Origin of the sequence: Pseudomonas sp. TKO26 (assembly GCF_003225665.1) — a bacterium.
In the GTDB taxonomy this organism is placed as follows: Bacteria; Pseudomonadota; Gammaproteobacteria; order Pseudomonadales; family Pseudomonadaceae; genus Aquipseudomonas; species Aquipseudomonas saponiphila.
On the sequence record NZ_QKLN01000010.1, the window covers coordinates 53,633 to 109,629 of the forward strand.

The window sequence follows — 55,997 nt, forward strand, 5'->3', positions numbered from 1 at the left end:
AACCTGAGGCTCGCCAGGTTCTGCGGGTGCACCTGGGCCTCGATCCGGTTCAGCGTCATGTGGGCAAAGCCCCAGTCGAGGATGGCCTCCAGCGCCTCGGTCATCAGCCCCTGCCCTTGCGCTGCACGCGCCAGCTCGAAGCCGATGGCGCAGCTGCGCCACTGGCGGTTCCATTTGCACAGGCCACAGGTGCCCAGCAGGCCGGGTTCGGCATGGCGTTCGATACCCCAGCGGACGCCCGGGTTGGGCAAGGTCCGCCAGCTGGCGAACAGCGCCAGCAATTGCTCGGCCTGCTGGTAATCGGTAATGGGGTCGGTGCCGAACCACTGCATGGCCTCGGCGTCGCTGTGAATCGCGAACAGCGCCGGGATATCGCTCGGCACCAATTCCCTGAGGATCAGGCGCGGGGTGCGAATAACCGGAAAATCGCTCAATTGCAGCCCCCCTAGCCTGCCAACCGCCGCCCCAGGATCTGCGCATACTCGCCCTTGATCTGCTCGAAGCCGTACTTGTGCTCCAGGCGCTTGACGATGAAGTGCCCGCGGGCCATGTCCTGATAGAAGTCGGTGAACAGTGCATTGATGGTGGCGCCGGTAAAGGCGCCGATCACCGGCACCGCCTGGGCCGCGAACTTGCTGGAAATGGTCACGCCGTAACGGCTGGCGACCTTCTCGATCAGCAGCGCCAGCCACTTGCCCACCTGCCCCGGCGACAACCGGCCGGCCGCCCCGGCACCCTGTTTGGCGGCAATCGCCGCCAGTTCCTTGGACAACTGCTGCATGGCCTGGGTGGTGAAGCTGCGGGTGATGTAATAGCCGGTCTCGGTGGCGTCATCGGCCTGGCTGTTGCCGCCCATGGCGAACACTTCGATGCACGCCTGCTTGGTGGCGAAATCCTCCAGGTCGAAGCCTTCGCTGCGAGCCACATCGGCCACCGAGCGCATCATGATGGTGGTGGAAATAGGCAATTCGACGAACAGCGCGGCAAACCCGAAAGCGCCGCCCACTGCGCCGGAGGTGGCGGCATAGACTTTGTGCAGGAGCGTCGACGCCTGTTTTTTCGGGGTGTTTTCCAGGCTCCACAGTGCGGCATCGGCGGAGGTGTGCAGCGCGGCCACCACCGCGCCATTGATTTTTCCGGACACCCAATTGGGCAACGCCTTGACCGCGCTTTCAATCGGCGAGCCCAGCAGGCCGGACAGGCGCGCGGTCAACGAAGGGGATTCCAGCAGGCTGACGGCCCGCTTCAGGTCCTGATAATCCTCGGGACTGTCTTTGATACTCACCGGTTTCTCCATGGGCTGCGACCTACTGCGCCCGGGCAGCATAAACCGCTTGCCGCTCAGATCACGACAAGATTCATCCTGCCGGGGCGCCCCCACGAAGCTGACGCTTCATGGGGGCGCAGAGGTGGCAGCAGGTCAATCCTGCAACCAGACCCGCACCTGAGGCTGCGCGCCTTCGATGAACACCAGGCTGGCCACCTGCCCCGCCTCGATCAGGTCCTGACGGGCCCATTGCAGGGACTCCAGCAGCGGCGCACGCTGCACCAGCTCAACGCGCGCCACTGCGGCCTTCATCGACTGCCGGGCATCGGACTTGGCCTTGCGAATGGCCGCCAGCGTGGCGCTGACCGCCTCCAGCATCGGCTCGACAAAGTCCTCGGCCACCTGCGCCTCGGGCCACTGGGCACGGTGCACCGAACCCGGCTGCCAGCAACGCCAGACCTCCTCGCAGACAAAGGGCAGAAACGGCGCGAACAAACGTTGCAGGACACTCAAGGCCGCCGCCAGGGCGTTGCGCGCCGAGTGCCCCTCGAGGCGATAGGCGCGGCGCTTGACCAGCTCGACATAGTCATCGCAGAACCACCAGAAGAAACCCTCGATGCCGATCAGCGCGCTGCTGTAGTCGTAGCCCTCCAGCGCCGCCTCGGCGGCGGCGGTGACCGCCCCCAGGCGTTGCAGCATGGCCTGGTCCAGCCTCTGCTCGACCGGCCCCTGCGGGTCGCCCGGCACGCCGAATACCAGCTTCGACAGGTTGAACAACTTCAGCGCCAGGCGCCGGCCGATCTTCATCTGCTGCTCTTCGAAGGCGGTGTCGCTGCCCGGGCGCCCGAGGGCCGCCCAATAGCGCACGGCATCGCTGCCGTATTGCTCCAGCAAGCCCTGGGGCGTGACCACATTGCCCCGCGACTTGGACATCTTCTTGCGGTCCGGATCGAGGATCCAGCCCGACAGCGCCACATGCTTCCAGGGCGCCGTGGCCGCCTCGAAGTGGCTGCGCACCAAGGTCGAGAACAGCCAGGTGCGGATGATGTCGTGACCCTGGGGGCGCAGGTCCATGGGGTAGACCCGGGCAAACAGGTCGTCGCCCTCCTCCCAGCCGGCGGCGATCTGCGGGGTCAGGGAGCTGGTAGCCCAGGTGTCCATGATGTCCCGTTCGCCGATAAAGCCATGGGGCTGGCCGCGTTGCTCGGGGCGGTAGCCCGCTGGCGTATCCAGGGTCGGGTCCACCGGCAGCGAGGCCTCGTCTGCCAGGATCGGCCTGTCGTAGTCCGCTTCGCCCTGGGCATCCAGGGGATACCAGAACGGAAGCGGCACGCCGAACACCCGCTGGCGGCTGATCAGCCAGTCGCCATTGAGGCCGCCGACCCAGTGCTCGTAGCGGCTGCGCATGAACGGCGGATGCCACTCCAGGGCCTGGCCGCGGCCGAGCAACTGCTGGCGCAGTTCAGCGCTGCGCCCACCGTTGCGCAGGTACCACTGGCGCGTGGCGACAATCTCCAGGGGCTGGTCGCCCTTCTCAAAAAACTTCACCCCGTGCCGGATCGGTCGCGGTTCGCCAAGCAAGGCGCCGCATTCGCGCAATAGCGCCAGCAAGGTCTTGCGCGCCTGGGGCAGGCTGCGCCCGGCCAGCGTTGCATAGGCTTGGCGCGCGGCCGGGGTGGCCAGCCAGTCGGGAACCTGGGCCAGCAACCGACCGTCCGCGCCGATGATCGAGCGGGTCGGCAACTGCAGTTCACGCCACCAGAGCACATCGGTCAGGTCGCCAAAGGTACAGACCATCGCCAGCCCACTGCCCTTCTGCGGGTCGGCCAGGGCGTGGGCCAGCAACGGCACCTCGACCTCGAACAGCGGCGAGCGCAGCCGCTGGCCGAAGCGCCCCTGGTAACGCGGATCGTCCGGATGCGCCACCAGCGCCACACAGGCCGCGAGCAATTCGGGACGGGTGGTGGCAATGCTCAGGTCCGGTCCGTCGATGCCCTCAAAGCGCAGCTCGTGATAGGCCCCGGCCACCTCCCGCTCCTCCAGCTCGGCCTGGGCCACGGCGGTCTGGAAGGTCAGGTCCCACAGGCAGGGTGCCTGCTGGCTGTAGAGTTCGCCGCGCCGGTAATTGCGCAGCAAGGCGCGCTGGCTGACCCGTTGCGCACGCTCATCGATGGTGGCGTAGGTCAGGCCCCAGTCCACCGACAGGCCCAGTTGCATGAACAAGCGGCGAAAGGCCTGCTCGTCGACGGCGGTCAACTGGTGGCACAGCTCGACAAAGTTGCGCCGGCTGACCGGCGCATAGTCGGCGCGCCGCTCGGCGACCCGGGCCGGTGGCTGCAACTGCGGCTGGTAAGGCGCCAGGGGCTCGCAGCGCACGCCGTAGTAGTTCTCGACCCGGCGTTCGGTGGGCAAGCCGTTGTCGTCCCAGCCCATGGGATAGAACACGGCCTTGCCGCGCATGCGTTGGAAGCGCGCGATGATATCGGTGTGGGTGTAGCTGAACACATGGCCGACGTGCAACGAGCCGGAGGCCGTAGGTGGCGGTGTGTCGATGGAGTAGACCGCGTCCCGGGTGGCACTGCGATCGAAGGCGTAGGTGCCCTCTTCCAGCCAGCGCTGGGACCAGCGTGTTTCGAGGTGTTCAAGCGAGGGTGTGGCGATGGGGCAAAGCGTTGCGGTTACACGTTTAACGGTGACATAGCATCCTCCTGTTATCACCCGGTGGCGCCGCAAAGGTCGGCGCCGAGGGGAAAATATATAGAGGATTGCGCGGCATTAGTAAATCGCCCGAGCGCGGCTTTTAGCATTGCGTCTCAATCGAACTGCAGTTGCGCGGCCGATGCCGGGTACTGGCTCTGCAGGCGCCGCAGGCATTGTTCCATCAGCCGCGCATCGTCCGGCAAGCGTCGGGAAAGGCTGTGCCAGCCCGTGATCCGCAACTGCTGCGGCATCTCCACCAGACCAGAAATGGCATCCCAGAAGGCATCCCAGTTGCAGCCATACCAAAGGGGCAAGCCCAAGGCATCGCGCAAGGCCAGATGCAGCTCACGGGCCGAGCCCAGGTCGCGTACATCGATTTCCAGCAACTGCGGGCGAGTCATGTTCCGTGCCTCTGCTCAGGTTCATCGGCCGCCAGCATACCCGATGCCGGGGCCCATCCTGGCAGGCGTTGGTGCGGCGCAAGGACTGGGGCACGACCCGTGCCCTGACGGCCGCTCATGCCGCCGGCGGATTCACGGCTGCCCCGACGCCAGTTCCTGGCTGGTGTACTGCTGGCTCTTGCTGTCGTAGACGTAGGTCAGGTTATCGGCTGCGGCCAGGGAGCGGATTTTTCCCGGGCCCTGGAAGGTGGTGCCGCTGACCTTGACCTGCACCTGCGGCAACGGCCCCTGGCCGGCCACAAAACTCAACTCGCCGTCGCTGCCGATACAGGGCATTACCGCACCCTCGTCACAAGCGGCGGAATTGTCCTCACCGGTGCGCACCTGCCCCAGATAGGACCAGACCCAGCCATCGTCTTCCGGCTTCTTGTTCGGGTTGAACAGCAACATCGTGTAGCCCTTGGTCACCACACCGTTGTCGAACGTGGCGGTGGGCACCGCCAGCAACAGCCGGCCATCGGCGGTGCGTTGCTCCACGGCCTGGCGCTTGCCGTCAACCTCCTCGGGCTTTTCCCGGCCGCCGAAGAAACCGATCTTGCGTTCGATGCTGCGGATGGAATAGGCCGGCGTCTGGCCCGGGTGGGTGAGTTCGAAGGTCGCATCTGCCAGCCGCACCTGGACCTCGGGGGCGGCAAAATCCTCGCCCTGGCGGGCCGCGCTGTCCCGGGTGTGCCAGACAAAGGTGGCGTAGTAGTGCTTGCCGTCGACGTCCAGCTCCTGGCCGTACCAGAAGGTCGCGGTGACGCCGTCCTGGAGTTGCGCCTCCTCATCCTGGTCGGGCACCTCGACGTTGTGCATCACCGCCAGCACCGCACCGGGGGGAATCGGTGCCGGCCCGGCCTGGGCCAGCAACGGCAACGCGAGGACCAGGCCGGCCACGCCCCAACCCGCCAACGTCTTGCCCAGGCTATCGCCCAGACCTTTCCCGAATCTGCATTTCATCAATCGCACGTCCCTGTAGAGTCCGAAACTGCCGCCGGCCAAACCGGCCGCGGATGACACAACGTGGCGATCATATAGACCCGATTTCGCCAGCGACAAGTGTCGACCGCATGAGCGGTCAGCCCCTGATCCCCGCCGCAGCCGAACAGCCCTCCCGGCAACGCTTGTACAATACATATGAATTTCCATATATTTGCACACCCATATATACGAGCTACGTTCCATGATCACGCCTCTTGAGCTGTTCAAGAGCCTTGCCGACGAAACCCGCGCCCGCGCCACCCTGCTGATTGCCAACCAGGGTGAGCTGTGTGTCTGCGAGTTGATGTGCGCCCTCGACGACAGTCAGCCGAAGATCAGCCGTCATCTTGCCCAGTTGCGCAGCAGCGGCCTGCTGCTCGACCGTCGCCAGGGGCAATGGGTCTATTACCGCCTCAACCCTCAGCTGCCGGCCTGGGTCGGGGAAATCCTGCAAGTGACCTTTCGGGCCAACAGCGACTGGCTGCGCCAAAACGCCTTGCGCCTGCAGAACATGCAGGGACGCCCGGTCCGCGCCACCTGCTGCTGATAACGCAAAGCCGTGAGTCTTGAGCCTTTGACATCCGCCCACAGCGCAAGGAATGACCCATGCGAATCCTGTTCATGTGCACAGCCAATAGTTGTCGCAGCATCCTCTGCGAAGCCCTGTTCAACCACCTGGCCCCCCAGGGGTTCCAGGCCCTGAGTTCCGGCAGCTTTCCCAAGGGCCAGGTACTGCCCCGCAGCCTGCATGCCCTGGAGCAGGCCGGTATCGCCACCGGCGGCCTGTACAGCAAGGGCAACGACGCCTTCGCCGACAACCCGCCCGACATCGTGATCACCGTCTGCGACAAGGCCGCCGGCGAAGCCTGCCCGGTGTTCTTCGGCCCGGCGCTCAAGGCCCACTGGAACCTGGAGGATCCATCGGCGATCAGCGCCGACGAAGGCACCGTCGAGGCGGCCTTCCGCGCCACCCTGGCGCACATCGAGCGACGCTGCAAAGCCTTCCTCGACCTGCCGTTGCACCGCCTCGACCGCGAGCAACTGCAACACGAACTGGACCGCATTGGCACACTGTGAGCCGGAGGACACATGTCAGAACAACTGCCCAACCTTGATCTCTCGTTGCTGGATGGCGAGCTCGCCAGGCCCGAGCACAAGCCCCGCATCCTGCTGCTGTATGGCTCGACCCGCGCCCGTTCGTTCAGCCGCCTGCTGGTCGAAGAAGCCGCGCGCCTGCTGCAGCACTTGGGTGCCGAGACTCGCCTGTTCAATCCGTCCGGGCTGCCACTGCCCGACGACGCCAGCGTGGAGCACCCCAAGGTCCAGGAACTGCGGGACCTGGTGCAATGGTCCGAAGGTCAGGTCTGGTGCTCGCCGGAGCGCCATGGCGCGATGTCGGCGGTGTTCAAGGCACAGATCGACTGGATCCCCCTGGAGCTCGGCGCCGTGCGCCCGACCCAGGGCAAGACCCTGGCGGTGATGCAGGTGTGCGGAGGCTCGCAGTCGTTCAACGTGGTCAATCAGTTGCGGGTACTGGGCCGCTGGATGCGCATGTTCACCATCCCCAATCAGTCCTCGGTGGCGAAGGCCTACATGGAGTTCGACGAGGACGGCCGGATGAAACCCTCGGCCTACTACGACCGGGTCGTGGACGTGATGGAGGAGCTGGTGAAGTTCACTCTCCTGCTGCGAAACCAGCAGGCCTTCCTGGTGGATCGCTACTCCGAGCGCAAGGAAAGTGCCGAGCAACTGATGGCCCGGGTCAACCAGCGCTCGCTCTGAGCGCAGGGTCACGGGCCAGCTCGCTGCGTCTTGCGGGCTGCAGGCAATTGAATGAGTCGAGTCAGGCCAACAGTTCGCTGATCCAGCGCACCTGGCGGGCCAGGTCCTGCACTTTCTCTTCCGGCACCGCCTGTGCCCGACTGAAGCGCTCCAGGGTACGCTGCTTCAGGTGCAGCAGACGCTGCCACTTGGCCAGGAATGCCGGGCTGCGAAGCTGCATTTGCCGCGGGCCGAAGTACAGCTCCCGGGCGCTGTAGCTCACCGGCCCGGAGCGCTCGGCGACGATGATTTCGTAGTCGAAGCGGTTTTCCCGCAGCACCTCCTCCCACAGGATGCGGTAGCCGTTGTCCATCAGCCATTGGCGCAGCGGCTGCTCGCCGCCGTTGGGTTGCAGGATCAGGCGTTCCTGGCCGCTCAGGCGCGCCTGGCCGCTGTCGAGCAGGTCGCGAATGGTTTCGCCGCCCATGCCACACAGGCTGATGGCGCTGATCCGGTCCTGTGGCTCGATCGCCGCCAGGCCATCGGCCAGGCGCACGCTGACCTGCTGTTCCAGGCCGTTGTCGCGCACCGTGCGCAAGGCCGCCTGGTACGGAGTCAAGGCCACTTCGCCGGCCACCGCAGCCGTAATGCTGCCGCGCAGCAGCAAGGCTACCGGCAGGTAAGCGTGGTCCGAGCCAATATCGGCCAGGCGCGCGCCAGCCGGCACCTGCGCCGCTACACGCGCCAGGCGCATGGACAATGTCTGTTGCTTCAACTGCTGCCCCTTCTCACCACCAAACTCCGGCACTCGGGCCGGATCGGGGGGCGATTCTGGCGGGCAATTCCAGGCTTTTCAAATTTATGCGACCAGGACCGTGGATCGGGCCGCACTGCGCTTGGGCAAATGGGCCCAGGGTGCAAGCCGCGCCGATCACCCTCTCCTGGTGGGCATACGCAGCGGCGAGGCCCATCAGGTGGGCGACTGCCCGGCCGAACGCTAGCCCGTGGCGCCATGCTGCCTTATCCGTCCGTCATAGCCACAACTGATCCAGCGACCGCTGCCATTGGGCAGCACGTCGGTGGCGAAGTTGTCGTGCGAGCCGATGACCACCCCCTGCCGTGATGGCAGTTGCCAGCGCCGGACCAGGCCATCCTCGCCACAGCTCAGCAGCACCTGCCGCGCCTCGAAGCGCACGCGCCGCACCGGCCCGTCATGGGCGGCAAAGCGCTCCAGGAGCGTCAGTGCCTGGCCGCACGCCAGCAGGTGCAGCGTGCCGTCAAGATCACCCGCGACCAAGGTGACGCGGCCATCGGCATCGACCCAGCTCGCCAGCGTCCGCAATGGACGCCCCAGATCGATCACTTGCACGCAGTCGCGCTGCTCGGTTTGCCACAGCTTGACCGTCCCGTCTTCCGCGGCGGTGGCGAAACCACCGTTGCCCAGAGGCGCGATCGCCCAGACCCAAGAGGCGTGGGCCTGATGCTCGTCCGCCGTGCCGGATGCCAGGTTCCACAGCGTTACGCGGCCGTCGGCGGCACCACTGACCAGCCGGCCACAGGCGAGCCGCGCACAGCACAGCAGCGCCGAATCCGAGGTGCCGACCAGCGTCGAGGTTGCGCTTGCCAAGGACCAGCGCCGAATCGTCCGGTCACGCGAGTGCGACACCAGCTCGCCAGGCGCGATCTCCAGCAAGCCGAGGATCGATTGGCTGTGTCCGTCGAGCCGGCCCTGGTACTCGCCCTCGCGACTCCAGAGACGAATGCTGGCGTCGCGCCCGGCGCTGGCAAACCCCCGTTCGCCAAGGCTGGCAAGCGCCCAGACGTACCCTTGGTGGCCGGGCTGGAACGGGCCGTCGATCGACCGAGAATGCTGCGGCTGGTACATCAGGTCACTGCGCACGAGGTACTTTCGGCCCGAGTCCACCGGGGCCCCCGCGTGCCAGAGCCCGTGATCGAACAGAATCAGGCTGCCCTTGCGGGGCCGCAGGCGCAGCGTGGCATCGCGACCCGACATGGCTGCCGAGCGGCCCTCAAAGAACAGCGTCTCACCGCCACTGAAGGCATCGTCGTTGAGATAGATCATGAAGGTCAGGCGCGACTGGCTGGACTGGCGATGGTGGACACCGTCCTGATGAGCACGGAACTGGGTACCGGGCCGATAGCGGCAAAAGCGCAGCCGTTCATTGACGCCGACCATGCGCCAGCCCTCTTCGTCCATCACTGCAGCGAGTCCCACTGCCTGCGACAAGCACTGGCGCAGGCGCGCGAACAACCGCTGGGCCAGGGCCGGATCGTCCGCCACGATCCGGTCGTTGTCGCGGTAGGAAGTCGGATAGTCGGACACTGCGCTGGCGAACCCGAGCTTCTCGGTGGCGGCCACCAGGGCATCGCACTCGCTTGCCGAGAGAAACCCGTGCACCAGGACACACCGCACCGCCTCACCCAGAGGCCGCTCGACCACAACCGAGGGAGCCTGGGGGCGCGCCACCAGTATTTCAGCCAGGGAATTCATCATGATTCTCCAAAGTTGGTCCTACAACCAATATTGGCAACGCTAGGGTGCGACGCCGCCGATGTCAATGCTAAACTGGTCGCACAACCAATATTGGAGAAACACATGGCACGCCGCTCGAACACCGACGAAAGACGCGGCCAGATCGTGGCGGCACTCCAGGCCGTCATGGCCAGGGCCGGCTACGCCGGGGCCACCATCGCCGCCATCGCCCGGCACGCGGAGCTCACCCCCGGCCTCGTGCACTACCACTTCAGGGACAAGCGCGAAATCCTGGTGGCACTGGTCGACTCGCTGGCCGGCTACGCCCAGCAGCGCTACGAATCCCGGGCCGCGGCGGCACACACCGCCGGGCAACGACTTCAGGCCTACATCGCAGCACACCTTGCCTATGGCTCGGATGCCCAGCCCGATGCGGTTGCCGCCTGGGTGATGATCGGCGAGCAGTCGGTGCACGACCCCGACGTGCGCGAGGTCTATCAGGCGGCGCTAGCGACACAGATGAAACTGCTCAAAGGCCTGCTCCGGCAGTGCTACGCCGAACGCGGACGCCGCGTGCGCCAACTCGATGCCCTGGTGGCCGGCATTACCTGCTTTATCCAGGGCGCGTTCACCCTGTCCACCACGGCGCGGCAGCTGTTGCCGACGGCTTTCGCCGCACCGACGCTGATCGACTGGGTAGAACGCTATATGGATGCGCAAGAACAACGATGACGACCACACCAGTAACGAGGGCGACATATGCAGTGTCCAGAATGTGAACAAGGTGTCGTGACCAAGGTTCAAGTGCGGGCAACACAGGAAATTCTGCACCTTTGCCAAGAGTGCGAGTCGCTCTGGCTCACTGCCGGGGACATTGGCACCGAGCCTTTCAACAGTTTCACTTCCTACATGGAGGAACTGGGTTTACCACCGCTTTGGAGCTCGCTGTATGTCCTTGAGCCAGAAAAGATCACCAGCCCTCAGGCACGGAAGTATCTGCACTCGGTCGGCTCGATGGAAGCAAAACGGCGATAAAGCACCCGCCACACTCAGAGGCCCGAAGGCAAAAGACTCACGGGCGCACAACCGCAAAAAACATGGGCATCAAAGATGAATTACCAACTCTGGATGGAACCGGATGACTGTCAGACATTCTGCCCGGGCGGCCCGCAGGGAGACACCGCACGCAAACTGCTTCACCCCGACGCCAAGCTGGTCTGGGAAGTTGAAGCCCACAGCCACGTCGAAGCCATGACCCGGTACTACGCGTACATGGAGTGGGGCGAATACCAGAGCGACCTTCCCGAACAGGAGCAACAGTAGTGGGCGCCACCGATGCCCCGGGGCCGGATAATCCAACGTCGCGCTTAACTCCCGATGAGTATCACGAGCACACCCAGCAGTAGGCAGGCGCTGGCCACGAGGGTCAGGCGCAAACGCATCGGCAGGTACCAGGCCGGTAGGTGCATGACCTGCGAGAGCTGCCGGTCATGCCGCCAGTGCGCGAAAAATCCGGCAATCAATAACAGCCCGCCCCATGACAAAGGCAGCAAGGTGGCGACCCACCCCATCAGCGCGGGGACGATGCTCCAGATAAAGCGCGTACGACGCTGCTGCGCGTTCATGCCGGGAGCGATCATGGCAAAGCCCCAATGCAGGGCCCCGACGAAACTCAGGATCACCGCCCCGTAACTGACCAGCGCCTGGCACCACAACAGACGCTGAGCCTGTGACACCAAGGCCAGCAACGCCAGCCCGAGAAACGGCAGCAAACCGCCATAAGCCAGCAAGGCAACAGGCTTGGGCGGCGATACAGAAGACAAAAGGTTCATCGGGATTCCTCTCAATTAGGGCACTCAAAACTTTAGCCGCAAAAGCGCCCTCCGAATGGCCGTCGCCTTGAGTCATCGCAACCAGCCGGCCACTGCCCGGCCCTCAGAACTTCGCCTGCATCCCCACCCGCAGCGTGCGCCCCGGCGCCGGCATGAAGCTCTGCGCCAGCGGGTCCAGGTAGTAGCGATCGGTGAGGTTCTGCAGCGACACATTGAGGCTGGCGTCTTCCTTCAACTTGTAGTTCAGAAACAGATCGACCAGCGCCACTTCGCGGTAGTTCAGCTGGGGCGTGGTGGCGCCGGTCTGCCAGGGCTTGTCGGCGGTGACGGTGGGGCCCGAGGTGTAGGTGATGCGCGTGCCGAGGGTCAGGCTCTGGTCGAAGAAGCGCAGGCCGGTGGTCAGGTTGCCGGCAAAGCGCGGCGGGTTCTGGGTGTTGGTGTAGGACCCCATGAAGCTGCCCGGGGTGCAGTCCGGGGTGTCGGCGGTGTTCCGATAGGGGTTGCTGGTGGCGCGCAGGGTGGCGGCAAAGGCCGCGTCGCAGGTTTCGGTCTTCAGGTAGTAGGTGGACGACAGGTCGGCAAACATCCGCCCGGCATCGTAGCGGGTCTGCAGTTCCAGGCCACGAGTGGTGTAGCTGTCGGTGTTGCTGAAGCGCATCAGGCCCCACAGGCCGGGGCTCGGGTCGTAGTAGCGGGTGATGTAGTTCTTGATGGTGTTGTTGAAGTAGGCCAGCTTGATCGCCGCCGTATCGTCATCCACCAGCAGGCCCTTGTGCAGGGTGCTGGCGCCGATCTCCCAGTTGCTCGAACGCTCGGGCTTGAGGCCCTTGCCGGGTGTGGTCTGCTGCACGCCGTAGCCGGTTTCGAACAGCGAAGGCATGCGAAAACCCTGGGTGTAGGACGCATAGACAAAGGTGTCCGGCAGCACCTCGATATTGATGCCGAACGCCGGGGCAAAGGCGCCGCCGCTGTTGCTGTCCTTGCCAGAATAGGTGTAGCCGGTGACCACCCGCCCCACTTGCGAGTCGCCGACCTCAGTATCGGTCGCCCCGTACTGGTTATAGGGCGTGCCCTCGAAGGGGTAGTTGGTGTTGTTGAAGACGATGCCGTTGTGCAACCGTGGGTCGGTCGCATCGGTGTACCGCCCGTTCTGGTCCGGGAACCACATCAGGTAGCCATAGTCGTCGGGGCGCGACACGGTCACGTACCGGTGTTCGCGTTCCTCTCTGCGCGCCGTGGCATTGGCCACATGGTCCTTGCTGCGATAGTGGGTGTAGCGCCCACCGCCCCACAGCGTCAGGCGCTGCACCGGCTGGTACTCCAGCTTGCCGTTGAAACTGAACTCCTGCCGCGAGCCTTCGCGCAAGCTGCGGTTGGCGTTGATGTCGTCCTGGGTGGTGACCACGCCCTTCTGCGGACGCAGCTCCTCCAGCTGAAACGAGCCGCCCAGGTCCAGCTTCAACTCGCCGTAGTCGGTGCTAATGCGCGAGGTGTTGGCCAGCCCGCCGCCCGTGCGGCGGTTGGCCTGGCGGGCCCAGGAGCGATCCGTGCGATAGGCCTGGGAGGCCGGCGCCGACCAGGCGCTCAGTTGGCTGGTCTGTGCATCGGTCAGCCACAGGTCGGCAGTCAGGTCCAGCAGCGGATTGTCCGCCGGCAGGTAGTTGTAGCGCGCGGTGTAGGTGTCGATCCGGGTGTGGCCCAGGGGGTACTGGTAGATGCCACCGGTGCCGAAACGGAAGATGTCCGAGGGCATGATCTCGCCGATGCGCCCGTCATAACGGCGATAGCCAAGGTCGAAACTGTGGCCGTCCGCCGGACGCAGGGTGGTCTTGAGCAGCCACGACTGGGTCTTCGACGAGGAATTCAGCACCTCTTCCCCGGCGTTGTAGGTGGTGGCCACGCTGGTTTCCTCCTCGCCATAGCGGTCATAGGTGCGGTAGCGGTCCTGGCCCTTGTTGCCGGCAAAATAGTTGCCCTGGTTGCGCTGGGCGTAGGCCGCCAGCACATCGAACGACTCATGGCTGTAGGCGAACGCGGCGCTGCCGGACTCGGCCTCCGAGCCGAACAGCCCACCACGGCTCTGGTGCGGTTCCGAGTACAGGCTCTCGGTCTTCGAATGGGGGTCGCGATGGGCCGGGGCAACGCCGTTGTTCCACAGATCGCCCTTCAGGCGCAGGCCGACATTCTGTCCATCCTTGAGGATGTCGCCGACGCTCAGGGTGCGCATCTTCACCGTGCCGCCGATGGCGCTGGAGGTCAGGCTCGGGCCCTTGTCGATGGCGATGTCGCTGATCATGTCCGGGTCGATGTAGCTGCGCTGCTGGGTCCCGGCATAACCGCGATAGACATCCAGCGCCTGCTGCGAACCGTCCACCGTCACCGCCACCCGGCTCTGGCCCTGGATGCCGCGGATGTTCACATCCAGGCCGCCGCCATTGCGGCTGTCGCCGACCTGCACCCCGGGCTGGCCCTTGAGCACATCGCCCACTGAAACCACGCCAAAGCGCTGCATGTCATCGGCGGAGATGTACACCGATGACCGTGGTGCCCGGTACACCTCCTCTTCGTCAGGGTTCTCGCCCTTGACCTTCTGCGTCGGCAGCGACACCGCATCAAAGCGCAGGCGCAAGGCATAGCCGCCGTCGGCCTGGCGCACGTAACCCAGGCCGGTGCCCGCCAGCAAGCGGTTCAGGCCGGCCTCGGTATTGAAATCCCCTTGCAGCCCCGGGCTGGTCTTGCCTGCCGTGAGCAGCGCACTGCCGGCCATGCTGATCCCCGCCTCGGCGCCAAAGCGTGCCAGCACCTGATCCAGGGGACCGGCACCGATGCTGAAGTGACGTTCGCCGGCTGCCAGCGCCATCTCGCTGTAAAGCGGTTGCAGGCTGAGAAACAGCAGGCCGAAGGTTTGGGTACGCAAGACACGAACGGGGGAAATCATGCAAGGCTCCTGGGGGTCGAAACCCACCTGTGCCGGTGGGCAATACCTGAAGGCCAAGCCAGATCGAAAAAACTCTCGCGTCGGTGAAAAAATATCTTCAGGCCGCCACCACCGTCACCCAATAACGGGTTCTGCGCTCGATGCGCACCGGCAAGGTGTTAGCCACCAGGGCCAGGGCGGCATCGGTGTCGTCCAGCTGGAAACTGCCGGTCACCCGCAGGGCCGCCACGGCTTCGCTGCAACGCAAGAAACCCGGGCGATAGCGCGCCAGCTCCGCCAGCAACTGATCCAGGCGCATGCGCTCGACGGGCAGGAAGCCGCGCATCCAGGCCTGGGCCAGAACCACATCAATGGGGCTGGGCTGCCCTGTTCCCCGGCCGTCGACCCGGGTTTGCCAACCGGCCTGCAACGCCAGCGGCGTCGACTGCTGGCGGGCACTGACCTGCACCAGGCCCCGCAGCACCCTCACCTGAGTGCCCTGGCGATCATGGCGCACCAGCAGATGGGCGCCCTGGCTGTACAACCAAGCATCCGCTGTTTGCAGCTGCAGCGACGCCGATGCCAGCGGGGTATCCAGGGCCAGCTCGCCCTCGATCAACTGCACGCTGCGCTGCCCTGCACTCACGTCCAGGTTCACCGCACTGGCGGTGTTCAGCCACAGCGAACCACCGTCGGCCAGGGCCCAACGCCGGCGCTCACCGATGCCGGTGCGATAACCGGCCAGGGCCGAACGCACCAGGGTGGAGTCCGCCCCCTGCCAGGAAACGCCCCCCAGCAGTCCCAGCGCCAACAGGCACTTGAGCACCTGACGCCGCCGCTCTGGATCGGTGCCCGCCGCCTGCAAGGCCCGGCGCGCGGTGGCATCGGCCAACAGCTCGGCCCCCGGCTGCAACTTCAGCGGCAAACGGCTGACCCGCTGCCAGGCGTGCTCATGCTCGGCGCAGGCTTGGCGCCACTGCTGCAAGGCTTGATGGTCCGCGGTACTCATCAGCCCGGACTGCATCCGCACCAGCCAATCGATGGCACAGTCCCGCACCCGCGGATCGACCGCCGCGCCACTCATTCAAACAGGCTCGCGTAGCAAACACTGAACGCCTTGCCCATGGCTCGCTGCACCTGGGCCACGGTCAGCCCCAACTGCGCGGCGATCTGCGGATAGGTCAAGCCATCGAGCTGGGACAGAAAGAAGATCTGCCGCACCCGCGACGACAGCCCCACCAACAGCGAATCCAGCTGCAGTAGAGTCTCGATCATCAGATGCCGCTCCTCCGGCGAAGGCTCCTCCCCCACCGGCCGCGCCGCCAGCGCCTGCAGATAGGCCCGCTCGATGGCCTGCCGGCGCCAGCGATTGATCAGCAGCCCGTTGGCGATGGTGGCCAGGAACGCCATGGGCTGGCGCAGCTCGCGCACATCTTCCTGGGAGCGCAACACGCGGATAAAGGTGTCGTGGGCCAGGTCCTCGGCATCGGCGCTGTGCCCCAGGCGCCGGTGCAACCAGCCCCGCAGCCAGCCGTGATGGTTCGCATACAGCTGGGCGACGGGCGAAGAAAGGCTGTGGTTGGGCATGAGAGATTCGCATTAATGATAATGCTTCTCATTTTATTGCTGGCCGACACCCCTTGTACAGCGCGACGAACTCACGACGACCGCAAAGGCACAGGCTCCGTACCTGGGTTGAGACGACCGGGGACAGGCCCACAGAAAACCAGCAAGAAGCGCGAAAACCGCAACACAAACGCCCGCTAGGCTATCGTGGCCCCCCATCGGTGCCGTTACCGAGTCGTCCGGTGGTGGCCCGGTTACAGCGCCAGTTGCCCAAGCACTGCCGGCCAGGAGGAGTCGCAGATGCGCAACGTGGAGGGCGAAGACTGGGTAATGGAAGCGGGCCGTTCAACTGGATGCATTGCTCATCCGCTGCCGCTCAAGTTGCTCGGCAGCACTGGCTTCGAGCTTTGCCCGCTCTTCATCCAGATACCGATAAATGCCCTGGAAGTTGGCGATTTTCTGTTTGATCTCTGCCATTTTCTTTTCAATCAGCTTGGCGCCCTCGGCACAATCGATCATCTGGTTGCGCTGCGCATCGAGAATCTCGCCTATTTCCCCCAGGGAAAACCCCATGCTTTGCGCGCGCTGGATAAAGTCCAGATCCTGCAGAGTCTGCGCGCTGTAGACACGGTAGTTGTTCGTTCGCCGCTGCGACGAAATCAGGCCGATCTGCTCGTAGTAACGCAGCGTATGGCGACTGGCGCCGCTGCGGGCCTCGATTTCACCGATTTTCATGAAAACACCACTTGACCCTAGAGTTGGGTCGACAGTTTACGCTTGCCTTCTCACCTTCAACAAGGAACAGGGAAATGAGCGTGGAGTGCTTTGTCACCGGTGGTACCGGCTTTATCGGTCAACATTTGCTGGCGCACCTGAGTGCAAAAGGTCACACCGTTCGGGTGCTGATGCGTCGCCCGGAGCGACTCGCCGCACTGCGCGAGCAAGTCGACAATCTGGGCGGTTGTGCCACCCGGGTATTGGCCGTGGCCGGCGATCTGGAACGAGAGCATCTCGGGCTGAGTGCCGCCGACCGAGAAGTGCTGAGGCACTCAAGAGTCGTCTTCCACCTGGGTGCCCACTTCGCCTGGGGGCTTACCTTAGAGCAGTCTCGTGCGGTGAACGTAGAGGGCGCCAAGCGTGTGGCGCTGCTGGCGGCCGAGCAACACAGCCGGCTAGTGATGATTGGCGGCTACATGCTGAAAAACCATGAACACCTGCAACGCATCGGCATCGATCCTCGCCATCCGCAACGAACCGATTGGCCTGCCCTCTACCGGGAGGTCGGTGGTTACGAGGCGAGCAAGCTGGAAGCGCATTTCGCGACCCTGGAAACCATGTCCGCCAAAGGCGGGGAACTGACCGTTGTCCATCCCGCGACAGTCTGTGGCCACAGCCGCACGGGACATATCCTCGACAACCAGCCGCTGGTGGCGCTGATACGTAACCTGGTGCAGGGAAAGCTGACTGCCGTGCCCGGCACCGCCAGGCACTGGCTGCCACTGGTCACCGTGGATTACCTGGTCGAGCTGATGACGGCGAGTGCCTTTGATCCGGCCATGGCCGGCCAGGAACTGCTGGCACTGGACGCGCAAACGCCCAACTTGCGAGAAATGCTGGCGCAAGTGGCACAACCTCTGGGCTTGAAGTCTCCCAAGCGTCACATCCCACTGCGATTGCTGAAGTGGCTACTGAGCATTCCTGCCGTCGCGCGCTTCATGAATACCCAACCCGAGGCGCTGGACTTTATCCAGACCACTCGTTTCGATACCTCCGCCGCTGAGCAATTTGCCAGCCGGCATGGCATAGCCCAACCGGATATACGCCAGTCCTTGCAGCACACCGCAACCTTCGTCAACGCTCATTGCATGGCCAAGGGCTAAGCCGGCTGGCCTCTGCGTTCAAGGTCGACAGCATCCTGCCGGGCGATCGAGCTTAAGCCCCGATCACTGCTGGGATGGCTGGTACCTTCGTCCACTCAGGCTGTGCGCCGCCGATACAGGGCGGCATTCTTTCGAACAACAACTCAGCGACAGGGATCGTCATCGATGCAATCCACTTTCAGCAAAGGCGTCATGTTTGCACTCTGTGCTGCGGCACTGAACGCCACGATCGGTGTACTCAGCAAAGTCCTCATGATTGATGGCTTCAGCGCGAGCAGTGTTGCCGTCATCAAGACCCTGCTGGGTTGCGTGCTGCTGTCGATCTTGCTGTTTTTCCTCAAGCGCCCGGCGCAATCGAGCCAATGGATCCAGGCGGCTATCTGCGCATTTCTCGGCATCTTTGTGCTGTTCCATTTCGAAACCTCCGCCTATCGACACTACGCAGCGGCAGGTGTGGTGGTGGTCCTGATGGCCAGCGCTTCCATTTCCTCGATCATTCTGGGGCGCATTGTTCTCAAGGACGCCATCACCGCCAACGCCAGCGTTGGCGCCGCACTGGCGATTGCCGGGATCTCGGTGATCTTCGGTGGTGAACTGCAACAGGGCTTTACCCTGCAAGGCGCGGCGCTTGCCTGCATGGCCGGCTGCGGCTACGGGGCCTTTTCGGTTGCCATGAAACGCATGGGGGTGTCGGGAGGACTGCATTTCACCCGCCAATTGTTGTTCTTCGGCGGCCTGTACCTGCTGATGCCGGCGGCGGCCGACGGCTTCACGATGGGCGATCTGTCGCCACTGGCGATCACCGCCCTGCTGGCACTGGCCACGCTGCCGACCATCCTCGGCTTCTTCTGCACCACCAAGGCCATCGAATATCTCAAGCCATCCCAAGTGCAAGCGCTGGAGTTGACCGAGCCACTGTTCGCCGCGCTGCTGGCGTTTGTGGCGCTCAATGAAGTTCCCCGTGAAAGCCTGTATGCAGGAGCGGCACTGATCATCCTCGGCCTGTGTTTCTCCAATGAACTGATTCGCTTGGGCAGCAAAGCCTCCGTCGCTTCGATCGAATGAGCTATTCTCGCCCCCCGAACCCGCCTGAAGATAACCACAGGCACTGACCGCGCCATTGAAAGGACTCTCCCATGAACAAGCTGACCTACGGCCTTTTTGCCTCGGCACTGGCCCTGTCTATCGACGTTACCCACGCCGCTTCCGTGGCCGAAGTGTTCAACGGCGAGATGTTGGGCACCAATCAGCGCTACTTTGAATCCGTCGCCGGAATCCCTCGGGAATCCTTCGGCGACGAGCACAAGTTCAAAGTCCAGGGCTGCGACATCACCGCCACGGTCGAAGGTGGCACCGTCAGCAAACTGCGCATGGAACTGACGCCCAAGTGCCAGGCCGACCTGACCCAGTTCGTCGGCACCTTCGCCCCGGCTCCCGGCAAGCCGCTCACCGTAGGCGCCTTCAGCGCATCGTCCGGGGGCGGCCTGAGCTACAGCGCCAGTTGCCTGAGCATGTGCGGCAACGCCGCCGACCCTTCCTTCTACGCCCACTGGGAAGGCCCGCGCGCCATAGGTTTCAGAGAGGTGCTGCTGGAGGTGGTCCTGGCCTCGGATCCCGCGCTCGACGCCGCCAACCAGTGGGAGGCGCAGATGCGCAAAGCGGAGGGCGAGGACTACGTGATGGAGACACGCTTCAACTGCGATCGGAAATACGACGCCGCCGCGCAGAAGGCTTTTGAAAAGGTCCAGGTCAGCGCGGTCACCATCGGCACGGAACTCAAGGCTTCCGGCTGCTGAGCTCGACGACAGCGACAGAACAGCGGGCGTGGAACCGGTTTTCTGCAAGCCCCCAGCGCAAGCAAAAAGGCGACGCATTGCGTCGCCTTTTTTCGTATCTTCGAGACTCGATCGCGGTGACTCAGGATCAAGCTGACGTACACATGGCACCCAATGAACAACCCACTACATGAATATCGGGCAAACAATAGCCAGGGAGAGCTCAGGATGAGTCACTTGATAATTAACAGCTTGGTTGTCATCTGCTTTGCCATGGTGGGCTCCGGCTGCATATCCTATACCTCCAAGCCGCCAATCAATGAACACCTCGAACCCAAAACAAAAGAAACAATCTCCAACTTCACTTATGAAATAGACTCGCCATGGAAAGACAGTCGCTTCAGAAAAAGCGCATACGAGGCGACACAGAAAATCATTCCAAATGCACAAGACAATAGTTCACAGCTCACACCCACAGTCACTCCAGAATTAGAGATAAAAATTTCAGAATTTTCATCTGGAGGAGCTTGCGCACAAGATTACTTGACCGGCTTGAGTCTTGGCTTGATTCCTAGCTGGTGTACAAGGTCAAGAGTATTCAAGTTCGATTTCATACTAAACAACAACCACGGCTTTTGCAGGCAGAAAACCTACTCGATAAATTCAACGGTATTTTCACACCTGACAGCGCTTCCATTCGCCCTGTTCAGCACTGAAAATCAACCATTAACTATTTATCAGGCTGCGTTAAAAGATTTTCTTCAAGAAGGTCAATGTACAACGCGCTAACACCCCCATCAACTTCCCAATTACACCCCACTGCAATACAGCAAACTTACTCTTCAATTTCCGCGGAAATTAATCAGGTCCTCAACACTGACATCGCCATTCTTAAGATATACGCATGGAAAGGTAACAATCGACGTCACACCACCAACCCACAACAATCTTCCCCAAGAACCGCCCTGCCTAAGCGGAGCCAGGCTCATCACGGCAGAACAGTGCTTAAGGCGCTCCAGAAACTCATCTACCTGGGTATATGCCAAATACATACAGACACCCATCCAAACGAAAATCCCAGATAGAGCAACAGCGCCTAGAAGGACAAAAAATCATGCACGGTGCTGGTTAGATTCATTTCTGCATCTCATAGATCCTTTCCCCGACCTTTTCCCCCACCAGACCACCTGCAGTGCCAGTAGCATAAGAACTAACCCCTACTACTATCAGTCCACAAACCAGAGCTCCGGCCCACAGGGTAGGGACACCGCATCCTATAATGACGGAGCTTGCAACAGAATCAGTCGACCATCACCTAAAACGTAAAGCACATAAAGTGCCATCAACCGCTCACTTAACCCAGCCCATGTATTGACCGACAGACCACAGCAAAAGAAGCCCCCCCAAGAGAACTGCACCGGCTCGGTACCAGACCACCAGCTTCCTTCTAAGGCGTCGGGGAAAGTTATTGATATCTTCGATGCTTGCGCCCCCATCACGGATGTACATCGCAGGCCAGGCAATCACTCCAACAACACTCCCCATTAGAAACAGCCTCCCCGCTGGCCCGGCGCGCTTGAGCGAAGCTCTATTCATGATTGCGGGGCAGTTTTTAAGTCGCGCAAGCATCTCATCCATTTCGGTATATGCCATATACAAACCAACTCCGAGCCAGACAATTAGCGCCCCAAACTCCGTCAAGCCCAGATAGAGAAACATTGTGCGCAATACCTCATTACTCATCGACTGCTCTCATAAACTATCTCTCCCACACCTTCACCCAAGGCGCCCCCCCAAGCTACCCGCAACCCAAGACCCGACTCCCACCACGCCAAGCCCGCATATCAAAGTCCCTGTTCCAGCACTTGGTACACCCAATGCCAAGCAAATGGGACCGGCCACCGGCGTCAATAATGTGCCAGCTGTCGCGCCGCCCAACACCGTCCCAATAAAGCTCCCTCCCTCTGTCAATCTCACATGTTCACAAGCCCCAAGATTACCGGCCTTACATACCTCCTGAGCCTTCATGTATGAAGCCCCTCCCCCAAGTCCAATTCCCATCCATCCTCCGTACTTCACGTACTTCGCAGCCCTCGCCACCCCCTGCATATGGGTCGCATACCCCGGTATCTGCCCCGGCGCACCAGCCAGCTTCCAGTGGTGCACCAGACTGCGACTGGAAATCCCCAGTGCCGTTTTCAACTTGGGATGCTCGGGAAAGCCGATCCCCTTGCGGGTAAAGGCAGTCAGCCGAGTATCCAACTGCGCCAGCAACCTTTTGCGTTCGGCAAAAAACTCGGCAGAACGCAAATGCCCATGCTGCTGAAACGTACGCTGATGCAAGCCCTCGATCTCCCGCAGCGAAGCTTTCACGTCCTCCAGATTCTTGGCGAAGATCGCGGCGCCGACGCCCAGCGCGGTCGATCCCTGGGAGGCAAAGGACTCCAGCAAATCACGATGGCGCGCCAGGAAAGCAGCCTCTTCATCGCTCATCGGTTCCAGTGCCGCGTTGACCTTTTCCGCTGCTTCCATCAGCCAGGCCTCCTCACGGGTGCACTGGTAGTTGGCCGGATCACTGAGAACGATCAACTGCCCCGGCTTGGCGTAGTCGCTGAGCTGCGGGTTGAGTCGGCGAAACTTCTCCAGCACCGCGCTATCAGGCGTGGCGAAGAGTATGGACTCCAGTGCCAAGCGGGACATGGGCTGCTCGACGATATGAAACCCCGGCTCGACACCCTCCTGCAGGGCCGCCTTGGAAGCGGCCAACGGGCTTACCAGCGCATGGGCCGCCTGGGCTTTTTCCGTCAGCGCCGGATCGGCCAGCAACGCGGCCATGCGCGACTCATCCGCCGAGCCATCGGTGCGGATGGCGCCCAGCCTGGCGAAGTTGACGATGGCGGCGCCCTCCGCGGGCGCGAAAAGCGAGCCGCCAAAGGTATCGCCAGAGCCGCTGACGATGCTGCCGCCGTGGCTGGTGAGGCTCCCCACATGGGCCAGGGGCCGGCCATTGACCAGCACAGAAGGAAATCCTGTGGTAATCACCGCGCCGCAGCCGCAAAGATCACCGACCCGGGCCGCGCCCATGCCGTTGATGATGACGTTGCTGGAAGCGGTAACGATGGGCGTGGTGCCGTGTCCCGGCAGCGGGCAGACATGGCTGTCGCCCAGGCGAGAAGCAGCGATCATCTGGCATCCTGCGCTATGAGTGAAAAAACCTCCCGTCCGGGAGACAGGGGACGCTAGCGCAGGAGTTCGGGCAGGGCCTTAAGGAGATTCTCAAAAGGCGGTGAGCGGCGCTGAGGGTCGGAGGCTGAGGCAGGATCACGAACCCAGAGCCGAGACCTTGAAAGTGCCCCCGCCCAAGCCAACCGCAGATCGAGACGCTTGGCTGGCGCAAGACACAAAAAACTTGAAGATCAACGCCCCACGAAACCGCATTGACCCTCACGAAAGAAAACAGGCACTACATGGAAGACATTTCTGATTTGACCGAAGCCGAATTCATTTCCTTCGTCAACAACATACGAACCGTCAACAAGGGCGGGACGGACGATGAGCTAGGCGAGTTGCTTGAAAGGTTCAGCAAGCTCGCAGGCCATCCAGATGGCTACGACCTGATTTTCCACCCTGAGCCCGGCACGGATAACTCCGCCGAGGGGGTCACCAGTGCCCTGAAGGAATGGCGCAAAGCTCAGGGACTGCCGGGATTCAAGAACGGCTGATTGAATTCACCGCCAGGCCCTGTAGTGACTCAACGAGTAACTTCAATACATTGAAAAACGGCGATTAACTCGTTGAAATTGATAGATAAAATCAATTTTTTTGAGCTCTTGAAGTTTTGCTTCTGGCACATAACTAGGTTCTTGCGCGGTGCCGAATGCGGGCCGCGCCTCAAATCACTTGGAGAAACCTCAGGAGATTTTGCAATGGCTACTACCCTTTCGTTGGCCCCACTTTTCCGCCACTCGGTCGGCTTTGACCGTTTCAACGACCTTTTTGAATCGGCGCTTCGCAGTGAGGCCGGTACTTCCTATCCTCCGCACAACGTCGAAAAGCACGGTGATGACCACTACCGGATCGTTATCGCGGTAGCAGGCCTGGCCGAAGAGGATCTGGACATTCAGGTTGAAAAAGGTGTGTTGACCGTCACCGGTGACAAGCGAGAAAGCGACGGAGCTGTCACTTACCTGCATCAAGGTATCGCACAGCGGGCATTCCGGCTGTCGTTCCGCTTGATGGATCACATCGAGGTGGAGGGTGCGAAGCTCACCAACGGTCTGCTGAGCATCGACCTGCTCAGGGTTGTACCGGAGGAAGCGAAGCCTAAACGCATCATGATCGGGGGAGCTGAGGCTGCTGATTCGAAGCCGGTCAGCGAGCAGTAACCGGCATGGGGAGGCGCTCTGCGGAGCGCCTCTTTTTTTGTCGAGTACCGAGTCCCGCCATTATTGCGAGCGCTCCTCGATGAAGGGGCGAATCACCCCGGCAAGTATGCCGATGCCCTGATCAATGTCTTCAGCCGAAAGGCCCGCATTGCCCAGGATCAAGGCTGCGCCTCTTGCGGATTTCCCCGATGTGGCACCTGCATGCAACGGGTACGACGGATATACCCCTACGCCGCGCTACAGAGCCGTTGCTTGCACTTTCGCCTCATCCTCGGCACGAAGCCCCGGCAGCCTCAGCACACCGTGCAGGCCCGCCGCCATGCCGACCAGTTTCCCGTAATCCCTAAGCTGCTGATCGACAGCTTCCAGCAACGCCTTTCGCCGTTGCTCGTTGTCTCGCCGCAGGTGACGAACATGGCGTTCGTAAGCACCACTGTCGATCAACGAAGCGAGCACGCTCTGCTCCCAGCGCGGTGAGTGACGGTCGATCAGCCGCTTGGCTTCGCGGAACACATGAACCAGCTCTCGCGGGAGCACCAGGTAACCCAGGCGCAATTGTGGCGAAAGTGCTTTGGAAAAGGTCCCGACATAGATGACCTGCGCCTGCGTATCCATGGACGGCAGTGCATCGATGAGGCGCTGGCCGTAGCGGAACTCGCCGCCGTAATCGTGTTCAATGATCCAGGCATCATGGCGACTCGCCCATTCCAGCAGCTGCAGGCGGCGCGCGACGGGTAACACCGCGCCCATGGGGTCAACACAATGCCTCACCCGCCATACAGCTTTATACCTGCAGCACAGACCAACATCCCAACTAATAACCAGATTACACACCACTGTAATACTGCTAGCTTTCTCTTGAGTCGCGCAGGGATTTTGTTCAAATCATCAATGCAAACCGCGCCATGCTTAAGATAGATCTTTGGAAAAGTAACGACCCCTGATATCCGTCCTACTAATAATAGTTTGCCAAAGGGCCCACCATGCATCAGTGGAGCGCGGTTCATAATTGCTGATGAATTCTTCAACAACTCCAACATTTCATCCATTCGGGTATATGCCAGATGCAGACACACACCGATCCAAACAAACACCCCCAGAACAACCAATCCAGATGCGACACCTAGAACGACTTCAATAGAAGTAATCGAACTCATCTGCTTCCCTTATAAAGTAGCTCACCGGAAAACTCGCCTATAGTTTCACCGACAGCTCCAGCCGCAAAAGAACCACTGCCGACAACTACAAGTCCACATATAAAGGTCGCCATACCTCCTGTGGGCACGCCCAAAGCTACACATATAGTTCCGGCTGCAGCACCGGATAAAAAGGTAGCGGCTGCGGCGCCACCTGCCACGCTTCCGAGAAAGCCTCCACCTTCCGTCAATCTCACCCGCTCACAAGCCTCAACATCGCCAGCCGTACACACCTCCTGAACCTTCATGTATGAAGCTCCTCCCCCAAGCCCAATCCCCAGCCATCCTCCGTACTTCACATACTTCGCAGCCATCGCCACACCCCGCATATTCGTCGCATACCCCGGTATCTGCCCCGGCGCACCAGCCAGCTTCCAGTGGTGCACCAGACTGCGGCTGGAAATCCCCAGCGCCGTTTTCAACTTGGGGTGCTCGGGAAAACCGATCCCCTTGCGGGTAAAGGCAGTCAGCCGAGTATCCAACTGCGCCAACAACCTTTTGCGCTCGGCAAAAAACTCGACAGAACGCAAATGCCCATGCTGCTGAAAAGTACGTTGATGCAAGCTCTCGATATCCCGCAGCGAAGCTTTCACGTCCTCCAGGTTCTTGGCGAAGATCGCGGCACCGATGCCTAGCGCCGTCGATCCATGGGAGGCAAAGGATTCCAGCAAATCCCGGTGGCGCACCAGGAAACTGGCCTCTTCATCGCTCATCGGCTCCAGTGCCGCATTGACCTTTTCCGCAGCCTCCATCAGCCACGCCTCTTCACGGGTGCAAAGGACGTTGGCCGGATCACTGAGCACGATCAACTGCCCCGGCTTGGCGTAATTGCCGAGTTGCGGGTTGAGACGGCGAAACTTCTCGAGCACCGCGCTCTCGGGCGCAGCGAAGAGTATGGACTCCAGCGCCGAGCGGGACATGGGCTGCTCGACGATATGAAATCCCGGTTCGACGCCCTCTTGCAGGACGGCCTTGGAAGCAGCCAACGGGCTGACCAGCGCATGGGCAGCCTGGGCTTTTGCCGTCAGCGCCGGATCAGCCAGCAACGTTGCCATGCGCGACTCATCCACCGAACCGTCGGCACGGATGGCGCCCAGCGTGGCGAAGTTGACGATGGCGGCGCCCTCGGCGGGTGCGAAAAGCGAGCCGCCAAAGGTATCGCCAGAGCCGCTGACAATGCTGCCGCCGTGGCTGGTGAGGCTGCCCACATGGGCCAGGGGCCGGCCATTGACCAGAACAGAAGGGAATCCGGTGGTAATCACCGCGCCACAGCCGCAAACATCACCGACCCGAGCCGCGCCCATGCCGTTGATGATGACGTTGCTGGAAGCGGTAACGATGGGACTAGTGCCGTGCCCCGGCAGCGGGCAGACATGGCTGTCGCCCAGGCGTGAAGAAGCGATCATTTGGCATCCTGCGCTATGAGTGAAAAAACCTCCCGTCCGGGAGACAGGGGACGCTAACGCAGGAGTTCGGAGCAGGCCCTAAGGTGATTCTTAAAAGTCAGCGAGCGCAGCCGAGGCCAACGGCAGAGGCTGGACAGCGGGCACAGAGCCGATCGCTGGAACGCGCCCCGTCCAAGCAAAAAGGCGACGCAATGCGTCGCCTTTTTCGTTTCTTCAGCACTCAACCAGGATTACACAGGATCAGCCTGCCCCAAGGTTCTATCACCCAAGGTACGCAGCAGATCGAAGCCATCACTGAGCAACAGGCCGATGGCAAAGCGGATCTGTGAGAGGTCCTGCGAACCAGAAGCGCAGTCAAGGATTTCCAGCAGGTTGCGGGCTGCGCCGATGCGTTGTTGAGCGCAGGTATACAGATCGGCCAACGAGGCGTTGGCGTCCAGGTAGAGGACGGGATGGTCAGTGTCGTTGCGGGTGAGCGGGATGGGATTGCAGGTATGTGTGCGGGTCATTGGTGAAGCTCCATGAGAGACAAGTCTTTACCGCCGTCAAACAACCAAATGGAATCGGCTAAGAGACGAGGTTTATGCCCATAGTTTTTTGGCCCGCGATGACCAGTCACTAAATTGCGGTGACGCATCGAACTGTAGACGAGGTATTCGCTCGATGAGCGTTTCCGGATAAGCGATCGTTCGATTTATCGTTGCAAAAGCATACGGTGATCGGCTTTTTGAATCGCTACTTTCGACCGTTAGCTACTTGTCGTGCTGACCGTTTGTTGTTGACCGAGGTAAGCATTGACATAAAATCGCCGCCCCAAAAGATCAGCTTGCATAGCGAGAAGGAGCTTCGATGCAACGGGTGATGATTGTTGGTCAACCTGGATCAGGCAAAAGCACTTTGGCGCGTGAGCTTGGTCAGCGCACGGGCTTGCCGGTCGTCCATATCGACACTATCCACTGGCAGCCAGGGTGGATAGAACGAAGCCCGGAAGAGAAAACCCGGCTATGTCTTGATGTAGAGGCTCAAGATCGCTGGATATTCGAAGGGGGCCATTCAGCCACTTGGGACAACCGCGTGGTCCGTGCAGATCTTTTGATATGGATTGATCGTTCGGCGACGCTTCGATTCTTGCGCGTACTGCGCAGAACGCTGCTCCAACGCGGTCAGTCTCGGCCCGACTTGCCGGAGAACTGCCCGGAAATGCTGGCGAACCTGCCAGAGTTTTTCAGATTCATGTGGCGGACGAAAAATTCAGCGCGAGAAAAGATGCAGCAACTTGTGGCAACAGCGCCATCCACTTGCCGCGTGGTTTGTCTGCGGTCCAATCGGGATATCGGCATGTTTCTCGCGAGTATTGGAAGTTCGACTGTCCCAGTTCCGCAAGATTGATCGACGGTTGACTGACTCACTGCGGAAACTGCTGGTTACGAGCGACTGCTTCTGGCCGATTGCTGCCTGTTATAAATGACCGTTAACCGTCAAAAGCAAACACCGCCAAACCAATAAAATCTGCCCCTCCTCACCAACAAAAAGCGGCTATCAAAAGCCGCTTCAGATCAGTCCCCCCGTCTCCCCACTCAAAAGTTCGCCGGGGTATTGGCACTGATAATCTCCGCCTCATCCTGCCCAATGTTGCGAAAGCTGTGAGGCAAGGTGGTCGGAAAGTAATAGCCATCCCCCGGATTGAGCACACTCACCTGCCCATCCACCGTCAGCTCCACGGTGCCGCGGACAACCAGCCCGCACTCCTCGCCTTCGCTGTGCACGATGGCTTCTTCGCCGGAGCTGGCGCCGGGGGCGTACTGCTCGCGCAGAAAGCGCATCTGCCGGTTGGCCACCGGGGCGCCGATCATCAGCAGGCGCAGGCCGTCGCGGCCCAGGTCCGGCTGTTCGTTGGCGCGGAACACGTATTGGTGCTCGCGGGGCGGTTGGTCGAAGGTGAAGAAGTCGGCCAGGGACATGGGGATGCCTTCCAGCAGCTTTTTCAGGGAGCTGACGGAGGGGCTGACGCGGTTCTGTTCGATCAGGGAAATAGTGGCATTGGTCACGCCACTGCGACGGGCCAGCTCGCGCTGGGAGAGTTTGTAGCTTTCGCGAACGAGTTTGAGTCGGGTGCCCGTGTCCATAACAGCCTTATGTGAGAAGTACTTAAGGGTATTTTTTGCGGCGGTTGGGTCGCGGAGGTCGCGATTTGGCTGCCCTGGAGCCTGAAAAGGCGGCTATTTAAACATGTTTGACAGGCCAGCTGTAAAGACCGGCGATGGGCGTGAAGGCCGGGTGACGGAGTGCCGGTTTTCCGGGGCTTTGCGGGGGTTTTTCTGCGGTGGGTCAAGGGCCGGAGCTTCGCGAGCAAGCTCGCTCCTACAGGGGTGGGGGCTGTAGGAGCGAGGCTGGATTAGATGCCGAAACGGTCGCGCAGGGCGTAGTACGCGGCGCCCATGGCGGTCAGGGGGGCCTGGAAGGTGCGCCCGCCGATCATCGGCATGTGCGGCAGGGAGGCGAAGGCGTTGAAGCGCTCGGCATCGCCGCGGATCATTTCGGCGATCAGCTTGCCGGCCAGGTGCGAGCAGGTGACGCCGTGGCCGCTGTAGCCCTGCATGTAGTAGGCGTTCTTTTCGATACGGCCGAATTGCGGCATGCGCGACATGGTCAAGAGGAAGTTGCCGGTCCAGCGGTAGTCGATCTTCACGTCCTTGAGCTGGGGGAAGGTCTTGAGGATCTTCGGCCGGATCAGTTGCTCGATGTCGTCCGGTTCGCGGGCGCCGTAGACCACGCCACCGCCGTACAGCAGGCGGTTGTCGCCGGTCAGGCGGAAGTAGTCCAACAGGTAGTTGCAGTCTTCCACGCAGTAGTTGTTGGCGATCAGGCTGCGGGCCAGATCTTCTGGCAGTTGCTCGGTAACCACGATCTGCGAGCCGCAGGGCATGCTCTTGCGGGTCACGCGCGGGTCAAGATCCTGCTGCAGGTAGGCGTTGCCGGCAATCAGCAGGTACTTGGCGCGCACCACGCCCTTGGCGGTACGCACCACGTTGGGTTCGCCGTAGGTGATTTCCACCGCCGCCGACTGCTCGAAGATCTTGCCGCCCAGGCCGATGATGGCGCTGGCCTCGCCCAGGGCCAGGTTCAGCGGGTGGATGTGGCCGCCCTGCATGTCCAGCAGGCCGCCGATGTAGTTCTTGGTGCCGACCTCGCGGTCGATCTGCGCCTTGTCGAGCAGCTTCAGGTTGTGGTTGCCCAGGCGCTCCCAGTTGCGTTTCTGTTCCGCCAGGCCCTTGAGCTGCTTGTTGTTCAAGGCCGCAAAGATGCCGCCGGGGCGGTAGTCGCACTGAATGTCGTAGTGCTGGATGCGCTGGCGAATGATGTCGGCGCCTTCGAAGATCATGCTGCCGAGCACTTCGGCGCTTTTTTCGCCGTAGCGCTCTTCGATCACGTCCACGTCGCGGCTGTAGGAGTTGACCAGTTGCCCGCCGTTGCGCCCGCTGGCGCCGAAGCCGACCTTGGCCGCTTCGAGCACGGTGACGCTGTAGCCGGCTTCGGCCAGGAACAAGGCCGAGGACAGGCCGGTGTAGCCGGCGCCGATCACGCAGACGTCGCACTCCACCAACTCTTCGAGTTGCGGGTAGTCGGTGGTCTGGTTGCGGGTCGCCGCGTAGTAGCTGTTCACGTAGGTTTGCATGAGAAATTCCCCAGCGGGTACGGGCCCAGGCCCGCCGCCGCTGTTGTTATAAGAGTTAGAGCTTGATCCAGGTCGCTTTGAGCTCGGTGTATTTGTCGAAGGCGTGCAGCGACTTGTCGCGACCGTTGCCGGACTGCTTGAAGCCGCCGAACGGCGCGGTCATGTCGCCGCCGTCGTACTGGTTGACCCACACGCTGCCGGCCCGCAGGCCACGGGCGAAGCGGTGGGCACGGCTGAGGTCGGCGGTCCAGACCCCGGCCGCCAGGCCGAAGATGCTGTCGTTGGCGATCTGCAGCGCTTCTTCTTCGGTATCGAAGCTGATGACCGACAGCACCGGGCCGAAGATCTCTTCCCGGGCGATGGTCATGGCATTGGTCACGCCGTCGAAGATCGTCGGCTCGACATATAAGCCGCCGCTGCTTTCCAGGGTGCGGACACCACCGGCCAACAGTTGCCCGCCCTGCTCCTTGCCGATCTGGATATAGCGCAGCACGTTGTCCAGCTGACGCTGGTCCACCACCGCGCCGACCCGGGTTTGCGGGTCGAGGGCATGGCCCGGTTTCCAGCCCTTGAGAGCCTCCACCAGCAACGGGATGAACTGCTCGCGGATCGAACGCTGCACCAGCAGGCGCGAGCCCGCGGTACAGACTTCGCCCTGGTTGAAAGCGATGGCCGCGGCCGCCGCTTCGGCCGCGGCGCGCAGGTCCGGGGCGTCGGCGAACACCACGTTGGGGCTCTTGCCGCCGGCTTCCAGCCACACCCGCTTCATGTTGCTTTCACCGGAATACACCAGCAGTTGCTTGCCCACGGCGGTGGAGCCGGTGAAGGCCAGTACGTCCACGTCCATATGCAGGGCCAGGGCCTTGCCGACGGTGTGGCCGTAGCCCGGCAGGACGTTGAACACGCCCTTGGGGATGCCGGCGTCCAGGGCCAGCTGGGCGATGCGGATCGCGGTCAGCGGCGACTTTTCCGACGGCTTGAGGATGAACGAGTTGCCCATCGCCAGGGCCGGGGCGAATTTCCAGCTGGCCATGATCAGCGGGAAGTTCCACGGCACGATGGCCGCCACCACGCCCGCCGGTTCCCGGGTCACCAGGCCCAACTGGTCGTGGGGGGTGGCCGCCACTTCGTCGTAGAGCTTGTCGATGGCTTCGGCGTTCCAGCGGATGGCGTTGGCCGTGGCTGGAATGTCGATGCTCATGGAATCGCCAATCGGCTTGCCCATGTCCAGGGTTTCCAGGAGCGCCAGTTCTTCCTGGTGCGCCAGGATCAGCTCGGCAAAGCGAATCAGGATGCGCTTGCGCTCGGCCGGGGCCTTGCCCGACCAGACGCCACTGTTGAACGCCTGGCGCGCCACGGCCACGGCATGATCGGCATCGGCCTGATCGGTGCTGGCGACGTTGGCCAAAAAGCGCCCGTCCACCGGGCTCAGGCACTCAAAGGTGGCGCCGCTGGCGGCGGCGCAGTACTGGCCGTCGATAAAGGCACGGCCTTCGAGGCTGAGGGACTGGAAGTGCTGCTCCCAGTCGCTGCGGGATTTAGTCATGGCAAATACTCAACGCAGGAGGCGCCACGGTCATCAGACCGTGTGCAGGTACCAGTTGTATTCCAGGTCGGAGATGGAGTTTTCGAACTCCGCCAACTCGCTTTCCTTACAAGCCACGAACACGTCGATGTACATCGGGTCGATGTACTTGGCCATCACTTCGCTGTCGTCCAGTACCCGCAGGGCATCACGCAGGTTGGTCGGCAGGCTCGGTTCGCTCTGTTCATAGGCGTTGCCTTCCATCGCCGGGCCGGGCTCGATCTTGTTGGTCAGGCCGTGATGGATGCCCGCCAGCACCGAAGCCATCAGCAGGTAGGGGTTGGCGTCGGCACCGGCCACTCGGTGTTCGATGCGCACCGAGTCCGCCGAACCGGTGGGCACGCGCACGGCCACGGTGCGGTTGTCGATGCCCCAGGTCGGCGAGTTCGGTACGTAGAACTGCGCGCCGAAGCGGCGGTAGGAGTTGACGTTGGGGCACAGGAAGGCCATCTGCTCGGACAGGGTGTCAAGTACGCCGCCGATGGCGTGACGCAGGGCTTCGTTGGTTTCCGGGTCTTCGCTGGCGAAGATGTTGTTGCCCTTTTTGTCGAGGACCGAGATGTGCACGTGCAGGCCGTTGCCCGCCTGGCCCGGGTAGGGCTTGGCCATGAAGGTGGTGTCCATTTCATGGTCGTAGGCGATGTTCTTCACCAGGCGCTTGAGCAGCACCGCGTAGTCGCAGGCTTTGATCGGATCGCTGACGTGGTGCAGGTTGACCTCGAACTGCGCCGGAGCGCTTTCCTTGACGATGGCGTCGGCGGGAATGCCCTGCTCTTTCGCGCCTTCGAGGATGTCTTGCAGGCAGTCGACGTATTCATCCAGATCGTCGATCAGGTAGACCTGGGTCGACTGCGGACGCTTGCCGGAGATCGGCGAACGCGGCGACTGCGGACGACCGTTCACGTTGTCCTGGTCGATCAGGTAGAACTCCAGCTCGAACGCCGCGCAGATGGTCAGGCCCAACTCGTCGAACTTGCTCACCACCTGGCGCAGCACTTCGCGGGGGTCGGCGAAGAACGGCTGGCCCTCGATCTCGTGCATGGTCATCAGCAGTTGCGCGGTGGGGCGCTTCTGCCAGGGCTCGACGCTCAGGGTGCCGGGGATCGGGTAGCAGATGCGGTCGGCGTCGCCGATGTCCAGGCCCAGGCCGGTGCTTTCCACCGTGGAACCGTTGATATCCAGGGCAAACAGCGAGGCCGGCAGGTTGATGCCCTTCTCGTAGACCTTGTGCAGCGCGGTGCGCTCGATGCGCTTGCCGCGCACCACACCGTTCATGTCTGCAATCAGCAGATCGACGTAGAGAACCTCGGGGTGTTTTTTCAGGAAGGCATTGGCTTCATTGAGTTGAATGGCACGCGGGGGGACCGACATGATGCACCTATTGTGTTAATTATTATGTTCACTGCTGTGACACGCCAGCAGTCAACCCGAAAGAAAAACCGGAGTCAATAGCCAACAGCAGCGGCTTTTCGTCAATTATTTTGCTCCATAAAAGATCAATACCTGGCGCAATCCGCGCCGCCTGCGGCTTTCAGACGAGTAACGTTTAGAATTTTTTACATGGAAGTTGTTAATTAAAATCAACGAGGATAAGCTCTGGAAAAACTCGTTCCAGCGTGAATTTCGAGGTGATAAAAATGGCATTCAAGCCATTGATCGGCGTTACTGCGTGCGTCAAAGAGATCGGCCTGCACCCCTACCACGTCAGCGGCGACAAGTACTTGCGTGCTGTCAGCGTCGCGGCCGAGGGCCTGCCCCTGATCATTCCTTCCCTGGCAGATCTGATCGATATCGACGATCTGCTGCACAACATGGACGGGCTGCTGTTTACCGGCTCGCCATCCAATGTCGAACCCTTCCATTACCAGGGCACGCCCAGCGAACCGGGCACCGCCCACGACCCGCAACGCGATGCCACCACCCTGCCCCTGCTGCGCGCGGCGATTGCCGCCGGCGTGCCGGTGCTCGGCATCTGCCGCGGCTTCCAGGAAATGAACGTGGCCTTCGGCGGCAGCCTGCACCAGAAGGTGCATGAACTGCCGGGCTACATGGACCACCGCGAAGCCGACGACCCGCGCATCGAAGTGCAGTACGCCCCGGCTCACCCGGTGACGATCCAGCCCGGCGGCGTGTTCGAGGCCATGGGCCTGGCCGGCGAGATCCAGGTCAACTCGATCCACAGCCAGGGCGTCGACCGCCTGGCCCCCGGCCTGCGGGTCGAGGCCGTGGCTCCGGATGGCCTGATCGAGGCGCTGTCGGTGGAACACAGCAAGGCCTTTGCCTTCGGCGTGCAGTGGCACCCGGAATGGCAGGTGCTGTCGAACCCGGCCTACCTGCGGATCTTCCAGGCCTTTGGCGACGCCTGCCGGCAACGGGCCGCGCAACGTCGCTAAGCGGCAAACCCCGGCCGCTGCGGCGGCCTTCCAGGCATTCAACGAGATTCACCACGCCCTGCCCCACGGCGAGCGCGCCTGTGCGCGCCCGACGTCCGGCGTGAGCAGCAAACGGCAAGACCACAACAACAAATAGCGTCAGGCCGCCAGGAAGGCAGCGCCGAATCAGCCCGCACCCCCTGCGGGCTGGCAATCAACCTTTAGGCCCGGCCGAATTGGCCAGGCTGCTGACACCTGTTGGGAGTTTCACATGGCAAACGCCTCCAGCACTTACCGCAAGGCCCTCGAAGGCACCCCGAGCCCGCAGAAGGTCCTGGTCAAGATCGACCGCGTGACCAAGAAGTTCGATGAAACCGTGGCCGTGGACGATGTGTCCCTGGAGATCCACCAGGGCGAGATCTTCGCCCTGCTGGGCGGTTCCGGCTCCGGCAAATCCACCCTGCTGCGCATGCTCGCCGGCTTCGAACGCCCCACCGAAGGCCGCATCCTGCTGGATGGCGTGGACATCACCGACATGCCGCCCTATGAGCGGCCGATCAACATGATGTTCCAGTCCTACGCCCTGTTCCCGCACATGACCGTGGCCCAGAACATCGCCTTCGGCCTCAAGCAGGACCGCCTGCCACCCGCCGAGATCGAAGCCCGGGTCGAGGAAATGCTCAAGCTGGTGCACATGACCCAGTACGCCCGGCGCAAGCCGCACCAGCTCTCCGGTGGCCAGCGTCAGCGCGTGGCCCTGGCCCGTTCCCTGGCCAAGCGTCCGAAGTTGTTGCTGCTGGATGAACCCATGGGCGCGCTGGACAAGAAACTGCGCTCGCAGATGCAGCTGGAACTGGTGGAAATCATCGAGCGCGTCGGCGTGACCTGCGTGATGGTGACCCACGACCAGGAAGAGGCCATGACCATGGCCCAGCGCATCGCCATCATGCACCTGGGCTGGATCGCCCAGACCGGCAGCCCGGTGGACATCTACGAGGCGCCGGTGAGCCGCCTGGTGTGCGAGTTCATCGGCAACGTCAACGCCTTCGACGGCACCGTCACCGAAGACCTGGAAGGCTACGCCATCATCGACTGCCCGGACCTTGAGCAGCAGATCTACGTCGGCCACGGGGTCAGCACCTCGGTGCAGGACAAGTCGGTGACCTACGCCATCCGCCCGGAAAAGATGCTGGTCACCACCCTCAAGCCCGACGCCCGCTACAACTGGTCCAGGGGCAAGGTGCACGACATCGCCTACCTGGGCGGCCACTCGGTGTTCTACGTCGAGCTGCCTGGCGGCAAGATCGTCCAGTCGTTCATGGCCAACGCCGAGCGCCGTGGCGCGCGGCCGACCTGGGACGACGAAGTCTTCGTCTGGTGGGAAGACGACAGCGGCGTGGTGCTGCGGGCATGAGGACTTCGAGCATGAGCACTTTCAATCAGAAACTGTTCCGCATGCTGCCCAGCGGTCGCAAGCTGGTGATCGGCGTTCCTTTCCTCTGGCTGTTCCTGTTCTTCATGCTGCCGTTCTTTTTGGTGATGAAGATCAGCTTCTCGGAAGCGGCCCTGGCAATCCCGCCCTACTCGGAGATCTACAGCTACGCCGAGCAGAAATTCCAGCTGCTGCTGAACCTGGGCAACTACGCCATGCTGGCCGGCGACGAGCTGTACTTCTCGGCCTACCTGGGTTCGCTGAAGGTGGCGCTGCTCAGCACCCTGATGTGCCTGGTGGTGGGTTTCCCCATGGCCTACGCCATCTCCAAGGCCAGCAAGGAAGCGCAGAACGTCTTGCTGCTGCTGATCATGATGCCGACCTGGACCGCGATCCTGATCCGCGTCTATGCCTGGATGGGCATCCTCAGCAACAACGGCCTGCTCAACAGCTTCCTGCTATGGACCGGGCTGATCAGCCAGCCGCTGGAAATCCTCAACACCAACACCGCGGTCTATATCGGCGTGGTCTACGCCTACCTGCCGTTCATGGTGCTGCCGCTGTACGCCAACCTGGTCAAGCACGACCAGAGCCTGCTGGAGGCCGCGTCGGACCTGGGTTCGAGCAACTTCAACAACTTCTGGAAGATCACCGTGCCCCTGGCCAAGAACGGCATCATTGCCGGCTGCATGCTGGTGTTCATTCCGGTGGTCGGCGAGTTCGTGATTCCGGAACTCCTGGGCGGCCCGGAAACCCTGATGATCGGCCGCGTGCTGTGGCAGGAATTCTTCAACAACCGTGACTGGCCGGTGGCCTCGGCCCTGGCGGTGGTGATGCTGGCGATCCTGATTATCCCGATCCTGCTGTTCAACCGCAGCCAGGCCAAAGAGATGGAGGCACGGGCATGAAACGCTTCGAATTTTCCAAACTGATGCTGGTGCTGGGGCTGCTGTTCATCTACCTGCCGATGCTGATCCTGGTGATCTACTCGTTCAACGCCTCCAAGCTGGTGACGGTCTGGGGCGGCTGGTCGATCAAGTGGTACGTCGGCCTGCTGGACAACCAGCAGTTGATGGGCTCGGTGATGCGTTCCCTGGAGATCGCCTGCTACACCGCGATTGCCGCGGTAGCGCTGGGCACCCTGGCGGCCTTCGTGCTGACCCGGGTCACCCGCTTCAAGGGCCGCACGCTGTTCGGTGGCCTGGTCACCGCGCCGCTGGTGATGCCCGAGGTGATCACCGGTCTGTCGCTGTTGCTGCTGTTCGTGGCGATGGCGCAATTGATCGGCTGGCCGATGGAACGCGGGATCGTCACCATCTGGATCGCCCACACCACATTCTGCGCCGCCTACGTCGCCGTGGTAGTCTCCGCGCGCCTGCGGGAGCTGGACCTGTCCATCGAGGAAGCGGCCATGGACCTGGGAGCGCGCCCGTTCAAGGTGTTCTTCCTGATCACCATCCCGATGATCGCGCCCTCGCTGGCGGCCGGCGGCATGATGTCCTTCGCCCTGTCCCTGGATGACCTGGTGCTGGCCAGCTTCGTTTCCGGCCCGGGCTCCACCACCTTGCCGATGGAAGTGTTCTCGGCGGTGCGCCTGGGGGTCAAACCGGAAATCAACGCCGTGGCCAGCCTGATCCTGCTGGCGGTGTCCCTGGTGACCTTCCTGGTCTGGTACTTCGGCCGTCGCGCCGAAGCCGCCCGCAAGCGGGCGATCCAGGAAGCCATGGACTTCACCGCCAACGAATCCTGGCAGCCACCGGCGGCAAAGAAACCTGCGGTACCCGCGCCGGCAACGGCCTGACGGCCTCTTCGCCAGCCAGCTGGCTCCTACAGGATTTGCGCTGTCTCTGTAGGAGCGAGCTTGCTCGCGAAAGCCTCCACCCCGATAACCACCTTGCACACGCAGCAATCTGCACAATAAGAAATGGAGTTGTAGTAATGAAAATGCCTGGCAGGACACTGTTCGCCAAAACCCTGCTCTCGGTGTCCTTGATGGGCGCGATGGTGACCGGCGCTCAAGCCAACGACAAAGTGCTGCGCGTCTACAACTGGTCGGACTACATCGCCCCGGACACCCTGAAGAAGTTCGAGGCCGAAACCGGCATCCATGTCACCTACGACGTCTTCGACAGCAACGAAACCCTGGAAGCGCGCCTGCTCACCGGCAAGTCCGGCTACGACATCGTGGTGCCGTCCAACAGCTTCCTGGCCAAGCAGATCAAGGCCGGGGTCTACCAGGAACTGGACAAGTCCAAGCTGCCCAACTGGAAGAACCTCAACCCGGTACTGCTGAAAAACGCCTCCGCCAGCGACCCGGGCAACGCCCATGCCTTCCCCTACATGTGGGGTTCGATCGGCATCGGCTACAACCCGGACAAGGTCAAGGCGGCCCTGGGCAGCGACGCCCCGACCAATTCCTGGGACCTGCTGTTCAAACCCGAGAACGCCGAGAAGCTCAAGGCCTGTGGCATCAGCTTCCTCGACTCGCCCACCGAAATGCTCCCCGCCGCCCTGCACTACCTGGGCTACCCGGTGACCAGCAAGGACAAGGCGCAGATCCTCGAAGCCCAGGAACTGTTCATGAAGATCCGGCCTTCGGTGACCTACTTCCATTCCTCCAAGTACATCTCGGACCTGGCCAACGGCAACATCTGCGTGGCCGTGGGCTACTCCGGCGACGTACTGCAAGCCCGTTCCCGCGCCGAAGAGGCCGGCAACAAGGAGAAGGTCGCGTTCAGCATTCCCAAGGAAGGCGCCGGCAGCTTCTACGACATGATGGCCATCCCCAAGGACGCCACCAACGTCGACAACGCCTACCTGTTCATGAACTTCCTGATGCGCGCAGACATCATCGCCGAGGTCACCAACAGCCTCGGCTACAGCAACGCCAACGCCGCAGCCACGCCGCTGGTGGACGAAGCGATCCGCAATGACCCGGCGTCCTACCCGCCCCAGGAAGTGCTGGCCACCCTCTACGCGGTGCCGGACCAGCCGATTGCCATCCAGCGCGTGATGAACCGCGGCTGGACCAGGATCAAGCTCGGCAAATGATGCAAGGTGCCCGCCGCTGGCGGGCACGGCGGCCCTTTTTCCGTTCACGTCGCGCCTTACCACCGCGACACTTCTGCGAACGGCTTCACCCGGCTCCCTCGGTTGGGGTGAATCCTTGGCGCCTTCGGGCGCCTTTTTTGCGTTCCCCGCCGCCGCAGGCCGTTCCCCCCCAAGAAGTGTTATTTTCTTGCCGCCAATGGCGTGGCTGATCGGCATGAAGCCGAGGCCACCCTCTTTCAGGGAGCTGCACCGATGAAGTCCGCCGTACACGCCTGCCCATTACCCCACGACTCCAGCATCGCCGCCCTGGCCGCGGGGGCGACCTTCATCGACTGTCGCCGCACCCTGGCCGAGGATCCCGAACGCAGCGCCATGCGCCACCTGCTGAACCTGATGAGCCAGACCCCGCCCTGGATCGACCGCCTGATGGGCCTGCGCAACCGCGTGGTGCAGTTGTTCGGCCTCAAGGACCTGGGGCGCCTGACCCGCATCGACCTGTCGCGCCCCGACGCGGATTACCAGCCCGGCGATCGGGTGGGCATCTTCACCCTGGTGTCCCAGAGCCCCGACGAAGTGCTGGTGGTGGACCGCGACAAGCACCTGGACGTGCACCTGTCGCTCAACCTCCAGCCCCTGACCGCCGAGGGCCAGCGCCCGGTGGTGCTGAGCACCGTGGTGCATCCGCACAACCGCCTGGGGCGCCTGTACATGCTGCCGGTGGCGCCGTTCCACCGGATCATCGCGCCCATGACCCTGGCCACTCTCAACCGTCGCTGAGCCTTCACTTTTCAAGGATCTTGCCGTGCAGACACCCGATTTCGATGTTGTCGTCCTGGGCCTGGGCGCCATGGGCGCCGCCACCCTCTATCAACTGGCCAAGCGCGGGGTCAAGGTGGCGGGCATCGACCGCTTCGCCCCGCCCCACGACCAGGGCTCCAGCCACGGCGACACCCGCATCACCCGCCAGGCGGTGGGCGAAGGTGCGGCCTATGTGCCCCTGGCGATCCGTTCGCAGCAGATCTGGCGCGAGCTGGAAGGCGAACTGGACGTGGCGCTGTTCGAGCAGTGCGGGGTGCTGGTGATGACCGCCAGCACCGACCCGCAGCGCCCGGCGCAGGACCGGGACTTCACCGACAACAGCATCGCCCTGGCCCGGCACTACGGCATCGAGCATGAAGTGCTCGATGCTGCCGACATTCGTCAGCGCTTCCCACAGTTCGCGCCATTGGATGACAGCGCCCGGGGCTACTTCGAACCCGGCGGCGGTTTTGTCCGCCCGGAACGCTGCATCGATGCGCAATTGACCCGGGCCCGGCAACTGGGGGCGACCCTGATCACCGGCCAGACCGTGCTGGAACTCAAGTCCGACGCCGAAGGGGTGGACGTCATCAGCTCCGGTTCGCGGCTGCGCGCCCGGCAGGTGATCGTCAGCGCCGGCATGTGGTCGGCGCAGTTGCTCGGGGCGCCCTTCGACGCCCTGCTGCGGGTCTGTCGCCAGCAGCTGTACTGGTTCCGCCTCGATGAGCCCCGACACTACCCGGCCCGCTCGCCGAGTTTCATCCTCCACAGCGCCGGCGATGTCGACACCTGCTATGGCTTCCCGCCGATTGCTGGCGAAGGCAGCGTGAAAATCGCCACCGAGCAGTACAGCGCCAGCAGTCAACCGGACAGCCTCGATCGCCAGCCCAGCCTCGCCGACGCCCAGTGCCTGTTCCACGAGCTGGTGGCCCCGCACATGGCCGGGCTGGCGCCGGAGCTGGTGAAAGCCAGCGTCTGCGCCTACACCGTGACCCCGGATTCGGGCTTCATCATCGACCGCCATCCGCACTTGGCCAACGTCACCGTGGTCAGCGCCTGCTCCGGCCATGGCTTCAAGCACTCGGCGGCGATTGGCGAAGCCCTGGCCCAGTTGCAGGTGGACGGCCGCAGCGAGATCGACCTGGGGAGTTTCTCCCTGCAACGCTTCCACTGATGGCCGCGGCCCCCTTATCGGGGCCGTGATGAAAAAAAATCCCCGGGCTGACGTTTTTCGCCGTTTATCTGCCGTTTTCAGCCTTGCCGGTTGGGCGAGTCTCTACGATTCTTTAGAAACCCTCAGGGCAGCGCATCGCCGCCCCACGTAGAACACCCGGAGCGCCCCATGAAAAGCGTCGCAGAACTGCTGAAACTCAAGGCCAAGCACAACCAGCAAGTGCACACCATCGCCCCGCACCAGATGGTCCTGGAAGCGCTGATGCTGATGGCGGAAAAGAACGTCGGCGCCTTGCCGGTGATGGAGAACGGCACGGTGGTCGGGGTCATCAGCGAGCGCGACTATGCACGCAAGCTGGTGCTGCACGGGCGCTCCTCGGTCGGCACCCCGGTCAGCGCCATCATGAGCTCGCCGGTGATCACCGTGGACTCGCACCAGAACGTGGAAACCTGCATGAGCATCATGACCGACCACCACCTGCGCCACCTGCCGGTGGTGGAGAACGGCCAGTTGCTGGGCTTGCTGTCGATCGGCGACCTGGTCAAGGAAGCGATTGCCGAACAGGCCGACCTGATCCGCCAGCTGGAGCAATACATCCGCGGCGAATGACCCCGCATCCCCCCAACCGCACAACATGACGTAGGAGCCGGCTTGCCGGCGAATGGGCCCGCAAGCCTTGCACCGCCCCAACCGGCGCCTTCGCTGGCAAGCCAGCTCCTACGGTTGGGTTGGTGTCTGCTGGGGAAATTGCACGCGCACTTCAAAGCCATCGTCACGGCCGCTGGCCGGTGAGGCCAGGTGCAACTGGCCGCCCACGCCGTGGACGATGCTCTGGGCAATCGCCAAACCCAGGCCCGAACCGCTGGTTTCGCTGTTGCCACGCACAAAACGTTCGGTCAGGCGTTGCAGTACGTCCGCCGGCCCCGCTGGCCCGCCGTTGATCACCCGCAAGCAGCCGTCGGTGCTGAGGCTGACATCCACCGGCTGCGCCGGATCGCCATACTTCAGGGCGTTCTCGATCAGGTTGCGCAGCAGGATGCCAAAGGCGTCCGGATCGATGGCGGTGCACACCCGGGCCGCCTCCGGCAACTGCAGGCGGATCCGCGCCGCCGCGCCGCGATTCCACTCCTCCACGCCATGGGCCAGCAACGGAATCAGGTCCTCGGGGCTTTGCGAGAGCAGCCCGCCACCTTCGGCCTTGGCCAGTTGCATGAGCTTTTCCGAAAGCCTGGCCAGTTCGCGAAGGGCGTTCTCAATCTTCGTCGCGCGTACCTGCAACGGCCCCTCTGGGGCTTCCTGGCGCAGGCGCTGGATCTGCGCCAGGGTCGCGGCCAGGGGCGTGCGCAGTTCATGGGCGCTGTTGGCGGTGAAGCTGCGCTCCGCCTCCAGGGCTTTGCGCAAGCGCTCCAGCAGGTGATTGACCGCTTCGGCCAAGGGATCGATTTCCGCCGGCAGGCGCGCCACCTGGATCGGCGACAGGTCACCCACGCCCCGCGCTTCCACGGCCCGGCGGTAAGCCAGCACGCTGCGCAGGCTCAGGCGCACGAACAGCCAGGTGCCCAGCAGGCTGATGGGAATCAGCCCGAGCAAGGGCAGCAACAGGGCCAGCAAGGCCTCCCGCGAGGCTTCGCGGCGATGAGCCAGGGGCTCGGCGATTTCGATGACGATCGAATCGTTTTCGATGCTGGCGCTGTACAGGCGGTATTTGTCGGTGGTGGTGAAGCCCGGAGTCGGCCGGTGGCTGAAGATCTTCAGTTTGGCATCGTGGGAGCGCATGAGGATCCGCCCGTCGGCGTCACGCACCAGGTAGGTCAGGTATTCGCTGTCCATCTTCAGGGTCGCCACGTGCCGCGCCCGGCGCGGCCCGCGACGGTTGCCGATCTCCAGCGCGGCCAGGGGCAGGATGCGCTGGGCGGTGGCTTCCAGGGCACTGTCGAAGGTTTCGTCCAGCTCGTGCTGGACCACCAGCCAGGTGCCGGCGGTGGCCCCGAGCCAGAGCAGGGTCATGCCCAGGGTCAGGCCCAGGCTCAGGCGTTTTTGCAGGCTGATCGGACGCTTCATGCCGGCATCAGCCGGTAGCCCATGCCACGCACGGTTTCAATCAGCTCGCGGCCGAGCTTCTTGCGCAGGCGGCTGATGTAGACCTCGATGGTGTTGCTCTCGATTTCCGCGCCGAAGGCATACAGCCGTTCCTCCAGCTGGGACTTGGAAAGCAACGCGCTGGGGCGCTGGACAAAGGCTTCGAACACCGCCCATTCCCGCGCTGTGAGGTCGATGATGCTGCCGTCGCGCTGCACAGTGCGAGCGTTCAGGTCCACTTGCAGCTCGCCGAGGCGGATCTGCGGATTGGGGTTGCCGCTGTAGCGCCGGGCCACCGCAGCGACCCGCGCCGACAGCTCGAACAGGTCGAAAGGCTTGACCAGGTAGTCGTCGGCGCCGGCATTGAGCCCGGCGATGCGCTCGGATATCTGGTCCTGGGCGGTGAGGATGATCACCGGGGTCACGTCTCCGGCGCTGCGGCGCTGGCGCAGGAATTCCAGGCCGCGTCCGTCGGGCAACATCAGGTCCAGCAGGATCAGGTCATAGGGCGTGCAGGCGACGCTGGCCCGGGCCTGCTCCAGGCGCTGCACCCAATCCACGGCGTGGCCATCGTCGGCAATCTGCTCACGCACCGCGTCCCCCAGCCCTGTCGCATCCTCGACCAATAACACCCGCATCGACGCTCTCCTGTGACCTGTGTGGTGCCGCACCTTAACCGCTGAACCTGACGGGAATCTGAAGAAGCCGCCAGCCTGATCAGGGTAGCCACTGTCGCGCCGGCGCGATGCGAGGCAGATCAGCAAAAGCGCAGGTCGCCAAGAGCGCCGTGGCCTGAAGTTTTTTCCCGGCCTTCAGGTTGCTGTCAGCTAGACGGCCCAGGCTGCAGCCACATTCACCGAAAGGGAGCACCCCATGCACAAGTTCCTCATCGCCGGTTGCCTCGCCACCGCCTTGGCCCTGCCAACACTGGCCCAGGCCCGTGAAGTGACCCTGACCACCCAGCTCAAGCCCTACAGCGGCAATGGCGCTTACCTGGCGATCTACCTCACCGACGCCAGCGGCGCCTACCAGAAGACCCTGTGGGTCGCTGGCAAGAAAGCCAAGTACTACAAGCACCTGGCGGACTGGGCCCGAGGTGGCGGCGCGGCCGCCGCTCAGTACGACGGCGTCACCGGCGCCAGCGTCGGCAGCGGCGAGACCCTGAAGGTCAGCGCCGACCTGGCGGACAGCCTGATCGACGCCGGGTACCAGATCCGTATCGACAGCGCCGTGGAAGACCAGCGCGACGTTCGCGCCGACGTGGTCCTGCCCCTGACTCTCAAGGGCAGCGGCCAGCCCGCCAGCGGCGGCACCTATGTGCAGTCCCTGCGCTACGACCTGTAAGCCCCGCGCCCCGAGGAGGCCCGACCATGTTGCGCTCGTTGCACTCGATCCCCGGACTGCTGGCCGCCCTGCTGGTGATGCTGCTGGCCATCAGCGGCGCGACCCTGGCGCTTAACCCGGCCCTGGAACACCTGCAGGCGCCACCTGCGACAACTGCAGTCAGCGTGGCGCAGTTGGCCGGGCGCGTGGCCGGCCAGCTCAGCGGGGTCGAACAGATTCGTCGCACGCCCTCGGGCACGCTGATCGTCTACCACCGGGAAAATGGCCAGACCCTGGCCAGCAGCGTCGATCCACGCACCGGCGCGGTGCTGGCGCCCTATACGCCCTCGGCCTTCACCCGTTGGGTCAAGGAACTGCACCGCTCGCTGTTTCTCGACACCCCAGGCCAGGTCGTATCGGCCCTGGGCGCCCTGGCGCTGCTCTTGCTGTCGGCGTCCGGCGCCGTACTGCTGGCCCGCCGCGCCGGCGGCTGGGGCAAGCTGCTGCGGCCCTTGCGCGGCAATTTCAGCCAGCGCTGGCACGCCGAGGTGGGGCGCCTGACGATCCTTGGCCTGCTGCTGTCGGCCCTGAGCGGGCTGTACCTGTCGGCCGGCACCTTGGGCCTGATCGCCGACGACGGGCAGAGCCCGCCTGCGCTGCCGGCCCCGATTAGCGCCGGCCCGGCCTTGCCGGTAGCGAATCTCTCGGCCTTGCAAGGGGTGGATCTGAAGGATCTGCGCGAGCTGGTCTACCCCGCCCCCGACAACCCGCAGGACCTGTACAGCCTGCACACCCGCAGCGGCGAAGGTTATGTCGATCCGGCCAGCGGCGCCCTGCTGGCCTTCCAGCCCGAAAGCGCGATACAGCAGCTCTCCGGGTTCATCTATCAACTGCACACCGGCGAAGGCTTGTGGTGGCTGGGCCTGCTGCTGGGCGCAAGCGCTCTTGGGGTGCCCCTGATGAGCCTGACCGGCCTGTGGCTGTGGTGGCGCCGGCGTCGCGACGCCGTGGCGATCGACGACAACAGCCCGGCCGACGCCGCCGACTGCGTGATCCTGGTGGGCAGCGAGAGCAACAGCACCTGGGGCTTTGCCCGGACCCTGCAGCAGGCCCTGGTGTCGGCAGGACGCAAGGTCCACAGCGCGCCGATGAACCAGCTGCGCGCTGACTACCCCAAGGCGCGTCACCTGCTGATTCTGACGTCGACCCACGGCGACGGCGATGCCCCGGCCTCGGCCAGCGCCTTCCTCGCGCGCCTGCAACAGCAGCCGCTGGCGCCCGACCTGCAATACGCCGTGCTGGGCTTTGGCGACCGGCAGTTCCCGCGTTTCTGCGGCTTTGCCGAACAGGTGCAGAACGCCCTGGCCGCCGACACTGCGCAGTGCCTGCTGCCCCTGGAAACCATCCATTGCCAGTCGCCCCAGGAGTTCCAGCGCTGGGGCCAGGCCCTGGGACACGCCCTGGGCCTGCCCCTGGACCTGCTGCATCAGGCCCATGCCCTGCCCCGCCACGAGTGGCAACTGGTGGAATCGGTGGCGTATGGCGATCAGGTCCAGGCACCCACGCGAATCCTGCGCTTCAAGGCAGCCGACGGCAGCGAGCGGGACCTGCCCGAGTTCCAGGCCGGCGATCTGGTGGGCATCCAGCCCCCCGGCACGACCCGGCCACGCTTCTACTCCCTGGCCAGCAGCAGCGCCGACGGCGTGCTGGAGATCTGCGTGCGCAAGCACCCGGGCGGCCTGTGCTCGGGCTTTCTCCATGAGCTGCAAGCGGGCGCGCGGATCACCGGGTTCATCCAGCCCAACCCGCAGTTTCGTCCGGCGCAGGGCGCGCAGCCGGTGATCCTGATTGGCGCCGGCACCGGCATCGGTCCCCTGGCGGGATTCATCCGCGGCAACCGGGCCCGGCAGCCGATGCACCTGTATTGGGGCGGGCGCCACCCGGCCTCGGATTTTCTCTACGAGCCGGAACTCAAGGGCTATCTCGCCGACCGGCGCCTGACCGCCCTGCGCGCGGCCTTCTCCCAGGTCCAGGAGCGCGGCTACGTGCAGGACCGGCTGCTGGCCGATGCCCTGGCCCTGCGCCGGCTGGTGGAAAAAGGCGCCCAGGTGCTGGTCTGCGGCAGCCGCGAAATGGCCAAGGGCGTGATGCTGGCCCTGGACGAAGTGCTGGCACCACTCAACCTCAGCGTACTGACCCTCAAGGCCCAAGGACGTTACCGTGAAGATGTCTACTGAAACCGCCGCACTGCAGCGCTACAGCCTCAACGGCCCGACCATGGGCAGCCGCTACAGCGCACTGTTCTACGCCGCCCCGGGCTTTGCCACCCAGGACCTCGACGAGCGCCTGGCCCAGGCCGTGGCGCGGGTCGAGCAGCAGATGTCGGGGTGGAACCCCGAGTCCGATCTCAACCGCCTCAACGCGGCGCCCCAGCATCGCTGGATCAGCGTGCCGCGGGAGCTGATGCAGGTCATCAGCACGGCGCTAAGGGTCAGCGAGCAATCGCGCGGGGCCTTCGAGATTGGCGTGGGCGATCTGGTCCGTAGCTGGGGCTTTGGCCCCACGCCACGGACCCTGGAACCTGCGGCCTTGGGTGAACTGGGCCACCAGCCCCGCCACTGCGCCGGCAGCGCCCTGGTGCTGGAACCCAGGCGCCACCGCCTGCGCAAGCGCGGCAAGCTGCGCCTGGACCTCAACGGCATCGCCAAGGGCTTTGGCGTCGATGAACTGGCCCGGGCCCTGGAAGCCGCGGGCATCCGCGACTATCTGGTGGGGATCGACGGCGAAATGCGCGCCCGCGGCCGCAAACCCGGAGGGCAGCCCTGGAGCGTGGCCGTTGAAAAACCCCTGCGCGGCGAACGCCAGGTCATGGGGGTGATGGAGCTGGAAGACGCGGCCATTGCCACCTCCGGCGACTACCGCCAGTGGGTGGAGATCGCCGGACAGTCCTACGCTCATACCCTGGACCCGGGCACTGGCGCGCCCCTGCGCAACCGTCTGGCCTCGGTCAGCGTAGTCGCCGGCAGCTGCATGCTGGCCGATGCCTGGGCCACCGCGCTGCTGGTACTGGGCGAAGTCGAAGGGCCACGGCTGGCCCAGGAACGCGGCATGGATGCCTTGTTCGTGATCCGCGACGCCGGGCAGTTGCGAGAAGTGTCTATTGTGGGTGGGCAGTTGCAGGCCGACATCGAGGCCCGCTGAAGCCTGGGCCCACCCGAGGAATTGTTCAACGCTATCCACCTGAGTCCATTGCCGATGAAATTCATGCACCGACACCGCGAACTGCACCGTAACGACCGTATTGGCTGGCTGCGCGCCGCCGTCCTGGGGGCCAACGATGGCATTGTCTCCACCGCCAGCCTGCTGATCGGCGTGGCCGCGGCCAGCGCCAGCCACGGCACGCTGCTGGTCACCGGCATGGCCGGGCTGGTGGCGGGGGCCATGTCCATGGCCGCCGGAGAATACGTTTCGGTGCATTCCCAGGCCGACACCGAACAGGCCGACCTGGCCCGGGAACGCGCCGAACTGGCCAGCGATCACCAGGCCGAACTCAACGAACTGGCGCACATCTACCAGAGCCGCGGCGTCAACCCGGAACTGGCCCGCCAGGTGGCGGTGCAACTGATGGCCCACGACGCATTGGGGGCTCACGCCCGCGACGAACTGGGCATCAGCGAAGCCCTGGCGGCCAACCCGCTGCAGGCGGCCCTGGCCTCGGCGGCGAGCTTCGTGGTGGGCGCGGCGCTGCCCCTGGCGGTGACCTTCATCGCCCCGACACACAGCGTGGTGCCGTGGATTGCCGGCATGTCCCTGGTGTTCCTCGGCGGCCTGGGGGCGGTGGCGGCCAACGCCGGCGGCGCCCGGGTGATACCAGGCGCCTGGCGCGTGACCCTCTGGGGCGCCCTGGCCATGGGCCTCACCGCCGCCGTGGGCAGCGTCTTCGGCACTGCGGTCTGACCCTAAGCAAACGGGCCCGCAAGTCTTGCATCGCCCATGCGGCCGTCTTCGCTGGCAAGCCAGCTCCTACACAGCGTCTCCAATCACCCCCCGTGGGAGCCAGCTTGCCGGCGAACGGGTCCGCAGCCTTGCATCGCCCATGCGGGCGCCTGCGCTTCTGAGCTGATCCGTAGACGGCGCCTTTTTAACACCCTGAAATAGTAAATCCCGCCACCATCAGACTCTTCCGCAGCCGCAATAAGACACCTGAATACGGGCCTTCAGCTCAGTCTTGAGCCTCTCCGGACCAATTCTCAGGCTGCCGGAAAATAAATTCCCCCCACTAATAAGAAACGTCTTACCTGTCGCTCTTGTTACCATTGCGCACATTTGCGTGAAGCTTTGATGACAGGCAGGTTATTTGTGAAGTTGATCCGTCGTTGCCTACAACACCCTCTTGCTCCCCTGTGCACCTTGTTCGGCCTGCTGTTGCTGGTGCCGATGGGTGCGCGCCTGGCCCTGGGCTGGTCCCACCCGCTGGGCTATCTCTCGGACCTGGCCAGCGCCAGCCTGCTGACCCTGCTGCTGTATCGCCGCCGCTGGTGGCTGGCGCTGCCAGTGCTGCTGGTCTGGGCGCTGTTGACCCTGGTCAGTGCCGAACTGGTAAGCGCCGTGGGGCGCATGCCCAACCTCGCCGACCTGCATTACCTGGTGGACCCGCAATTTGTCGGCAACTCCACCGGCGGCGGCCTGACCCACCCCGAGCTGGGCCTGGCCCTGCTGCTGGGGCTGGTGCTGTGGCTGGTGGTCCAGCGCAGCAGTCGCGGGGTGCGACTCCCGGCCCTGCCACGGGCGCTGTGGGCCCTGCCGCTGGGACTGCTGCTGGCCCATGGCACCGCCCAGTACCTGAAGCCCAGCGAAGCCGATCAGTGGCAGCAGTTCAACCTGCCCCACCAGGCCCTGGCCACCGCCACCGGCCAGGCGCAGATGCGCATCGAAGACTGGCTGCAAGGCGATGTCGCCGACGTGCCGCCGGTGATGGCCGGCCTGACCCGGCTGGACCTTGAAGGCCAACCCCTGCTGCCCAGCGCCGGTCGCGCGCGCAACGTGCTGCTGATCACCTTGGAAGGCATTCCCGGGGCTTATATCCGCACCAACCGCGAGGCCCTGCACAGCCGCTACCAGGAAGACCTGATGCCCAAGCTCAGCGCCTGGGCCGAGCGCGGCATGAACACTCCGGACTACGTGCTGCACAGCCACCAGACCATCCGTGGCCTGTACGCCATGCTCTGCGGCGACTACGACAAGCTCGACAACGGCACCCCCAAGGGCGTCGAGATGCTCACCCAGAGCCAGCGCAACCAGGCCTGCCTGCCGGCGCAGATGCACAAGTTCGGCTTCGACACCCACTACCTGCAGGGCGCCGGCCTGCGCTTCATGGCCAAGGACAAGATCATGCCGCACATCGGCTTTGATGTGACCCATGGCCTGGAGTGGTTCAAGAACGACAACTACCTGGAATTCCCCTGGGGCAAGGACGACAAGGCCTTCTTCGAAGGCGCGCTGAGCTACGTGGATCAGCTGAAGAAGAAAAAACAGCCATGGATGCTCACCCTGCTGACCGTCGGCACCCACCAGCCCTATTCGGCCCCCGAGGACTACCTGGAGCGCTATGACACGCCCAAGCAGGCGGCGGTCGGCTACCTGGACGACGCCATCGACCAGTTCCTCACAGGCCTGGAGCGCAAGGGCGTGCTCAAGGACACCCTGGTGATCATCACCTCCGATGAGTCCCACGGCATCGACGGCGTGCGCCTGGCCTCGTCCTGGGGCTTCAACCTGATGCTGGCCCCGGACCAGGCGCTGCTGCCCCACCTCAAGTCCGGGACCTACGGCCACGTCGACCTCAGCGCCTCGGTGCTGGACTACTTCGGCCTGCCGGTGCCCGCCAGCCTCAGTGGCCGTTCGCTGTTTCGCGATTACGCCCAGGGCCGGGAAATCATGTCCTACACCAACGGCAAGCTGCGCTACCACGATGGCCAGGGCACCTTCACCGAGTGCGACTTCCAGCAGCGCTGCCGCTACTACTCAAGCGCCGGCTTCATCGCCGACAGCGCCAGCCTGCAGGGCCAGTACGGCGGTCAGCGGGCCCGGCAGATCAGCGCCCGGGCCACGCACCTGGACCGCAGCCTGCTGCAATCGCCGCTGAACCAGCACTATCAGTTCGGCAGCCCGGCGATCATCCCGCTCAAGGCGCAGATCAACGACGACTGGGCCGACAACCTGATCGGTGCCCAGTACCTGGAAATGCCCAAGGGCTCGCAGACCCGGGTGCGCTTCACCGTGCGCTCCGCCGACCCGCAGCAGAACGCCTACATCCTGCTCAAGGGCAAGGAGCTGGAGCAGGATGTGCCCCTGGGCCTGCCGGAAGAAATGCTGGTGACGCCCGACCAGCCGCTGCAGATGGACTTCAGCTTCGATAATCCGCAAACCCGCAAGGCCTTCTCCTTCCACCTGCTGGGCTATGGCTTGGGCGCGGTGGAAGTCAGCGATTTCAGCGTGATTACCGAGTTGCCAGGGCAGACCGAGAGCGTCGAGCCCGAGGACGACAGCAACGCCCATTCCAGCTGACTCCTGCCGAGCATCGAGCGGCGCCCTTTCGGGTGACGCTCGATGCCCCCCTCTACAAGCCCTGCAAAAATATTTTCTTGTACATGAAACTTTTTTTGTACAGGAAAAGTCGGACCGTTGATGTCATTTGAGCATCATTGAGCTATCACGCTGCCTCGTCGAGACACAGCCCTGTGAAGCATTCAGTCAACGGTTTAGGAGCGGTCCTTCCTATGTTTTCCAATCTGAGCATTTCGCAAAAGCTCTATGCCGGTTTCGGCGTCGTCCTGCTGATCCTCCTGCTGCTGGTGCTGGCGGCCCTGCGCGGCTTCGATCAGGTCAGCACGAGCGTCAAAAGCAACATCCACAGCTACGAAGTCCTGAGCCAGTCCGACGCCCTGCTGCGCAGCCTGATCAATGTCGAGACCGGCATGCGCGGCTATGCCCTGACCGGCCGCGACAGCTTCCTCGAACCCCTGGAGCAAGGCGAGAAAGCCTTTGCCGAGGACTACGCCCGGATCAAGAACAGCACCGCCGACAATCCCGAGCAACAGGCGCGCCTGGAACGACTCAAGGTCCTGCATGATCAGTGGCTGCGCGACGATGTCCAGGCCAACCTGGCCCTGCGCCGGGCAATCAATGCCGGCAGCCAGCCGGCCGCCGCCATGGCCGAACAGATCGGCGCCGGTCGCGACAAGGCCAAGATGGACGCCATGCGCCAGCTCACCGGTGAATTGCGCACAGCGGAAATAAGCCTGCAGGACGCCCGCAGCCAGGCCATGGACGACGCCAAGGCCTCGGCCCTGGCGATCCTGATCGGCGGCGGCCTGCTGGCGGCGCTGCTGGCGATGCTGGTGGCCTGGTCGCTGTCCAGCACCCTGGTCGGGCGCATACGCCAGGCCGTGGACGTGGCCAAGGCCATCGCCGCCGGCCGTCTCGACAGCAGCATCAGCACCAGCGGCCGTGATGAGGTGAGCAACCTGCTGCAGGCCTTCGCCGCCATGCAGGAGCGCCTGCGGACCATGATCAGTCAGATCAAGCAGGGAGCCGACCAACTGGTCAGTGCCTCGCAGAGCATTTCCAGTGCCTCGCTGCAGCTCTCGGCCTCGGCCCAGGAACAGTCCCACTCGGCCTCCTCCATGGCCGCCACGGTGGAAGAGCTGACCGTAAGCATCAACCACGTGGCGGACAACGCCGGGGATGCCCACGCCCTGTCCAGCGAGTCCGGGCGCCAGTCCGAGGAAGGCGGCAGCGTGATCCAGGACACCCTGGGCAGCATGCGCCTGATCGCTGAAACCGTGCAGGCCTCGGCCACCCAGATCGGTGAGCTGGGCCAGCACGCCGAGCAGATCTCCAGCATCGTCGGGGTGATCAAGGGCATTGCCGAGCAGACCAACCTGCTGGCCCTGAACGCCGCCATCGAAGCCGCCCGGGCCGGGGAACAGGGGCGCGGCTTCGCCGTGGTGGCCGACGAAGTGCGCCTGCTGGCCCAGCGCACCGCCAACTCGACCCAGGAAATCACCGAGATGGTCGGCAAGATCCAGCAAGGCACCCGGGAAGCGGTCAGCAGCATGGATGTGGGGGTCAATCAGGTGAAGAACGGCGTCGAACTGGCCCAGCAGGCCGGTGAGGCCATCGTCAGTATCCGCACTTCGTCCGGCAACGTGGTGCAAGTGGTGGATCAGATCTCCCTGGCCCTGCGCGAGCAGACCGCCGCCAGCCAGGACGTGGCGCGCAACGTCGAGCGCATCGCCCAGATGTCCCAGCAGAACAGCCAGGCCGTGGAAGAAACCACCGAGACTGCCCGCTCCCTGCAGCAACTGGCGCAGAACCTGGAGCAGCAGGTGAGCGTGTTCCGCCTGTAGCTTGGCCCGCACCGCTGCGAGCGCCCGGTGGGCGACGCAAAACCCTGGCATCCCCGGGGTTTTGCGTCTATTCCTGATAGCCGTCCCCTCTGCAGACGAGCGCCGCCCCATGATCGACCGACCCACCACCCCGCCGCTCGAACGACTGGCCGCCGCCATGCACGGCAAGCCGTTCATGGTCCTCACGGGGGCTGGCATCAGCACCCCCTCGGGCATCCCCGACTACCGCGACAGCGACGGCGTGCGCCGCGGCAAGCAGCCGATGATGTACCAGGAATTCCTCGCTCAAGCCGAAGCCCGCCGCCGCTACTGGGCCCGGGCCATGCTTGGCTGGCCGCGCATCCGCCAGGCCCGGCCCAACGCCGCGCATCAGGCCTTGGTGCAGTTGCAGGCGGCGGGAAGCATCGCCGGGGTGATCACCCAGAATGTCGACGCTCTGCACGATCAGGCCGGCAGCCTGGACGTCATCGAACTGCACGGCAGCCTGCACCGGGTGCTGTGCCTGGACTGCGGGCAACGCAGCCAGCGCGATGCCATCCAGCAGCAGTTGCAGGCGCTCAATCCGTACCTGGCCGGCGTCGAGGCGGTGCAGGCTCCGGATGGCGATACCCTGCTGGACCCGGCCTTCGAAGCACGCTTCCAGGTACCTCGCTGCCCCTACTGCAACGGCGAGCGGCTCAAGCCCGATGTGGTGTTCTTCGGCGAGAACGTGGCCCAGATCACCGCCGCCCGGGCCTTGAATGCGGTGCACGAGGCCGCCGGCCTGTTGGTGGTGGGGTCGTCGCTGATGGCGTATTCGGCCTTGCGCCTGTGTCGCGCCGTGGCCGAACAGGGCAAGCCGCTGCTGGCCATCAACTTCGGCAAGACCCGCGCCGATGATCTGTTGAGCCTCAAGCTGGGCGAGCCCTGCGACCAACTGCTGCCGCTGCTGGCCGAGCGCCTGCTGCGCTAAGCCTCAAAGCATGGCCACGCGCTGGCCGAGGTTTTCCTCGCGCAGGATGTCGAACAGCGCCTGGGCCGCGGTCGACAGCTCGTCCCCCGGCTTGGTCAAGACGCCTATGGCCCGCTCCACCACCGGCTCGTCGAGGATCAAGCAGTGCCCGCCCAGCTCACGCATATGCCGGGCACACAAAGCCGGCACCGCACTGACCCCCAGGCCGCTGGCGACCATGCGCCCCACCGTCGCCAACTGATGGCTTTCGAATTCCACCGGCAACTGCACGCCCCGGGCTCGCAAATGGTCCTCCAGCATCACCCGCACCGTGGAGGGCCGCTGCAGGGTGATGAAGGGCTCCTGCAACAGCGACTGCCAGTCGATGCGACTGCGCTGCGCCAGGGGCGAATCCTTGGCCACCACGGCCACGAAGCGGTCGATGTACAGCGGAGTAAACACCAGGGAGGTACTGTCCTGAGGCTCGAACGCCACCCCCAGTTCCACCTCGCGGTCACGGACCATTTCCAGCACCTGCTCGTTGACCACGTCGTTGACCGTGACGTTGACCTGGGGATAGCGCGCGCGAAAGTGCTTGAGAATCGGCGGCAGCAGATTGCCGGCAAAGGACGGCATGGCCGCCACCGTGACCCGCCCGCGCTGCAGGGTGAAACGCTGGCGCAGCTCATCCTCGGCGTTGTCCCAATCGGCGATCAAACGTCGCGCCAGCGGCAACAGGGCCTCGCCCTCCGGAGTCAGGGCCACATTGCGCGTATTGCGCGTGAACAGGCGCCCACCCAAGCCCTCCTCCAGAGCCTTGATGGTCAGGCTCAAGGCCGACTGCGACAGATGCAGCCGCTCGCAGGCCAGGGCAAAACTCAAACTGTGGGCCACCGCCAAAAAGGCCCGAATCTGTTTAACCGTCATCTCTCATCCTCAGAAGAGCAGCGGCAAGCTATAAGCTTCAAGCCGCAAGCTTGTAGCCTGGAGCTTGCAGCTTGCAGCTTGCAGCTTGCAGCTTGCAGCTTGCAGCTTGCAGCTTGCAGCTCATTGTGCTGCTTTTCCAATCAATCAACCTTAAAAATCAACTTAACAAATCAATCAAGCAGCGCAACACTGATCCGCAAACGGCTGGCCAGCCGCCAACGAACAAGAAAGAGGATGGTGCAAATGGCAGGTTTCGATAAGCGTGTGGCGTCCTACGAGGAAGCCCTGGAAGGTCTGCAAGACGGCATGACCGTGATCGCCGGCGGCTTCGGCCTGTGCGGTATCCCCGAGAACCTGATCGCCGAGATCAAGCGTCGCGGCACTCGCGACCTGACGGTGGTGTCGAACAACTGCGGGGTCGACGGTTTCGGCCTGGGGGTGCTGCTGGAGGACCGCCAGATCAGCAAGGTGGTCGCCTCTTACGTCGGTGAAAACGCCCTGTTCGAGAAGCAACTGCTCAGCGGCGAGATCGAAGTGGTGCTGACCCCTCAAGGCACCCTGGCGGAAAAAATGCGCGCCGGCGGCGCCGGGATCCCGGCCTTCTTCACCGCCACCGGCGTCGGCACCCCGGTGGCCGACGGCAAGGAAACCCGCGAATTCAAGGGCCGCACCTACCTGATGGAAGAGTCCATCACCGGCGACTTCGCCATCGTCAAGGGCTGGAAGGCCGACCATTTCGGCAACGTGATCTATCGCCACACCGCGCAGAACTTCAACCCCCTGGCCGCCACTGCCGGCAAGATCACTGTGGTCGAAGTGGAAGAGATCGTCGAGCCGGGCGAGCTGGACCCGACGCAGATCCACACCCCCGGCATCTACGTCGACCGGGTCATCTGCGGCACCTTCGAGAAGCGCATCGAACAGCGCACCGTGCGCAAGTGATCGCCCTTCCCCAGCCCGACTAATAAGGACAACCAACATGGCTCTTACCCGCGAACAAATGGCTCAGCGCGTCGCCCGCGAACTGCAGGACGGCTTCTACGTCAACCTCGGCATCGGCATCCCGACCCTGGTGGCCAACTACATCCCCGACGGCATGGAAGTCATGCTGCAATCGGAAAACGGCCTGCTGGGCATGGGCGCCTTCCCTACCGAAGACCAGGTCGACGCCGACATGATCAACGCCGGCAAGCAGACGGTCACCGCGCGCATCGGCGCCTCGATCTTTTCCTCCGCCGAATCCTTCGCGATGATCCGCGGCGGCCACATCGACCTCACCGTGCTTGGTGCCTTCGAGGTGGACGTGCAGGGCAACATCGCCTCGTGGATGATCCCCGGCAAGCTGGTCAAGGGCATGGGTGGCGCCATGGACCTGGTGGCCGGTGCCGAGAACATCATCGTGACCATGACCCACGCCTCGAAAGACGGCGAATCCAAACTGCTGAACCGCTGCAGCCTGCCGCTGACCGGCGCCCAGTGCATCAAGCGCGTGCTCACGGACCTCGCCTACCTGGAGATCGAGAACGGCGCCTTCATCCTCAAGGAACGCGCCCCCGGGGTCAGCGTCGAGGAAATCGTCAGCAAGACCGCCGGCAAGCTGATCGTGCCGGACCACGTGCCTGAAATGCAGTTCGC

The 55,997-nt window shown here is 63.4% G+C and carries 53 protein-coding genes and 2 pseudogenes (2 of these 55 running past the window's edge); 30 read left to right on the plus strand and 25 right to left on the minus strand.

Going from position 1 to position 55,997, the window contains the following annotated elements:
• From DNK59_RS16255 to DNK59_RS16275, 5 genes are all read right to left on the minus strand, one after another.
• Positions 1-434: the 5' portion of a GNAT family N-acetyltransferase gene (locus tag DNK59_RS16255; RefSeq protein ID WP_110723861.1), read on the minus strand. The gene continues 142 nt to the left of window position 1, outside the view; the window shows 434 of its 576 coding nt (coding positions 1-434); the start codon lies at positions 432-434; its stop codon lies beyond the left edge, outside the window.
• Positions 435-445: 11 nt separating this feature from the next.
• Entirely contained in the window at positions 446-1,297 is an 852-nt protein-coding gene (locus DNK59_RS16260; protein WP_110723862.1) for an EcsC family protein, read from the minus strand.
• A gap of 123 nt (positions 1,298-1,420) precedes the next feature.
• A complete protein-coding gene (valS, locus tag DNK59_RS16265) occupies positions 1,421-3,985 on the minus strand; it encodes a valine--tRNA ligase (RefSeq protein WP_177431260.1) in 2,565 nt (854 codons plus the stop codon).
• A 95-nt stretch (positions 3,986-4,080) separates the two neighbouring features.
• Complete coding sequence (locus tag DNK59_RS16270; protein WP_110723863.1) at positions 4,081-4,368, minus strand: barstar family protein; 288 nt, start codon at positions 4,366-4,368, stop codon at positions 4,081-4,083.
• Positions 4,369-4,500: 132 nt separating this feature from the next.
• Positions 4,501-5,370 (minus strand): hypothetical protein, encoded by an 870-nt coding sequence (locus DNK59_RS16275; RefSeq protein ID WP_110723864.1) that lies wholly within the window; start codon positions 5,368-5,370, stop codon positions 4,501-4,503.
• 223 nt (positions 5,371-5,593) lie between these two features.
• Here DNK59_RS16275 and DNK59_RS16280 point away from each other — a divergent pair, with 223 nt between their 5' ends.
• The 3 genes from DNK59_RS16280 to arsH are packed head-to-tail and all read left to right on the plus strand — an operon-like array spanning position 5,594 to position 7,173.
• Complete coding sequence (locus tag DNK59_RS16280) at positions 5,594-5,938, plus strand: metalloregulator ArsR/SmtB family transcription factor (protein ID WP_110723865.1); 345 nt, start codon at positions 5,594-5,596, stop codon at positions 5,936-5,938.
• Positions 5,939-5,997: 59 nt separating this feature from the next.
• Positions 5,998-6,468 carry an arsenate reductase ArsC gene (locus DNK59_RS16285; RefSeq protein WP_110723866.1) on the plus strand — a complete coding sequence of 157 codons (471 nt, stop codon included), beginning with the start codon at positions 5,998-6,000 and terminating at the stop codon, positions 6,466-6,468.
• Between the two features lie 12 nt (positions 6,469-6,480).
• A complete protein-coding gene (gene arsH, locus DNK59_RS16290; RefSeq protein ID WP_092315750.1) occupies positions 6,481-7,173 on the plus strand; it encodes an arsenical resistance protein ArsH in 693 nt (230 codons plus the stop codon).
• Between the two features lie 61 nt (positions 7,174-7,234).
• Here the strand turns inward: arsH and DNK59_RS16295 are convergent, their stop codons facing one another.
• Together DNK59_RS16295 and DNK59_RS16300 are read right to left on the minus strand one after the other, a co-directional pair.
• The gene (locus DNK59_RS16295; protein WP_305887943.1) at positions 7,235-7,927 is read right to left on the minus strand and encodes a tRNA (adenine(22)-N(1))-methyltransferase TrmK; all 693 of its coding nucleotides are present in this window, start codon (positions 7,925-7,927) and stop codon (positions 7,235-7,237) included.
• A 222-nt stretch (positions 7,928-8,149) separates the two neighbouring features.
• Positions 8,150-9,664 carry a 2OG-Fe(II) oxygenase gene (locus DNK59_RS16300; protein ID WP_110723867.1) on the minus strand — a complete coding sequence of 505 codons (1,515 nt, stop codon included), beginning with the start codon at positions 9,662-9,664 and terminating at the stop codon, positions 8,150-8,152.
• Between the two features lie 105 nt (positions 9,665-9,769).
• On the opposite strand from DNK59_RS16300, the gene DNK59_RS16305 reads away from it, so the two are divergent.
• Together DNK59_RS16305 and DNK59_RS16315 are read left to right on the plus strand one after the other, a co-directional pair.
• Positions 9,770-10,378: a TetR family transcriptional regulator gene (locus DNK59_RS16305; protein WP_110723868.1), complete on the plus strand. Its 609-nt coding sequence runs from the start codon at positions 9,770-9,772 to the stop codon at positions 10,376-10,378.
• A gap of 378 nt (positions 10,379-10,756) precedes the next feature.
• The gene (locus DNK59_RS16315) at positions 10,757-10,969 is read left to right on the plus strand and encodes a hypothetical protein (protein ID WP_110723869.1); all 213 of its coding nucleotides are present in this window, start codon (positions 10,757-10,759) and stop codon (positions 10,967-10,969) included.
• A 44-nt stretch (positions 10,970-11,013) separates the two neighbouring features.
• Here DNK59_RS16315 and DNK59_RS16320 read toward each other — a convergent pair whose 3' ends face one another.
• The 5 genes from DNK59_RS16320 to DNK59_RS16340 form a co-directional block, all read right to left on the minus strand.
• Positions 11,014-11,478 (minus strand): DUF3429 domain-containing protein, encoded by a 465-nt coding sequence (locus tag DNK59_RS16320; RefSeq protein WP_092315762.1) that lies wholly within the window; start codon positions 11,476-11,478, stop codon positions 11,014-11,016.
• A 103-nt stretch (positions 11,479-11,581) separates the two neighbouring features.
• Positions 11,582-14,416 carry a TonB-dependent receptor gene (locus DNK59_RS16325; protein ID WP_110723870.1) on the minus strand — a complete coding sequence of 945 codons (2,835 nt, stop codon included), beginning with the start codon at positions 14,414-14,416 and terminating at the stop codon, positions 11,582-11,584.
• 97 nt (positions 14,417-14,513) lie between these two features.
• The gene (locus tag DNK59_RS16330; protein ID WP_110723871.1) at positions 14,514-15,479 is read right to left on the minus strand and encodes a FecR domain-containing protein; all 966 of its coding nucleotides are present in this window, start codon (positions 15,477-15,479) and stop codon (positions 14,514-14,516) included.
• The gene (locus DNK59_RS16335) at positions 15,476-15,982 is read right to left on the minus strand and encodes a sigma-70 family RNA polymerase sigma factor (RefSeq protein ID WP_110723872.1); all 507 of its coding nucleotides are present in this window, start codon (positions 15,980-15,982) and stop codon (positions 15,476-15,478) included. Before DNK59_RS16335 ends, DNK59_RS16330 begins: the two co-directional genes overlap by 4 nt.
• Positions 15,983-16,306: 324 nt before the next feature.
• Entirely contained in the window at positions 16,307-16,696 is a 390-nt protein-coding gene (locus DNK59_RS16340) for a MerR family transcriptional regulator (protein ID WP_110723873.1), read from the minus strand.
• Positions 16,697-16,770: 74 nt separating this feature from the next.
• Here DNK59_RS16340 and DNK59_RS16345 point away from each other — a divergent pair, with 74 nt between their 5' ends.
• The 4 genes from DNK59_RS16345 to DNK59_RS16360 all read left to right on the plus strand — a co-directional run bounded on the left by DNK59_RS16345 (position 16,771) and on the right by DNK59_RS16360 (position 20,405).
• A complete protein-coding gene (locus DNK59_RS16345) occupies positions 16,771-17,841 on the plus strand; it encodes an SDR family oxidoreductase (protein ID WP_110723874.1) in 1,071 nt (356 codons plus the stop codon).
• 165 nt (positions 17,842-18,006) lie between these two features.
• Entirely contained in the window at positions 18,007-18,906 is a 900-nt protein-coding gene (locus tag DNK59_RS16350) for a DMT family transporter (protein WP_110723875.1), read from the plus strand.
• Between the two features lie 71 nt (positions 18,907-18,977).
• Positions 18,978-19,637 carry a hypothetical protein gene (locus DNK59_RS16355; protein WP_110723876.1) on the plus strand — a complete coding sequence of 220 codons (660 nt, stop codon included), beginning with the start codon at positions 18,978-18,980 and terminating at the stop codon, positions 19,635-19,637.
• A 207-nt stretch (positions 19,638-19,844) separates the two neighbouring features.
• Positions 19,845-20,405, plus strand: coding sequence for a hypothetical protein (locus tag DNK59_RS16360; protein WP_110723877.1), 561 nt, complete (start codon positions 19,845-19,847; stop codon positions 20,403-20,405).
• Between the two features lie 561 nt (positions 20,406-20,966).
• Here the strand turns inward: DNK59_RS16360 and DNK59_RS16370 are convergent.
• On the minus strand, positions 20,967-21,359 hold the full coding sequence (locus DNK59_RS16370) for a hypothetical protein (RefSeq protein ID WP_110723878.1): 393 nt from the start codon (positions 21,357-21,359) through the stop codon (positions 20,967-20,969).
• A 33-nt stretch (positions 21,360-21,392) separates the two neighbouring features.
• The gene (locus DNK59_RS16375) at positions 21,393-22,802 is read right to left on the minus strand and encodes a PAAR domain-containing protein (protein ID WP_371920291.1); all 1,410 of its coding nucleotides are present in this window, start codon (positions 22,800-22,802) and stop codon (positions 21,393-21,395) included.
• 251 nt (positions 22,803-23,053) lie between these two features.
• Here DNK59_RS16375 and DNK59_RS16380 point away from each other — a divergent pair, with 251 nt between their 5' ends.
• Entirely contained in the window at positions 23,054-23,338 is a 285-nt protein-coding gene (locus DNK59_RS16380) for a bacteriocin immunity protein (RefSeq protein ID WP_371920292.1), read from the plus strand.
• 204 nt (positions 23,339-23,542) lie between these two features.
• The gene (locus tag DNK59_RS16385; RefSeq protein ID WP_016968718.1) at positions 23,543-24,001 is read left to right on the plus strand and encodes an Hsp20 family protein; all 459 of its coding nucleotides are present in this window, start codon (positions 23,543-23,545) and stop codon (positions 23,999-24,001) included.
• Positions 24,002-24,238: 237 nt separating this feature from the next.
• Here DNK59_RS16385 and DNK59_RS16390 read toward each other — a convergent pair whose 3' ends face one another.
• From DNK59_RS16390 to DNK59_RS16405, 4 genes are all read right to left on the minus strand, one after another.
• Positions 24,239-24,751 (minus strand): aminotransferase class I/II-fold pyridoxal phosphate-dependent enzyme, encoded by a 513-nt coding sequence (locus DNK59_RS16390; protein WP_256596417.1) that lies wholly within the window; start codon positions 24,749-24,751, stop codon positions 24,239-24,241.
• A gap of 17 nt (positions 24,752-24,768) precedes the next feature.
• Positions 24,769-25,158, minus strand: a complete 390-nt coding sequence (locus DNK59_RS16395) for a hypothetical protein (protein ID WP_092315788.1) — start codon at positions 25,156-25,158, stop codon at positions 24,769-24,771.
• A complete protein-coding gene (locus DNK59_RS16400) occupies positions 25,155-26,603 on the minus strand; it encodes a PAAR domain-containing protein (RefSeq protein WP_110723879.1) in 1,449 nt (482 codons plus the stop codon). The genes DNK59_RS16395 and DNK59_RS16400 overlap by 4 nt, the downstream gene beginning before the upstream one ends.
• A 230-nt stretch (positions 26,604-26,833) precedes the next feature.
• Positions 26,834-27,112 carry a hypothetical protein gene (locus DNK59_RS16405; RefSeq protein WP_110723880.1) on the minus strand — a complete coding sequence of 93 codons (279 nt, stop codon included), beginning with the start codon at positions 27,110-27,112 and terminating at the stop codon, positions 26,834-26,836.
• A 340-nt stretch (positions 27,113-27,452) separates the two neighbouring features.
• On the opposite strand from DNK59_RS16405, the gene DNK59_RS16410 reads away from it, so the two are divergent.
• Positions 27,453-27,992, plus strand: a complete 540-nt coding sequence (locus DNK59_RS16410) for an AAA family ATPase (RefSeq protein WP_110723881.1) — start codon at positions 27,453-27,455, stop codon at positions 27,990-27,992.
• A gap of 188 nt (positions 27,993-28,180) precedes the next feature.
• Here the strand turns inward: DNK59_RS16410 and DNK59_RS16415 are convergent, their stop codons facing one another.
• The 4 genes from DNK59_RS16415 to DNK59_RS16430 all read right to left on the minus strand — a co-directional run bounded on the left by DNK59_RS16415 (position 28,181) and on the right by DNK59_RS16430 (position 33,235).
• Positions 28,181-28,729 (minus strand): cupin domain-containing protein, encoded by a 549-nt coding sequence (locus tag DNK59_RS16415; protein WP_060838667.1) that lies wholly within the window; start codon positions 28,727-28,729, stop codon positions 28,181-28,183.
• Positions 28,730-28,998: 269 nt separating this feature from the next.
• Complete coding sequence (locus DNK59_RS16420; RefSeq protein ID WP_110723882.1) at positions 28,999-30,279, minus strand: FAD-binding oxidoreductase; 1,281 nt, start codon at positions 30,277-30,279, stop codon at positions 28,999-29,001.
• A 55-nt stretch (positions 30,280-30,334) separates the two neighbouring features.
• A complete protein-coding gene (locus DNK59_RS16425) occupies positions 30,335-31,825 on the minus strand; it encodes an aldehyde dehydrogenase (RefSeq protein WP_110723883.1) in 1,491 nt (496 codons plus the stop codon).
• Between the two features lie 33 nt (positions 31,826-31,858).
• Entirely contained in the window at positions 31,859-33,235 is a 1,377-nt protein-coding gene (locus DNK59_RS16430) for a glutamine synthetase family protein (RefSeq protein WP_110723884.1), read from the minus strand.
• A gap of 266 nt (positions 33,236-33,501) precedes the next feature.
• Between DNK59_RS16430 and DNK59_RS16435 the strand changes: the two genes are divergently transcribed.
• The 8 genes from DNK59_RS16435 to DNK59_RS16470 all read left to right on the plus strand — a co-directional run bounded on the left by DNK59_RS16435 (position 33,502) and on the right by DNK59_RS16470 (position 41,300).
• A complete protein-coding gene (locus DNK59_RS16435) occupies positions 33,502-34,257 on the plus strand; it encodes a gamma-glutamyl-gamma-aminobutyrate hydrolase family protein (protein ID WP_110723885.1) in 756 nt (251 codons plus the stop codon).
• Between the two features lie 250 nt (positions 34,258-34,507).
• Entirely contained in the window at positions 34,508-35,650 is a 1,143-nt protein-coding gene (potA, locus tag DNK59_RS16440; protein WP_092315802.1) for a polyamine ABC transporter ATP-binding protein, read from the plus strand.
• Between the two features lie 44 nt (positions 35,651-35,694).
• Positions 35,695-36,576: an ABC transporter permease subunit gene (locus tag DNK59_RS16445; protein WP_164990763.1), complete on the plus strand. Its 882-nt coding sequence runs from the start codon at positions 35,695-35,697 to the stop codon at positions 36,574-36,576.
• Entirely contained in the window at positions 36,573-37,469 is an 897-nt protein-coding gene (locus DNK59_RS16450) for an ABC transporter permease subunit (protein ID WP_092315804.1), read from the plus strand. Before DNK59_RS16445 ends, DNK59_RS16450 begins: the two co-directional genes overlap by 4 nt.
• Before the next feature lie 143 nt (positions 37,470-37,612).
• Positions 37,613-38,719 (plus strand): polyamine ABC transporter substrate-binding protein, encoded by a 1,107-nt coding sequence (locus DNK59_RS16455; RefSeq protein WP_341865638.1) that lies wholly within the window; start codon positions 37,613-37,615, stop codon positions 38,717-38,719.
• Between the two features lie 252 nt (positions 38,720-38,971).
• A complete protein-coding gene (locus tag DNK59_RS16460; RefSeq protein WP_110723886.1) occupies positions 38,972-39,496 on the plus strand; it encodes a DUF2867 domain-containing protein in 525 nt (174 codons plus the stop codon).
• 25 nt (positions 39,497-39,521) lie between these two features.
• Entirely contained in the window at positions 39,522-40,691 is a 1,170-nt protein-coding gene (gene solA, locus DNK59_RS16465) for an N-methyl-L-tryptophan oxidase (RefSeq protein WP_110723887.1), read from the plus strand.
• A 168-nt stretch (positions 40,692-40,859) separates the two neighbouring features.
• Positions 40,860-41,300 carry a CBS domain-containing protein gene (locus DNK59_RS16470; protein ID WP_110723888.1) on the plus strand — a complete coding sequence of 147 codons (441 nt, stop codon included), beginning with the start codon at positions 40,860-40,862 and terminating at the stop codon, positions 41,298-41,300.
• Between the two features lie 108 nt (positions 41,301-41,408).
• On the opposite strand, the gene DNK59_RS16480 is transcribed toward DNK59_RS16470, so the two are convergent.
• Entirely contained in the window at positions 41,409-42,752 is a 1,344-nt protein-coding gene (locus tag DNK59_RS16480) for a HAMP domain-containing sensor histidine kinase (protein WP_110723889.1), read from the minus strand.
• Positions 42,749-43,408 carry a response regulator transcription factor gene (locus DNK59_RS16485; RefSeq protein ID WP_110723890.1) on the minus strand — a complete coding sequence of 220 codons (660 nt, stop codon included), beginning with the start codon at positions 43,406-43,408 and terminating at the stop codon, positions 42,749-42,751. The genes DNK59_RS16480 and DNK59_RS16485 overlap by 4 nt, the downstream gene beginning before the upstream one ends.
• 235 nt (positions 43,409-43,643) lie before the next feature.
• Between DNK59_RS16485 and DNK59_RS16490 the strand changes: the two genes are divergently transcribed.
• The 8 genes and pseudogenes from DNK59_RS16490 to DNK59_RS16520 all read left to right on the plus strand — a co-directional run bounded on the left by DNK59_RS16490 (position 43,644) and on the right by DNK59_RS16520 (position 53,456).
• A complete protein-coding gene (locus tag DNK59_RS16490; protein ID WP_110723891.1) occupies positions 43,644-44,114 on the plus strand; it encodes a DUF2271 domain-containing protein in 471 nt (156 codons plus the stop codon).
• Between the two features lie 26 nt (positions 44,115-44,140).
• Positions 44,141-46,330, plus strand: coding sequence for a PepSY domain-containing protein (locus DNK59_RS16495; protein ID WP_110723892.1), 2,190 nt, complete (start codon positions 44,141-44,143; stop codon positions 46,328-46,330).
• Entirely contained in the window at positions 46,320-47,294 is a 975-nt protein-coding gene (locus tag DNK59_RS16500; protein WP_177431262.1) for an FAD:protein FMN transferase, read from the plus strand. The genes DNK59_RS16495 and DNK59_RS16500 overlap by 11 nt, the downstream gene beginning before the upstream one ends.
• Before the next feature lie 54 nt (positions 47,295-47,348).
• Positions 47,349-48,050, plus strand: a complete 702-nt coding sequence (locus DNK59_RS16505; protein WP_110723894.1) for a VIT family protein — start codon at positions 47,349-47,351, stop codon at positions 48,048-48,050.
• 384 nt (positions 48,051-48,434) lie between these two features.
• The gene (locus tag DNK59_RS16510) at positions 48,435-50,660 is read left to right on the plus strand and encodes an LTA synthase family protein (RefSeq protein ID WP_110723895.1); all 2,226 of its coding nucleotides are present in this window, start codon (positions 48,435-48,437) and stop codon (positions 50,658-50,660) included.
• Between the two features lie 212 nt (positions 50,661-50,872).
• Positions 50,873-51,649 (plus strand): annotated as a pseudogene (locus tag DNK59_RS32515) (CHASE3 domain-containing protein); the annotation flags it as partial.
• 264 nt (positions 51,650-51,913) lie between these two features.
• Positions 51,914-52,504, plus strand: a pseudogene (locus DNK59_RS32520) (methyl-accepting chemotaxis protein); the annotation flags it as partial.
• Positions 52,505-52,613: 109 nt separating this feature from the next.
• A complete protein-coding gene (locus tag DNK59_RS16520) occupies positions 52,614-53,456 on the plus strand; it encodes an NAD-dependent protein deacetylase (protein ID WP_110723897.1) in 843 nt (280 codons plus the stop codon).
• A gap of 3 nt (positions 53,457-53,459) precedes the next feature.
• On the opposite strand, the gene DNK59_RS16525 is transcribed toward DNK59_RS16520, so the two are convergent.
• On the minus strand, positions 53,460-54,362 hold the full coding sequence (locus DNK59_RS16525; protein WP_092315832.1) for a LysR family transcriptional regulator: 903 nt from the start codon (positions 54,360-54,362) through the stop codon (positions 53,460-53,462).
• 243 nt (positions 54,363-54,605) lie between these two features.
• On the opposite strand from DNK59_RS16525, the gene DNK59_RS16530 reads away from it, so the two are divergent.
• Positions 54,606-55,304, plus strand: a complete 699-nt coding sequence (locus tag DNK59_RS16530) for a CoA transferase subunit A (protein ID WP_092317299.1) — start codon at positions 54,606-54,608, stop codon at positions 55,302-55,304.
• Positions 55,305-55,341: 37 nt separating this feature from the next.
• Positions 55,342-55,997: the 5' portion of a CoA transferase subunit B gene (locus DNK59_RS16535; protein WP_092315834.1), read on the plus strand. 4 nt of this gene lie beyond the right edge of the window; the window shows 656 of its 660 coding nt (coding positions 1-656); it begins with the start codon at positions 55,342-55,344; its stop codon lies off the right edge, out of view.

Bases quoted from the DNA above. Each gene is read 5' to 3' on its own strand.
- DNK59_RS16500 (WP_177431262.1), top strand. From the start codon at position 46,320: ATGTCTACTGAAACCGCCGCACTGCAGCGCTACAGCCTCAACGGCCCG.
- potA (WP_092315802.1), top strand. From the start codon at position 34,508: ATGGCAAACGCCTCCAGCACTTACCGCAAGGCCCTCGAAGGCACCCCG.
- DNK59_RS16385 (WP_016968718.1), top strand. From the start codon at position 23,543: ATGGCTACTACCCTTTCGTTGGCCCCACTTTTCCGCCACTCGGTCGGC.
- DNK59_RS16370 (WP_110723878.1), bottom strand. From the start codon at position 21,359: ATGAGTAATGAGGTATTGCGCACAATGTTTCTCTATCTGGGCTTGACG.
- DNK59_RS16305 (WP_110723868.1), top strand. From the start codon at position 9,770: ATGGCACGCCGCTCGAACACCGACGAAAGACGCGGCCAGATCGTGGCG.
- DNK59_RS16390 (WP_256596417.1), bottom strand. From the start codon at position 24,751: ATGGGCGCGGTGTTACCCGTCGCGCGCCGCCTGCAGCTGCTGGAATGG.
- DNK59_RS16495 (WP_110723892.1), top strand. From the start codon at position 44,141: ATGTTGCGCTCGTTGCACTCGATCCCCGGACTGCTGGCCGCCCTGCTG.
- DNK59_RS16435 (WP_110723885.1), top strand. From the start codon at position 33,502: ATGGCATTCAAGCCATTGATCGGCGTTACTGCGTGCGTCAAAGAGATC.
- DNK59_RS16315 (WP_110723869.1), top strand. From the start codon at position 10,757: ATGAATTACCAACTCTGGATGGAACCGGATGACTGTCAGACATTCTGC.
- DNK59_RS16470 (WP_110723888.1), top strand. From the start codon at position 40,860: ATGAAAAGCGTCGCAGAACTGCTGAAACTCAAGGCCAAGCACAACCAG.
- arsH (WP_092315750.1), top strand. From the start codon at position 6,481: ATGTCAGAACAACTGCCCAACCTTGATCTCTCGTTGCTGGATGGCGAG.
- DNK59_RS16505 (WP_110723894.1), top strand. From the start codon at position 47,349: ATGAAATTCATGCACCGACACCGCGAACTGCACCGTAACGACCGTATT.
- DNK59_RS16340 (WP_110723873.1), bottom strand. From the start codon at position 16,696: ATGAAAATCGGTGAAATCGAGGCCCGCAGCGGCGCCAGTCGCCATACG.
- DNK59_RS16455 (WP_341865638.1), top strand. From the start codon at position 37,613: ATGCCTGGCAGGACACTGTTCGCCAAAACCCTGCTCTCGGTGTCCTTG.
- DNK59_RS16280 (WP_110723865.1), top strand. From the start codon at position 5,594: ATGATCACGCCTCTTGAGCTGTTCAAGAGCCTTGCCGACGAAACCCGC.
- DNK59_RS16395 (WP_092315788.1), bottom strand. From the start codon at position 25,158: ATGAGTTCGATTACTTCTATTGAAGTCGTTCTAGGTGTCGCATCTGGA.
- DNK59_RS16270 (WP_110723863.1), bottom strand. From the start codon at position 4,368: ATGACTCGCCCGCAGTTGCTGGAAATCGATGTACGCGACCTGGGCTCG.
- DNK59_RS16520 (WP_110723897.1), top strand. From the start codon at position 52,614: ATGATCGACCGACCCACCACCCCGCCGCTCGAACGACTGGCCGCCGCC.
- DNK59_RS16530 (WP_092317299.1), top strand. From the start codon at position 54,606: ATGGCAGGTTTCGATAAGCGTGTGGCGTCCTACGAGGAAGCCCTGGAA.
- DNK59_RS16345 (WP_110723874.1), top strand. From the start codon at position 16,771: ATGAGCGTGGAGTGCTTTGTCACCGGTGGTACCGGCTTTATCGGTCAA.
- DNK59_RS16405 (WP_110723880.1), bottom strand. From the start codon at position 27,112: ATGACCCGCACACATACCTGCAATCCCATCCCGCTCACCCGCAACGAC.
- DNK59_RS16285 (WP_110723866.1), top strand. From the start codon at position 5,998: ATGCGAATCCTGTTCATGTGCACAGCCAATAGTTGTCGCAGCATCCTC.
- DNK59_RS16460 (WP_110723886.1), top strand. From the start codon at position 38,972: ATGAAGTCCGCCGTACACGCCTGCCCATTACCCCACGACTCCAGCATC.
- DNK59_RS16325 (WP_110723870.1), bottom strand. From the start codon at position 14,416: ATGATTTCCCCCGTTCGTGTCTTGCGTACCCAAACCTTCGGCCTGCTG.
- DNK59_RS16430 (WP_110723884.1), bottom strand. From the start codon at position 33,235: ATGTCGGTCCCCCCGCGTGCCATTCAACTCAATGAAGCCAATGCCTTC.
- DNK59_RS16260 (WP_110723862.1), bottom strand. From the start codon at position 1,297: ATGGAGAAACCGGTGAGTATCAAAGACAGTCCCGAGGATTATCAGGAC.
- DNK59_RS16335 (WP_110723872.1), bottom strand. From the start codon at position 15,982: ATGCCCAACCACAGCCTTTCTTCGCCCGTCGCCCAGCTGTATGCGAAC.
- DNK59_RS16425 (WP_110723883.1), bottom strand. From the start codon at position 31,825: ATGACTAAATCCCGCAGCGACTGGGAGCAGCACTTCCAGTCCCTCAGC.
- DNK59_RS16410 (WP_110723881.1), top strand. From the start codon at position 27,453: ATGCAACGGGTGATGATTGTTGGTCAACCTGGATCAGGCAAAAGCACT.
- DNK59_RS16355 (WP_110723876.1), top strand. From the start codon at position 18,978: ATGAACAAGCTGACCTACGGCCTTTTTGCCTCGGCACTGGCCCTGTCT.
- DNK59_RS16275 (WP_110723864.1), bottom strand. From the start codon at position 5,370: ATGAAATGCAGATTCGGGAAAGGTCTGGGCGATAGCCTGGGCAAGACG.
- DNK59_RS16330 (WP_110723871.1), bottom strand. From the start codon at position 15,479: ATGAGTGGCGCGGCGGTCGATCCGCGGGTGCGGGACTGTGCCATCGAT.
- DNK59_RS16450 (WP_092315804.1), top strand. From the start codon at position 36,573: ATGAAACGCTTCGAATTTTCCAAACTGATGCTGGTGCTGGGGCTGCTG.
- DNK59_RS16360 (WP_110723877.1), top strand. From the start codon at position 19,845: ATGAGTCACTTGATAATTAACAGCTTGGTTGTCATCTGCTTTGCCATG.
- DNK59_RS16525 (WP_092315832.1), bottom strand. From the start codon at position 54,362: ATGACGGTTAAACAGATTCGGGCCTTTTTGGCGGTGGCCCACAGTTTG.
- DNK59_RS16490 (WP_110723891.1), top strand. From the start codon at position 43,644: ATGCACAAGTTCCTCATCGCCGGTTGCCTCGCCACCGCCTTGGCCCTG.
- DNK59_RS16420 (WP_110723882.1), bottom strand. From the start codon at position 30,279: ATGCAAACCTACGTGAACAGCTACTACGCGGCGACCCGCAACCAGACC.
- DNK59_RS16415 (WP_060838667.1), bottom strand. From the start codon at position 28,729: ATGGACACGGGCACCCGACTCAAACTCGTTCGCGAAAGCTACAAACTC.
- DNK59_RS16350 (WP_110723875.1), top strand. From the start codon at position 18,007: ATGCAATCCACTTTCAGCAAAGGCGTCATGTTTGCACTCTGTGCTGCG.
- DNK59_RS16375 (WP_371920291.1), bottom strand. From the start codon at position 22,802: ATGATCGCTGCTTCTCGCCTGGGCGACAGCCATGTCTGCCCGCTGCCG.
- DNK59_RS16320 (WP_092315762.1), bottom strand. From the start codon at position 11,478: ATGAACCTTTTGTCTTCTGTATCGCCGCCCAAGCCTGTTGCCTTGCTG.
- DNK59_RS16300 (WP_110723867.1), bottom strand. From the start codon at position 9,664: ATGAATTCCCTGGCTGAAATACTGGTGGCGCGCCCCCAGGCTCCCTCG.
- DNK59_RS16485 (WP_110723890.1), bottom strand. From the start codon at position 43,408: ATGCGGGTGTTATTGGTCGAGGATGCGACAGGGCTGGGGGACGCGGTG.
- DNK59_RS16480 (WP_110723889.1), bottom strand. From the start codon at position 42,752: ATGAAGCGTCCGATCAGCCTGCAAAAACGCCTGAGCCTGGGCCTGACC.
- DNK59_RS16400 (WP_110723879.1), bottom strand. From the start codon at position 26,603: ATGATCGCTTCTTCACGCCTGGGCGACAGCCATGTCTGCCCGCTGCCG.
- DNK59_RS16510 (WP_110723895.1), top strand. From the start codon at position 48,435: ATGACAGGCAGGTTATTTGTGAAGTTGATCCGTCGTTGCCTACAACAC.